Source organism: Stenotrophomonas sp. GZD-301, from assembly GCF_049310345.1.
In the GTDB taxonomy this organism is placed as follows: Bacteria; Pseudomonadota; Gammaproteobacteria; order Xanthomonadales; family Xanthomonadaceae; genus Stenotrophomonas.
The window spans coordinates 1-54,458 of sequence record NZ_JBMOWY010000014.1; the positions used below are offsets into that span (position 1 = coordinate 1).

The following is a 54,458-nucleotide window of genomic DNA, read 5'->3' on the forward strand; positions in this document are numbered from 1 at the left end:
CCGCCTCGGTTGATGTGGCCCGGGTCGTGGCCGCCACGCCAGCCGCGGTGGTCGCGGCGGCCAGCCGCCGGCAGGACGTGGCGGCCGCGCGCCGCAACAGCGCCACCCGTACCCAGCAGGCCGCGCGCGGCGCGGTCGAGCGCAGCGCCGAGCCGCAGCGCGCTGTCGCGGTCAGCCCCGCGCCGGCAGTGCCGGCCGCGGCCGCGCGCGCCTATCCGTTCGGTGACGTCGGCAGCCTGCAGGCCAAGCCCTGGCCGCGCTCAACCCTGGCTCCGGCCGGTGGCGGCGCGCTCAATGCCAGCTTCTCCACGCAGGAGCCGCGCGCCGCGTTCTATCCGTTCGAGCCGCGCCTGCAGGAGGCCGAACCGGCCGTGCCGGCCAGCCGCAGCCATCGCGACTGAGCCGCGTGGCATCCCGATGTTCGCGCTGCGGCCGTCCGGCCGCAGCGTCCCTCTCCCTTTCTTCCTGACCCGGAGGCTCGCGTCTGATGACCCCTCGCATGCGTAAGCAGGCCCTGTCCCTGCTGGCCCTGTCCCTGACTCTTCCCCTCGGGGCCTGTGCCCAGTCGCCGTCCCCGACCGCGCCGGTGGCGGCCGCCCCCGCCGCTGCGCCGCGCGCGCCGGCTCCGCAGCTGGTCAGCGGGCTGCCGGACTTCACCAACCTGGTCGAACAGGTCGGGCCCGGCGTGGTCAACGTCGAGACCACCATCGTGCGCACCGCCCGCAGCGCCCGTGCGATGGGGCCCGGCGATGACGACATGCCGGAATTCTTCCGCCGCTTCTTCGGCCCCGACTTCCAGATGCCCGGCCAGCCGGGCGGGCAGGGCGAGGCGCCCCGCGGGCGTGGCATGGGCTCGGGCTTCATCATCTCGGCTGACGGCTACGTGCTGACCAACTACCACGTGGTCGCCGATGCGAGCGAAGTGAAGGTCAAGCTGGGTGACCGCCGCGAGTTCACCGCCAAAGTGATCGGCAGCGACCAGCAGTACGACGTGGCCCTGCTCAAGATCGACGCGAAGAACCTGCCGACCGTGCGCGTCGGCGATTCCAACACGCTCAAGCCGGGCCAGTGGGTGGTCGCGATCGGCTCGCCGTTCGGCCTGGACCACTCGGTCACCGCCGGCGTGGTCAGCGCGGTCGGTCGCAGCACCGGCGGTCCGGACCAGCGCTACGTGCCGTTCATCCAGACCGACGTGGCGATCAACCAGGGCAACTCGGGCGGCCCGCTGCTCAACACCCGCGGTGAAGTGGTCGGCATCAACTCGCAGATCTTCTCCGCCTCGGGCGGCTACATGGGCATCAGCTTCGCGATCCCGATCGACCTGGCGATGGGCGCGGTCGAGCAGATCAAGACCTCCGGCCGGGTCAGCCGTGGCCAGCTGGGGGCCGTGGTCGAGCCGATCGACGGGTTGAAGGCGCAGGGCCTGGGCCTGCCCGACAGCCGTGGCGCGCTGGTCAACCAGATCGTGCCGGGCAGTGCGGCGGCCAAGGCCGGCGTGGAAATCGGCGATGTCATCCGGTCCGTCAACGGCAGCATGGTCAATGCCTGGTCGGATCTGCCGCCGGCGATCGGCGCGATGCCGCCGGGCAGCAAGGTACGCCTGGGGATCGTGCGCGATGGCAAGGAGCGCGAGCTCACCGCCACCCTGACCGAGCTGGCCGAGGACGCCGAGCGCGCCAGCAGCCGTCCGGCCACGGCCGACGCGGCCACGCCGCAGGCAGGCGCCAACGCCCTGCTGGGCCTGGAGGTCATCGACCTGACCGCTGCCCAGCGCAAGCAGCTGGGCCTGGAGTCCGGTGAAGGCGTGCGCATCACCCGGGTGACCGGCCAGGCCGCGCGGGATGCGCAGCTGTCGCAGGGCATGGTGATCCTGCAGGTCGGGCGCACCCCGGTTGGCAGTGTGGCGGCGCTGGATCGCCAGCTGTCGGGCTACAAGAAGGGTGACGTGGTGATGCTGCTGGTCCGCTCCGGTGCCGGCAACAGCGCGTTCGTGGCGATCAAGACGGGGCAGTAACCCCCGCCATTGCTGCGTTTCCGGGCCCGCTTCGGCGGGCCCGGTCGTTTCTGGAGGGCATTGGCGACAATCGGACGTCGGCCCACGCGGGAGCCGGCCGGCCATGCGATAATGTGTCGTTATCCTGACGACGCGACGCGCCGCCGCCACCTATGTCCTCTGATTCGATGCGGAACATCCGCAACTTCTCCATCATCGCCCACGTCGACCACGGCAAGTCCACGCTGGCCGATCGCATCATCCAGCTTTGCGGTGGCCTCCAGGCCCGCGAGATGGAGGCGCAGGTGCTCGACTCCAATCCGATCGAGCGCGAGCGTGGCATCACCATCAAGGCCCAGTCGGTCTCGTTGCCGTATGTCGCCAAAGACGGCCAGACCTACCACCTGAACTTCATCGACACCCCCGGGCATGTCGACTTCTCCTATGAAGTCAGCCGCTCGCTGGCCGCCTGCGAAGGCGCGCTGCTGGTGGTCGATGCGGCCCAGGGCGTGGAAGCGCAGTCGGTCGCCAACTGCTACACCGCCGTGGAGCAGGGGCTGGAAGTGGTGCCGGTGATCAACAAGATCGACCTGCCCACCGCCGACATCGAACGCGCCAAGGCCGAGATCGAGGCCGTGATCGGCATCGACGCCACCGATGCCGTGCCGGTCAGTGCCAAGACCGGCCTGAACGTGCAGGACGTGCTGGAGGCGATCGTGCACCGCATTCCGCCGCCGGTGCCGCGCGATACCGACAAGCTGCAGGCACTGATCATCGACTCGTGGTTCGACAACTACCTGGGCGTGGTCTCGCTGGTGCGTGTGATGCAGGGCCAGATCAAGGCCGGTGACAAGCTGCAGGTGATGTCCACCGGCCGCAACCACCAGGTCGACAACGTCGGCGTGTTCACCCCCAAGCGCAAGGTCCTGCCGGCCCTGCGCGCCGGTGAAGTGGGCTGGGTCACCGCCAGCATCAAGGACGTCCACGGCGCGCCCGTCGGCGACACCCTGACCCTGGCCGCCGATCCGGCGCCCAAGCCGCTGCCGGGCTTCCAGGAAATGCAGCCGCGCGTGTTCGCCGGCCTGTTCCCGGTCGATGCCGAAGACTACCCGGACCTGCGCGAAGCGCTGGACAAGCTGCGCCTGAACGACGCCGCGCTGCGCTTCGAACCGGAAAGCTCCGAGGCGATGGGCTTCGGCTTCCGCTGCGGCTTCCTGGGCATGCTGCACATGGAGATCGTGCAGGAGCGCCTGGAGCGCGAGTACAACCTGGACCTGATCAGCACCGCGCCGACCGTGGTCTATGAGGTGCTCAAGACCGACGGCTCGATCATCAACATGGACAATCCGGCCAAGCTGCCGCCGGTGAACCAGGTCGACGAGATCCGCGAACCGATCATCCGCGCCAACGTACTCACGCCCGAGGAGTACATCGGCAACATCATCAAGCTGTGCGAAGAAAAGCGCGGCAGCCAGATCGGCATCAACTACCTCGGCAGCCAGGTGCAGATCAGCTACGAGCTGCCGATGGCCGAAGTGGTGCTGGACTTCTTCGACAAGCTCAAGTCGGTCAGCCGCGGCTACGCCTCGCTGGACTACCACTTCGTGCGTTTCGACGCCGGTCCGTTCGTCCGCGTGGACGTGCTGATCAATGGCGACAAGGTCGATGCGCTGTCGCTGATCGTGCACCGCAGCCATGCCGACCGGCGCGGCCGCGAGCTGTGCGAGAAGATGAAGGAACTGATCCCCCGGCAGATGTTCGACGTGGCCATCCAGGCCGCGGTGGGCTCGCAGATCATCTCCCGCACGACCGTCAAAGCCATGCGCAAGAACGTTCTGGCCAAGTGCTATGGTGGCGACGTTTCGCGCAAGAAGAAGCTGTTGGAGAAGCAGAAGGAAGGCAAGAAGCGCATGAAGCAGGTGGGCCGCGTGGAGATCCCGCAGGAAGCCTTCCTGGCCGTGCTGCAGATGGACAAGTAAGGCACCCGATCCCAAGGACACCGCATGAAATTGTTTGAAATCCTCCTGGTCGTACTGACGCTGGCCTCCGGGCTGATCCTGCTGGCCGACAAGCTGTACTTCGCCAGGCGCCGTGCCGCGCGCGCCGGCCTGCTGGATTCCGAACCGGTGCTGGTCGACTACTCCCGGGCGTTCTTCCCGGTGCTGGCGATCGTGCTGGTGGTGCGCAGTTTCATTGCCGAGCCGTACAAGATTCCGTCCAGCTCGATGATGCCCAACCTGCTGATCGGCGATTTCATCCTGGTCAACAAGTTCTCCTACGGCCTGCGCCTGCCGCTGAACAACGCCAAGATCGTTCCGCTGGGCGAGCCCAAGCGCGGCGACGTGGTGGTGTTCCACTTCCCGGGCCATTCCGACGCCGATCCGGCCAAGGGCGAGAATTTCATCAAGCGCGTCATCGGCGTGCCCGGGGACGAGGTCGCCTTCCAGGGCGATGGCCTGATCCTCAACGGCGAGCCGGTCAAGTACGACAACAAGGGCATCTACGCCGGTCATCTCGGCCAGGGCGACGGCAGCACGCTGCTGGTCGAACACCTGCCGGGCCGCACCCACACCGTGCTGGAGACCGACTACCCGCGCGGCCAGGGCCAGTGGACCGTGCCGGCCGGCAAGTACCTGGTCATGGGCGACAACCGCGACAACAGCGATGATGGCCGCTTCTGGGGCCTGCTGCCGGAGGAGAATCTCCGTGGCAAGGCGTTCCTGATCTGGCTGAACTGCTCGGGCTGGTTCTGCAAGGACGGCTTCGAACCGTCGCGGATCGGCTCGACCATCAACTGATCCATCACACCGGCGTATCTGGGGAGAACGCAATGAAGACGATGAACACGCAGCGCGGCATGACTCTGACCTCGTTCCTGGTCGTCCTGATCGTGGTTGCCTTCGGCCTGTATATCGGCATGAAGCTGTTCCCGATGTACCAGGAGTACTACTCGGTGCGGTCGGCGATGAAGAGCCTGGCCAAGGAGCCGGGCGTGGGCAACATGGAGCCCGGACGTGTCCAGGACCTGTTCTTCAAGCGTCTGTACATCAACTACTCCGAGAACGTGAAGCCGGCCAACGTCACATTCGATCGCATCGATGGCGGCTGGAACATGAAGGTCAACTACGAAGTGCGCCGTGCAATGATCGGCAACCTCGACGTGGTGGGCCGGTTTGATACCAACCAGGAATTGACCCGTAGCGGTGCCGAATAAACCTTTCCAACGCGGTGACCTGATCGGTCACCCCTTCCACGATCCGGGTCTGCTGCAGCAGGCCCTGACGCATCGCAGTGCCGGCACGCCCAACAATGAGCGGCTGGAGTTCCTCGGCGACAGCATCGTCAACATGATGGTGGCCCAGGCGCTTTACGAGCGCTGGCCCAAGGCCGACGAGGGCGCGCTGACCCGCGCCCGGGCCGAGCTGGTGCGCGAAGGCGCGCTGGCGGTGATCGCGCGCACCCTGCAGCTGGGCGACCGGCTGACCCTGGGGCCCGGCGAGATGAAGTCCGGCGGCCAACGCCGGGACTCGATCCTGGCCGACGCGCTGGAGGCCGTGGTCGCGGCGATCTACCTGGACGCCGGCTTTGCCGCCTGCCAGGCGGTGGTGCTGCCCTGGTTCAGCCCCTCGATGGAGGCGCTGCCGGCCACCGGCAAGCCGGAGAAAGACCCCAAGACGCGCCTGCAGGAATGGTTGCAGGCCCGACAGAAGGCGCTCCCACAGTACGAACTGGTGTCAGAATCGGGTGACGATCACGCCAAGACCTTCCGGGTACGCTGCGGCGTAACCGATCCTGCCGTCAGCACCGAAGGCGAAGGTGCCTCGCGACGGCTGGCCGAACAACAGGCGGCCGCCGCCGCCCTCGAGCAACTGGATTCCAAGTGAGCGAAGCAACCCCCCATCGTAGCGGCAGCGTGGCCGTCATCGGCCGCCCCAATGTCGGCAAATCCACCCTGACCAACGCGCTGGTCGGCGCCAAGGTCAGCATCGTGTCCAACCGGCCGCAGACCACGCGCCACCGGCTGCTCGGCATCGCCAGCTATCCGGAAGGGCAGCTGGTGCTGGTCGACACGCCCGGGCTGCACAAGGTGCAGAAGCGCGCCATGAACCGGGTGATGAACCGCGCGGCGCGCGGCTCGCTGGAAGGGGTCGACGCCGGGCTGCTGGTGATCGAGGCCGGCCGCTGGGACGAGGAAGACACCCTGGCCTTCAACGTCCTCAGCGATGCGGGCGTGCCGGTGGTGCTGGTGGTCAACAAGATCGACCGCCTCAAGGACAAGGGCGCGCTGCTGCCGTTCCTGCAGGAAGTGACCGCTGGCCGCAACTTTGCCGCCGTGCATCCGATTTCCGCGCAGAAGCGCAACGGCCTGGACGCGCTGGTGCGCGACGTGCTGAAGCTGCTGCCCGAGGCCCCGCCGATGTTCGGCGAGGATGAGATCACCGACCGCAGCCAGCGTTTCCTGGCCGGTGAGCTGGTCCGCGAGCAGCTGATGCGCCAGCTCGGCGAAGAGCTGCCGTATGCCACCACGGTGGAGATCGAGCGCTTCGTCGAAGACGGCAATCTGCTGCGCATCGGTGCGGTGATCTGGGTCGAACGCGAAGGCCAGAAGGCGATCGTGATCGGCAAGGGCGGTACCCGCCTGAAGGATATCGGCGCCAAGGCCCGCATGCAGATGGAACGTCTGTTCGGTGCCAAGGTGTTCCTGGAAACCTGGGTGCGCGTGCGCGAGGGCTGGTCCGACGACGAAGCCGCGCTGAAGGCCTTCGGCTACGAATGAACCGCCACGGGCGCGCGCAGTGGCGCGGCGTCCGTCGTGTCCCGGCGAGCGCCGCGGTCGAACCCCACCGGCCGGCGCCGGTCGGGAGGTAGGCCGTGCGCATCGAGGATGAACCGGCCTTCGTTCTGCATGCCCGCCCCTGGCGGGAGACCAGCCTGCTGGTGGAAGTACTGACCGAACAGCATGGCCGCATCGGCCTGCTGGCGCGGGGCGTGTCCAGTGCCCGCAGCCAGCCGTTGCGGGCGGCACTGCAGCCCCTGCAATGGATCCGGCTGAGCGCGGTACAGCGCGGCGAACTGGCGCAGCTGCGCGGTGCCGAGGCACTCGATGCCGCGCCGCGGCTGGTCGGCGATGCGATGCTTGCCGGCTTCTACATCAACGAACTGCTGCTGCGGCTGGCGCCCCGGCAGGACCCGCTGCCCGATCTGTATGACGCCTACGCCGTGGTCCGCCAGCGGCTGCGCGACGGTGAGCCGTTGGCCTGGACGTTGCGCCGCTTCGAACGGGACCTGCTGGATGCGCTCGGGGTGGGGTTCGACCTGACCCATGACGGCGAGGGCGAGCCACTCGATCCGGCCGCCCGCTACGAGCTCGACCCGGGCGATGGCCCGCGCCGCCTGCTCAGCGACCGCGGGGCCGACCAGCGGCGCGGCGCGGCCACCGGCAGCGCGCTGCTCGCGCTGGGGGCGGACCGCCTGCCCGGCGCCGAGGACCTGGCCAGCCTGCGCCGCAGCATGCGCGCGGTGCTGCTGCACCACCTGGGCGGGCGGGGCCTGAACTCCTGGGAGATGCTCGACGACCTGTCGCGCCGGCGCTAGCGCCGGGGGCTGCCCGGCGCGGGGAGTCTCAATGCAACAGCGCTTCCACTGCCGCGCGGAACTGGGTCTGCGCGCCGCCGGACTCCGGTGCCTGGTGCAGCTGGCGCACGGCCCGGGCCAGGCGCGCGGCGCCGACGAAGCCGCAGCTGGCCTGCAACCGGTGCAGCTGCCCGCGCAGGGCACGCACATCCTGCTGCAGCAGGGCCTGGGCGACCGCGTCGCGCACCCCGGGCAGCTCGGCCAGGAACAGTTCTCGCAGGGCGATGAGATGGTTGCGCTGCCCATTCAGGGCGGCCAGCGCGGTGGTTTCGTCCCAGTCCTGGCGGTCGCCCTCGGCGCTGGCGCCGGCCCCGGCCGCCGTGCCGCCGGGGCTGTTGACCAGCGCGCGGCGCACCGCCTTGAGCAGCTGTTCGCGGGTGAGCGGCTTGATCAGCGTTTCGCTGAAGCCGGCCTCGCGCAGCCGGGCGTGGATGCTGCTGTCGCCATCGGCCGTATGCGCCAGCGCCGGGGTGTCCGGCCGCGAGCGGCGCAGGGCCTGCAGCAGCTCGGTACCGTTGCCGTCGGGCAGGTTGACGTCGATCAGCCACAGGTCATGACCACCGCCGTTGGCGCGGTCCATCGCGGTGGCCAGCGAATCGGCGGTGTCGACCTCGGCGGGCAGGGTCTCCAGCGCGGCCTTGAAGAAGCCGCGGCTGATGGTGTCGTCCTCGACGAGCAGGAATCGGGGCATGGGATCCCGCGGGGTCATCTGCATTGGGGCTGCCTCCATGTCAGCTGTGGCCCATATTAAACACGTCCGGGGCCGCTGCAAACGGTTTCTGAGCAGCGCAATGCCTCCATCTGCGACAATACGCACCCTTTTTGCCCGCAGCCTGTTGCCACGTGGCCCGAACCCGCTCCCGCCTCGACCGTACTCCCTTCCAGACCGACATCCTCGATCTCAGCCACGATGGCCGTGGCGTGGCCCGCCGTGACGGCGAGGGTGGCAAGGTCACCTTCGTCACCGGCGCGCTGCCGGGCGAAGTGGTGACTGCCGAACCGACCGCCCGCAACCGCCACTTCGACGAGGCGCGCACGCTGGAGGTGGTCACCGCCTCGCCGCAGCGCGTGACGCCGCGCTGCCCGCATTTCGGCGTCTGCGCCGGCTGCGTGCTGCAGCACCTGGAGGAGTCGCAGCAGATCGTGGCCAAGCAGCGGGTGCTGATGGACAACCTGACCCGCATCGGCCACGTCACCCCGGGCGCCGTGCTGCCGCCGCTGGTGGGCGACAGCTGGGGCTACCGCCGCAAGGGGCGGTTCTCGGTGCGCCGGGTCGAGAAGAAGGACAAGACCCTGGTCGGCTTCCGCGAGCAGGACCCGCGCTTCGTCGCGGACCTGTCGCAGTGCCTGACCGTGATCCCGGAGATCGGCAGCAAGGTCGGCGCGATGGCCGCCTTCATCGAAACCCTGGACGGCAAGCGCGATATTCCGCAGATCGAGTTCATCGCCGGCGACGAGGCGATCATGCTGACGATCCGCCACATGCAGCCGCTCAGCGAGGCCGATCGCGCCGCGTGGACCGCCTTCGGGCAGGAACATGGGTTTGCGATCTCGCTGCAGCCCGGCGGCGTGGAATCGGTGCAGCCGCTGTGGCCGGCCGAGGTGCCGCTGTCGTTCAAGCTGGCGCCGTGGGATGTCGAGCTGGCCTTCCGGCCGCTGGACTTCATCCAGGTCAATGCGTCGCTCAACGTGAAGATGATCGCGCTGGCGCTGGAACTGCTCGATGCCGGCCCGGATGAGCGGGTGCTCGATCTGTTCTGCGGCCTGGGCAACTTCACCCTGCCGCTGGCGCGCACCGTGCGCGAAGTGGTTGGCGTGGAAGGTGATCCCGGGCTGGTCGCGCGTGCGCGCGAAAACGCCGAGCGCAATGGCCTGTCCAACGCCCAGTTCCATGCCGCGGACCTGACCCAGGACCAGCGCCAGACGCCGTGGATGCGCCAGGGCTTCGACAAGCTGCTGCTGGATCCGCCGCGCTCGGGCGCCATCGAAGTGCTGCAGCAGCTGCCGCTGGATCAGTTCAAGCGCATCGTCTACGTCAGCTGCCATCCCGGTTCGCTGGCGCGCGATGCGGGCTATCTGGTCAACGAAAAGGGGTTTACCCTGGTATCGGCCGGCGCGATGGACATGTTCCCGCACACCGCGCATGTGGAAAGCATCGCGGTGTTCGAGAAGCGCTGACGCACCTCGCCGGCCGCGGCTGCTAGGGCAGCACGGCCGGCGCGTTCTGCCACTGTCCGTCCACCCACACGAACGCCATCGCCTGGCGGCCGCGCTCGTTGGCAACGGTGGCGTCGACCTGGCATTCGATCACCGGCGCCTCGTCACCGACGCTGCAGTCCTCCACGCCGACGACCTCGGCCGTACGTGCCGCCGCCAGCAGGTAGGCGCGCATGGTGTTGTCCGCGTCCTGCGCGGCGCGCGCAGCGAAGTCTCCGCGCAGCAGGACCTGCACGCGGTCCGTCGGCGGAACGGGCACCGGGAGGTGGCGCTGGTCGATCGGCATCGTCCAATGTCCCTGCGCGTGGGTAAAGCGCAGCAGGCGATGGACCGGCTCCGGACCGGCCTGCGCGGTCGTGATGCAGTCCACCGTGGGGACGGCGGCGCCGTTGCGCGGCATGCAGCTGGACACCGCCAGCAGGCGGGGACGAAACGCCTCGGCGACCATGCGGCTGCTGTCGGTGGCGGGCCGGTCGGCGATGGCGGCATCGAACAGTGCGTCCATTGCCGACTGGGCCTGCGCCAGCGTGGGGAGGGCCGGCGCGGCAGCGCTGGCGGCCAGCGGGAGCAGCACCAGGGCGGCGAGGGCGATGTGGCGCAGGGCGGGGCGACGGCGTGTCATCGGAGCGGGATCCTTGCAGGGGGCGCGCAGTGTAGGCGGCACGCGGCCATACTGTGCGCATGGGCATTGAAATCGAACGCAAATATCTCGTCACCGGCGACGGCTGGCGCACGGCCGCGCACGCGGTGATCCCGATGGCGCAGGGCTACATCAACGACGCCGCCGCGCTCGACAGCGGCGCGCAGAAGGCCTCGGTGCGGGTGCGCATCCAGGGTGAACAGGCCTTCCTCAACCTGAAGTCGCGCGAGATCGGGCACACCCGCCAGGAATTCGACTACCCGATTCCGGTGGACGACGCGCGCGCGCTGCTCGCGCTGAGCGTGGGCGGGCTGATCGACAAGCGCCGGCACCTGGTCGAACACGGCGGGCTGGTCTGGGAGGTCGACGAGTTCCTCGGCGACAACGCCGGGCTGGTGGTCGCCGAGGTCGAGCTGGAGCGGGCCGACCAGTCCATCGCGCTGCCTGCGTGGGTGGGGGCGGAAGTCACCGACGACGTGCGCTACTACAACCTGGCGCTGGCCGCCCATCCGTTCAGCCGCTGGGCCGCGTAGCAGCGGGCGCAGGGCGCGTCTCCGCTCGGCGTGCGGTTCGCGCACGAAAACCAGCCGGAATCCCCCATGTAGTGCCGGCCGCTGGCCGGCTTCGGCGAGGCGCCAGTGGTCCCGGTACGTGGGCCGCGATGCCCTTGTGGGCGAACTAAAGGAGGAGGGGGCGGCCGCAGGCCGACGCCGGGGGACATTCGCCGGCAAGGGCATCGTGGCCCAGCGCCCGACACCACTAACCGCAGGGCGTGGTTGAGAGCGCACACCGTGCGTGCCACGCGGATCGCAGACGCCCCCTTTTGTACGCAGACCGGCATCCCCATCTTGGCCGGATGAAAATCGATATCTGGTCTGACGTGGTGTGCCCCTGGTGCTGGATCGGCAAACACCGGTTCGAGCAGGGCCTGGCCCTTCTGGGCGACGATGCGCCCGAGATCGAGGTGCGCTGGCGGCCGTTCCTGCTGGATCCGGACGCCGGCACCACGCCGGTGCCATTGCGCGAGGCCTATCTGGCCAAGTTCGGCAGTGCCGAGCGTACCGAACAGATCCTCTCCCAGACCCAGACCACCGCGCGCGCTGAAGGCCTGCCAATGGACTTCGACCAGGGCCAGGTGCGGGTCACCACGCTGCCGGCGCACCGCCTGCTGTGGCTGGCCGGGCGTGAGGGCGTGCAGGCGGCGGTGGGCGAGGCCCTGTTCCGTGCGCATTTTGTCCACGGCCGCAATCTGGCCGATCCGCAGACGCTGATCGAGGCCGCCGCCGCCGGCGGGATCGCGGCCGATCGGGTGACCGCGCTGCTGGCCGGCGACGAAGGCCTGGAGGAGATCCAGGCGCAGCTCGCCCAGGCCCATGCGGTGGGCATTCAGTCGGTGCCCACCTTTGTGATCAATGACCGCTACGCGCTGCAGGGCGCCCAGCCGCCCGAGGCCTTCGCCGAGGCGCTGCGGCAGATCGCGGCCGAGGGCGCGGCGGACGCATCCTGACCGGCCTGGCCACGGCCGCGCGGGCGTGGGCCACAGAGCGCGGGCGCTCCAGCAAGACGAAAGCAAGCAAACGCGGCGCCCCGTATTGGAGATGACCCATGCTCGTGATCGGCGTCGCCGGGACCGAACTCACCGCCCAGGAGCGGCAATGGCTGCAGCATGATGCCGTGGCCGGTGTCATCCTGTTCAAGCGCAATTTCGCCTCGCGCGAGCAGGTTGCCGCACTGTCGGCCGCGATCCGCGCCGCCGCGCCGCGTCCGATCCTGATCTGCGTGGACCAGGAAGGCGGCCGCGTGCAGCGCTTCCGTGACGGCTACAGCGCGCTGCCGCCGCTGCAGGGCTTCGACGCGCAGTACGCCAAGGACCCCGAGGCCGCGCTGGCCCTGGCCGAGCAGCATGCCTGGCTGATGGCCAGTGAAGTGCGCGCCAGCGGTGTGGACCTGAGCTTTGCGCCCGTGGTCGACCTGGGCCGGGGCAACCTGGCCATCGGCGACCGTGCCTTCAGTGCCGATCCGGCCGTGGTGGCGGCATTCACCCGTGCCTACGTGCGCGGCATGCACAGCGTGGGCATGGCGGCCACGCTCAAGCATTTCCCCGGCCACGGCACGGTCAAGGAAGACACCCACGTCGACGATGCCAGCGATCCGCGCACGCTCGACGAACTGCGCGCGCTGGACCTGGTGCCGTTCGTGGCCGGCATCGATGCCGGTGCCGACGCGGTGATGATGGCCCATGTGGTCTACCCACAGGTGGCGCCGGAACCGGCAGGCTACTCGCCCCGCTGGATCGAGCAGATCCTGCGCGGGGAGATGGGCTTCCGCGGCGTGGTGTTCTCCGACGACATCGGCATGGCCGCCTCGTTCTCCGCCGGTGGCGTGAAGGCGCGCGTGGATGCGCACCTGGATGCCGGTTGCGACGTGGTGCTGGTCTGCCACCCGGAACTGGTGGAAGAATCGCTGCACGCGGTCGAAGGCCGCTCCCTCAATACCGCCGCGCTGCTGGGCCTGATCGGCCGCGGCGCGCTGGGCTGGGACGGCCTGCTGGCCGATACCCGCCACGGCAACACCCAATCCCGTTTGCTTGACACCCTTGGAAGAACCGTCTGATGCCCAACCTCACCATTTCCCAGGCCCTGGCCCAGGCCGACCTGCTGGTCGACCGTCCCACCATCGACAAGGCCATCGGCGGCATCGCTGACGCCATCGCGCGTGACTACAAGGGCGAAGTGCCGTTGTTCCTGTCGATCATGCACGGCGCACTGCCGTTCGCCGGCCAGCTCGCGCTGGAACTGGGTGCCCGCGGCCAGGACGTGCAGTTCGATTACCTGCATGCCACCCGCTACCGCGGTGAAACCACCGGCGGCGACCTGGTCTGGAAGCACAAGCCGGCCACCGCGCTGTTCGGCCGTCGCGTGCTGCTGGTCGACGACATCCTCGATGAAGGCTACACGCTGCAGGGCGTGCGCACCTGGTGCCTGGAACAGGGCGCGACCGACGTGCGCATCGCTGCGCTGACGGTCAAGCAGCACGACCGTGCGCTGCCGGACATCAAGGCCGATTACGCCGGTATCGATCTGCCCGACCGTTACGTGTTCGGCTTCGGCATGGACGTCAACGAGACGCTGCGCTGCGTGCCGGCCATCTACGCGATGAAGGAATGATGGAACACATCGCACTGGCCGTCATCGGCGGCACCGGCGTCTACAAACTGGCCCAGCTCGACGATGTCAGCAGCCACCAGGTCGAGACCCGCTACGGCACGCCGTCCGGCCCGATCCGGGTGGGCACGCTGCTCGGCCAGCGCGTGGCGTTCCTGGCCCGCCACGGCGAAGGCCATTCGCTGCCGCCGCACAAGATCAACTACCGGGCCAATCTCGCTGCACTGCAGCAGATCGGCGCGACGCGCGTGCTCGCGCTCAATACCGTTGGTGGCATCACCGATGCATTCGGTCCGCGCGTTCTGGCCTGCCCGGACCAGCTGATCGACTACACCTGGGGACGCATCTCCACGCTGTGCGAAGAGCCGGGCAGCGAGGTGCTGCACGTGGACTTCGGGCATCCGTATACGCCGATGCTGCGCAGCAAGGTGCTGGCCGCCGCCAAGGTCACCGGCGTGCGCCTGCAGGATGGCGGGTGCTACGGCGCCACGCAGGGGCCGCGCCTGGAAACCAATGCGGAGATCGCGCGGATGCGTCGCGACGGCTGCGATCTGGTCGGCATGACCGGCATGCCCGAAGCGAGCCTCGCGCGCGAACTCGGGCTGGATTACGCGTGCCTGGCCATCGTGGCGAACTGGGCGGCCGGGTGTGGCGATGGCGACGAAATCACGATGGCCGAAGTACTGGCCAACGTCGATGCCGCGTCGGCGGGTTTGCCGGAACTGATCGGGGAATTGGCGCGGGGGTGATTGTCATTGCGGAACAAGCTTTGCATACTCCGGCAGTGCGCTGGTTGAGCGTACACCACCCATTCATTGAAGAAGGTCTCGCATTACCATGCCGAACGGTACCGTCAAGTGGTTCAACGACGCCAAGGGATTTGGCTTTATCTCGCCGGAGGACGGCAGCGCCGACGTCTTCGCGCACTTCTCCGCGATCAACGCCAAGGGTTTCCGCAGCCTGCAGGAAGGCCAGCGTGTCACGTACGACGTGACCCAGGGCCCGAAGGGCGCCCAGGCTTCGAACATTGTGCCGGCTGAGTGATTTTCTCGGTTGAGCATTGAAAACCCCGCTTCGGCGGGGTTTTTTTTGCGCACGGTGTGAACTTGATCACGCTCATAGGGACATGACATGACGCAGCCGCGCACGGTGGCGATCATCGGTTACGGCACGGCCGGCCAGGCATTGTCGATTCTTCTTTCACGCGATCATCACGTCGTGCACGTATTCGAGCGCGCGAAAGCACCCGGTCCGGTGGGCGCCGGTTTCCTGCTGCAACCCAGCGGCCTGGACGTGTTGTGGCAGATGGACCTGTTGCCACAGGTCCTGCGACATGGCGCGCCGGTGCAGCGCCTGTACGGGGAAACGCCCTGCGGGCGCGCCGTGATGGACATGCGTTATGCCGCACTGGATGCGCACCTGCACGGCGTGGGCATGCAGCGCGGTGCGTTGTTCACGCTGTTGGCACAGGCCTGGGAGCAACCGGGCAACCTGCAGGCCGATACCGCGATCGTCGAGGTGGACAGCGACACGGGGCGCGTACGCGATGCGCGCGGGCAGTGGCACGGGCCCTACGATGTGGTGATCGCCGCCGATGGCGCCGCCTCCACGCTGCGTGCGCAGGTGGAGGGCGCGCGGCACGATCGTGAGTATCCGTGGGGGGCGTTGTGGTGCCTGCTGCCGCGCGGCGACTGGCCGCATGTCGACGAACTGCGCCAGCGTTACCTGATGGCGCGCAGGATGATCGGGCTGCTGCCGGTCGGAACGCGGCCGGGTGATGACACGCCGCGGCTGAGCTTCTTCTGGAGTCTGCCGCGCGATCGCTTCGCGCACTGGGAACGCGACGGCATGGCGCGCTGGCTGGACGACGTCGCGGCGCTCTGGCCGGAAGCGCACGGGTTGCTGCAGGACGTAGCCCCGGAGGCGCTGGCACGCGCGAGCTATCGCGACACGCGCATGCGGCAGTGGCATCGCGGCCGGCTGGTGCTGGCCGGCGACGCGGCGCACGCGATGAGCCCGCAGCTGGGGCAGGGCGTGAACATGGCCTTGCTGGATGCGATCGCGCTGCGCGATGCGCTGCGTGCGCACCCCGATCTGACCGCCGCACTGCAGGCGTATCAGCAACGGCGACGCGCGCATGTGGCGATCTATCACTACTGGAGCCACTGGCTGACGCCGTTGTTCCAATCCGAACGCGACACACTGGCGCGTGCCCGCGACGTGCTGTTCGGTCCGATGGGGCGCGTGCCAGGCGGGCGCGGACACATGCTGCGCGTGCTCAGCGGCACGCAGCATGGCTGGATGGGTCGCTTGCCGTTGTCGCCCGGGTTCGTCACGGCAATGGATGAACACGGTGCTGCCGGACGCATGCGCTGATAACGCCGCGTCATGAGGTGAATGCGCGCGCGTGAAGACGGATCGGCAGTGTGTTGACGGTGAACTCACCGACAACGTGAGACAACACCAAGGCAAACGCAGTGTGCGTGTGCGCCTTGCGCCACCCGACCCGGATGTGCCTGTCACCACGGATCATTCCGTGCCGGTGCGCCTGCGCCCCAGGTCCTGCAGGGACCGTTATCCGAAGGAGATTGACATGTTGTTCTCGGCCGACACTCTCGAACGTGAACTCAGCACGCTGCGCGGTCTGTTGCAGATGCTGCACGAGGATCAGCCGGATGTGATGGAAGACGTATTCGAATTCCATGTCACCAGCCTCATCACGCATACCGCGCCGGAACACCACCCGCGCATCCGCACGGCAGCCCACGACATGCTGGTGGCGATCCGGCAGCAACCCACGCGCGCCGTGTCGCGCTCATCGGACATCCAGTTGATGCCGGAGACGCTCGTTCCTGCGATGTAGTCCACGCGGCGCGCGGTGACGGGCCGGCCGCTAACGCGGCGGCAATGCGATGGCCTCGTCTTCGACGCAGGCCACCAGCCGCTCACCGTTGACCAGCACCGGCGCGATGCCGGCGGTGAACCGCGAGAATGCCGGCAGCACGGTGAGGCCCTCGCGCAGCCAGAACGCCGGCCAGCGCCGCTGCATGCCGGGCAGCCGCGCCAGGGGATGCAGGTGGCCGCACAGCACATGCAGGCGCGCATGCGGGCGCGGGTCGTGGCGCAGCAGGAACGGCCCTTCCTGCACGGTTTCGCCCAGCAGTTCGATGCCGAGGTCTGCCTTGGGCAGCGCACGATCGTGGTTGCCGGCCAGCGCGCCGATCTGCAGCGCGGGATGCTGTTCGCGCCAGCCCTGCCACTGCCGGTACCACGCGGCGCGATGCGCCACACCGTGCAGGACATCGCCCAGGATCCACAGTGTGTCCACGGGCTGCTGCTGCAGCAGGTGCGTGAGGCGTGCCAGATCATCGCCGGTGCCGCCGCTGGGCAGGCCGATGCCGGCGCGCCGGAACAGGTCGGCCTTGCCCAGGTGCAGGTCGGCGATCAACACCGCACGGCGTGCCGGCCAGTACAGCGCACGCGCACCGAGCAGCTGCAGCGTCTCGCCGGCCAGCGTCAGCGACAGGTCATTGCCCATGTCGTTTCTCCAGTTGCCGCGCTGCACGCAGCACGCGGGTCTTCCAGTCTTCGTTGCTGAGCTGGCCGCGCATGCGCTCGGCCCAGAGCGGAAACGAGAACGGGCCGAGGCTGCCCAGCGTCTGCACATGCAACGTGCGCGCCTGGCAGCGCTGCAGTGCCGCCGCCAGACCGCCAAGGTCGAGCTGACTGTGCAGCACTTCGTGTTCGGCGAGCGTCAGCAGGATGTGATCCGGATCGTGCTGGCGCAGCACGTCGTACAGCAGACCGCTGGACGCCTGCAGCTGGCGCAGGCTGCGCGGTGTGCGCCCCGGCAAGGCCGGCACCAGCATGCCGGACACACGGGCGATATCGCGGAACTGCCGGCGTGCCAGCTCACCGAGATTGAGGCTGTCGCGCAGGTCGTCGAACAGGCCCTCCGGCTGCAGCAGCCGCTGTATCAGCGCCGGCTCCACCGCGACCGCATGCGCAGGCGCCAGCACGAAGCCATAGTCATTGGCGGCGTAGGCGAAGGTGTTGGTCTGCAGGCGCGTCCAGCGCATCGCCATCAACGCGGCGATGCCTTCGTTGACCTGCCGCCCCGCGAACGGATACACGAACAGGTACTGGCCCTCACGGCGGAGCGCGGTTTCCACCAGCAGCCGCGACGGGCCCGGCAGCACCGACAGGCGCGCCTGCAGTTGCAGCAGCGGCGCCAGCCAGCGCAGTTCGGCGCTGTCGCCGGGCGTCTCCAGCACCGCCTCCATTTCGCGGCCCAGTGCGTCGGACAGCGGCAACCGGCCGCCCTGCCAGCGCGGCACCACGCCGTCGCCGCCACGGGCCAGGCGCACATACGCGGTCATCTGCTCCAGCCGGACCAGTTCCAGCAGGCGCCCGGCAAACTGGAAACGGTCGCCGGGACGCAGCCGTCCCACGAACTGTTCTTCCACCGCGCCCAGCCGGCCGCCGCGCAGGAACTGCACCGTTACGCTGCCGTCGCTGGTGATGGTGCCGATCGACAGGCGGTGACGCAGCGCCACGCGACGGTCGTGGACGCGGTAGACGCCATCGTCGTCGCGAACGACGCGATGGAAGTCCGGGTACTGCGCCAGCGCGCGGCCGCCCTGCACGATGAAGGCCAGCACGCCGGCCCACTGCGTCGCCTCCAGGCTGGCGAAGGCGTTGGTGCGGCGCACCTGCGCGAACAACGCATCGGCATCGAAGCCACCGCCGAGCGCGCAGCTCACGCAATGCTGGGCGAGCACGTCCAGCGACAGCTGCAGCGGACGTCGTGCTTCGATCACGCCCTCGGCCAGTGCGCGTCGCGCCGCCGCGTACTCCACCAGTTCCAGCGCATGCGAGGGAACGCAGATGATGTGCCCGGATTCACCGGGACGATGGCGTGCCCGGCCGGCACGCTGCAGCAGGCGCGCGATGCCCTTGGGGCTGCCGATCTGCAGCACCTGGTCCACGGCGGGGAAGTCCACGCCGAGATCCAGGCTGGACGTCGCCACCACGCAGCGCAGGCGACCTTCGCGCAGACCTTCCTCGGCCGCGCGGCGCAGCGCAGGGTCCAGCGAACCGTGGTGCAGTGCCAGGGTCGCCGGGTCCTCCGGCCACACCGCCGTCAACGCCTGGTGCCACAGTTCCGCCTGCGCACGGGTGTTGGTGAACAGCAGGCTGCTGCGTGCCGACAGCAGGCGCTCCAGTACGCGCTGCAGCTGCGACAGGCCCAGATGGCCGGCCCACGGAAAGCGTTCGCCGTGCGCCGGCAGCAGCGTCTCCAGCGTCATCGGGCGGGGGCGGGCGCCTGACACCAGCGGCGCGTCGGGCTGGTCGGGCAGCAGCACCTGGCGCGCTTCGTCGAGGTTGCCGAGCGTGGCCGACAGCCCCCATACCTGCAGCGCCGGCAGCGCATCGCGCAGTCGACGCAGGTTCAACTGCAGCAGCACGCCGCGTTTGTTGCCGAGCAGTTCATGCCACTCGTCGACCACCACGCAGCGCAGCTGCTGCAGGCGCGCCATCGTATCGGGATAGCTCAGCAGCAACGCCAGCGATTCGGGCGTGGTGACCAGTACATCCACGCGCCCCTCGCGCGCCAGGCGCTTGTCGCGCGCGCTGGCATCGCCGGTGCGCAGGCCGACCTGCCAGTCCAGGCCCAGGGCGGACAACGGCTCGCGCAGCGCACGCGCGGTGTCGGCGGCGAGCGCGCGCAGCGGTGTGATCCACAGGACCTGCAGGGCCGGCACGCGTTTGCCGCCGCGGCCCGCGATGCGCGGCGGCGGATCGGACAGTGCCTGCAGCAGGGGGCCGCCGAACATCGCCAGGGTCTTGCCGCTGCCGGTGGGCGTGTGCAGCAGCCCCGACGCGCCGGCCAGGTAGTGACGCCACATGGTTTTCTGGAACGGCAGCGGTGCCCAGCCGCGGCTGGCGAACCACGCCACCAGGCGCGCCATCGCCTCGCGCCGCGTCACCGCGCCAGCGCCTGCAGCTGGGCCAGGGTGTCCGCCTCGCTGGCCGGCTTGTCCTGCCGCCAGCGCAGGATGCGCGGAAAGCGCACCGCGATGCCGGACTTGTGCCGGCTGCTGCGGTTGACGCCTTCGAAGCCGAGTTCGAACACCTGTTCGCCGCGCACGCTGCGCACGGGCCCGAAGCGTTCGAGCGTGTTGGCGCGGATCCAGCGGTCCAGCGCGAGGATTTCCGTGTCGTCCAGCCCCGAGTACGCCTTGGCCACCGGCACCAACCGGTCGCCGTCCCACACGCCGAAGGTGTAATCGGTGTACAGCGTGCTGCGCCGGCCGTGGCCGGACTGCGCGTAGATCATCACCGCATCGATGGTCAGCGGGTCGATCTTCCATTTCCACCAGTCGCCGCGACGTCGCCCGCTCTGGTACGGCGAAGTGCCGCGCTTGAGCATGAGTCCTTCGACGCCACGTTCGCGGGCACCCGCCCGCAGCGCGGCGGCGGCGTGCCAGTCGTCGGGATGCAACTGCGGGGAGAGCTGCAGCCGCGGGTCGCCCAGGGTCTCGAGCACAGTCGCCAGCGCGGCGCGCCGCTGCGTCAGCGGCTGCAGCCGCAGGTCCTGCCCGTGCAGTTCCAGCAGGTCATAGGCGAGCACGCGCACGGGCGTGTCGCGCAGTGTCTTGGGGCCGGGCGCGCGGCGCTGGATGCGGGTCTGCAGCGCAGTGAACGGCAACGGCTGCGGATCGCCCTCGCGCCAGGCGAGCAGTTCGCCATCGATCACGCAGCCGTCCGGCAACGCCATCGCGGCCGCCTCGATTTCCGGGAAGCGGCCATCCAGACGTTCCTCGCCGCGCGACCACAGCGCCACCTCGCCCTGGCGCCGCAGCAGCTGCAGGCGGATGCCATCCCACTTCCATTCGACGCTCCAATCGCCGATGTCGCCCAGACGGTCGGCGTCGCTCTCCAGCGGAGAGGCGAGGAAGAACGGGTAGGGCTGCTGGCGGTCCTCCGGGCGTTCGGCCGGCGTCAGCAGGTCGGCCAGCAGGCCGGGCGAGGGCACCCACGCGCCGAGCATGCGCTGGGCGATGCGGGCAATGTCGATGCCGGACAGTTCCGCCAGCGCCTGCTGCACCAGCCGCTGCGACACGCCCACGCGCAACGCGCCGGTCAACAGTTTGTTGAACACCAGCCGCTCGTCGAACGCCAGCTCCCGCCACGCCCCCACCACGGTGGCGCGGCGGACCGGCTCGGCCTGGTTGGCAACCGGCAGCAGACGCTGCTCGATCCAGTCGGCGAGCGCGATGTCGGGCGCGCCGCCGGCCGGATCGTCCAGCAGCAGCGTGAGCGTTTCGGCGAGGTCGCCGACCTGGTCGTAGCTGTCATCGACCAGCCACGCGGGGGTGTCGGAGGCCTCGGCGATCCACGCGCGCAGCTCGGCGCTGCCGGCGATCTTCTGCCGCGCGCTGGTGACCTTGCCACCGGACAGCAGGAACAGCGCCCACGCCGCGTCGTGCGGTGGCGCGTGGCGGAAATAGTCGACCAGCGCGGCGCGTTTGTCGCCGGTGGCGGTGCTGCGATCCAGCGTGCGGTACAGCGCGGCGAAGCGTTTCATTCCTCGTCCCCGTAGCCGGTGGCGAAGGCTTCGGCGGCCACGCCGCGCTCGCGCAGGAAACGGATCAGCGCGTCGGTGTTGCCGTGCGTGGCGATCACCCGGCGCGCCCCGGTCTCCGCGATCGTGCGCAGCAGGTCCGGCCAGTCGGCATGATCGGAGACCACGAAGCCGCGGTCGTAGTTGCGGCGTCGGCGGTTGCCGCGCAGTCGCATCCAGCCCGATGCAAAGCCCAGCTGCACGCCCTTGAAGCGCCGCATCCAGGCGCTGCCGGCGGCCGAGGGGGGCGCCAGCACCAGCTTGCCGGCGAAGTCGCTGCCGCGCGCCTGCTCGCCCACGGTTTCAGTGGCGAGCATGGCAATGCCGGCCTCGCGGTACACCGCCACGCCGGCAGCGATCGCGCCGTGCAGCAGCGCCGGCTGCGTGTCGAGCGGCAGCAGCTCGGCCAGCACACGCTGCGCCTTGCCCAGCGCGTAGCAGAGCAGCACGGCGGCTTCGCCGCGCGCTTCGCATTCCCTGCGCCAGGCGACGATATCGGCCGCCACCTGTGGCGTGGGCGGCCAGCGGTACACCGGCAATCCAAAGGTCGCCTCGGTGATGAACGTATCGCAGGGCACCACCTCGAAGGGGGCGCAGGTGGGATCGGGTTGCCGCTTGTAGTCGCCGGAGGCCACCCAGACCTGGGCGCCGTCGTCGATGCGCACCTGCGCCGACCCCAGCACGTGCCCGGCCGGATGCAGCGACACATCCACATCGCCCAGACGGAAGCGTTCGCCGTACGCATGCGCGTCCAGCGGTACCTCGCCGAGCCGCCAGCGCAGGATCGGCACGCTGTCGGTACTGCAGTAATAGTGGCCCATGCCGCCACGGGCATGATCGCCGTGCCCGTGGGTGATCACCGCGCGCGGGACCGGGCGCCACGGGTCGATGTGGAAGTCGCCGGCCGGGCAGTACAGACCTTCCGGGCGCAGCACCACCAGGTCCGGTTTCGCAGAGGGAGAGGTCATGCCTGCACTGTGCCGCCGCGCTCGTGCAGGAGGCGAGAATCCGGCTGAACGGACGCCTGCGCGTGGATGCGGCAGAATCGGGCGATCCACTGCCACGAGGCCCGCCATGACGCCCGAGCTGTCCGCCTTCGAAACCCATGCGGTGACCAACCAGCCGCCACCGTTCGGGGGCCGGCATCTGTGGGCCGACGATCTGGCCCTGGCCGAGGCGGTGCAGCGCGAGGGCGGCGCGGCGTTCGTGCCACGTCTGGCCACGTACGGCGGCCTGGCCGGCGACGCGCTGTACCGGCTGGGATTCGATGCCAATCGCGACCGCCCGCGGCTGCGCACGCACGACGCACAGGGCCATCGGATCGACACCGTCGAGTTCCATCCGGCGTACCACGCGCTGATGGAGGCAGCCAAGTCGCACGGCGTGGCGGGCCTGTCCTGGCACGAGCCGGTACCGGGCGCGCACGTCGCGCGCGCGGCGCTGAGCTATCTGCATCATCAGGCCGAAGCCGGCACCAGTTGCCCGCTGACCATGACCCACGCGGCAGTCGCGGTGCTGCGCCAGGACCCGCTGCTGGCCGAATGGGCCGACAAGGCCGCCGCGCCGCACTACGACCCACGCGACGTGCCGATCGCCGACAAGGCCGGCATCACCCTGGGTATGGGCATGACCGAGAAGCAGGGCGGCTCGGACGTGCGCGCCAACGCGACCCGCGCCGACCCGCAGGCCGACGGCAGCTATGCCCTGGTCGGGCACAAATGGTTCTTTTCCGCACCGATGTCCGATGGCTTCCTGGTGCTGGCGCAGGCGCCGGGCGGGCTGACCTGTTTCCTGATGCCGCGGCGCCTGGCCGACGGCAACCGCAACGCGTTCCACCTGATGCGCCTGAAGGACAAGCTCGGTGACTGGGCCAATGCCTCCAGCGAGATAGAGCTGTGCGGCGCCTGGGCGCGGCGGGTGGGCGAGGAGGGGCGCGGCGTGGCCACCATCATCGGCATGGTGATGATGACGCGGCTGGACTGCATGCTGGGTGCCGCGGCGGAAATGCGCATGGCGCTGGCGCAGGCGCTGCACCACACGCGTCATCGCAGCAGTTTCGGCCGCCGTCTGTGCGACCACCCGTTGATGGCCAATGTGCTGGCCGACCTGGCGATCGAATCGGAGGCGGCCACCGTGTTCGCCCTGCGTGTGGCGCGCGCGGTCGATCTGGCGCCGCAGGATGCACAGGAGGCCGCCTTCGCGCGCATCGCCACGGCGGTGGGCAAGTACTGGGTGTGCAAGCGCGCGGCAGTGTTCGTCAATGAAGCGCAGGAATGCCTGGGCGGTGCGGGGTACGTGGAGGAATCCATGTTGCCGCGGTTGTACCGGCAGGCACCGTTGAATTCGATCTGGGAAGGCAGTGGCAACATCCAGTGCCTGGACGTGCTGCGCGCGCTGTCACGCGAGGCGCAGGTGCTGCCGGTGCTGGAGCAGGAACTGGGCAGCGTGGCCGGACGCGACGCGATCTACGATGCGGCATGGCAGACGCTGCGCGGGCAGTTGGCGGCGACCCCGGGTGAGGCGCAGGCGCGCCGCATCACCGAGCGGCTGGCGCTGCTGCTGCAGGCGGCGGTGCTGCTGCGCGCCGACAGCCCGCTGGCGGCCGCCTTCATCCGCTCACGGCTGGGTGCAGAGCACGGCATGGCCTTTGGAACCCTGCCGTCGGATCTGGATTACGCCGCCGTGCTGGCGCGCGCGCTGCCCTGATCCCCCTGCGCAACGCAGCACGCCCCTCCGGAGAGGGGCGTGCGGATGACGGCGCGATGCAGTGATGCGGCGGTGTGGCTCAGTGCTTGGCCTCATTGGCGTTCTTCTGCGCCTCGTTGGCGACGTCGCGCGCCTTGTCGGCGACCTTCTGCGCGGCATCGGCGGTGGAATCGCTGGCATGCGCGGCGGCGTCCTTGGCAGCGCTCTTGGCCTCGCCGGCGGCTTCGGAGGTCGCGGCGGCGGCGCGGTCCAGCGCCTGCTGGGTATCGGCGGCGGCATGGTCCGACGCGGCAGCGGCATCATCGGCGGCGCTGCGGGTGGCGGCGGCAGCCTTGTCGACGGCCTCGCGAGCGGCAGCGTTGGCGCTGTCGGCGGCCTGGGCCGCGTCCTGGCGTGCCTGTTCGGCTTCCGGGCCCTTGCACGCGGCCAGGGCCAGCAGCAGGGAGGCAGCCAGCAGGGAAGTGGTGATCGGACGGATGTTCATGGCGGTCTCCAGGACGGAATCGTCGGGGAGGTCAGCCTATTCATGCCGGTGTGAAGACCGGGTTGTGGCAGGCAAAGAAAAAGCCGCTGGCGAACCAGCGGCTTCTTCAGACTTGCTTGAAGAAAGAAGTTATTACTTCTTGGCTTCTTCAGCAGCGTCCTTGGCCTGCTCGGCGGTGCCTTCGGCAGCCTTGGCAGCGTCAGCAGCCTGGGCGGCAGCAGCGTCGGTGGCAGCGCCAGCAGCGGCAGCAGCGGCATCGGCCGAAGCGTCAGCAGCGGTGGTGGCGGTGTCGGCAGCAGCCTGGGCAGCGTCGGCAGCCGGGGCGCCAGCAGCAGCGGCCTGGTCGGCAGCGACCTGGGCGTCAGCGGCGGCTTCGTTGGCCGAAGCAGCAGCGTCAGCAGCCTGTTCCTGCTTGGAGCAGGCGGTCAGAGCCAGGCCCAGGGCCATCGCGATCAGCAGCTTGTTGATGCTCATTAGTGTGAATCCTCGTCGTTAGATTAGGCAACGCGCTATTGCGCGCCCGGCAACATGATGACAAGCCACGATTGGCTGTCAAGCGATCGCGCATTCATTTTTGAGAAATGCGCGTTAAACCAAATCAAATCAATTCGATAGCGATGGCAGTTGCTTCGCCGCCGCCAATGCAGAGAGTCGCAATGCCGCGCTTGGCCTCACGCTTGCGCAAGGCGTTCACCAGGGTCACCACCAGCCGCGCGCCCGAAGCACCGATCGGATGGCCCAGCGCGCACGCGCCACCATTCACGTTGACCTTGTCGTGCGGAATGCCCAGTTCGAGCATGGGCGCCATCGCCACCACGGCAAAGGCTTCGTTGATCTCGAACAGGTCGACCTGGTCCAGCGTCCAGCCGGTCTTCTCCAGCAGCTTGTGAAGCGCACCGATCGGCGCGGTGGTGAACCATTCCGGTTCCTGGGAGTGGGTGGCGTGGCCGACGATGCGGGCCAGCGGCTGCACGCCGCGTGCGCGGGCGTCATCCTCGGACAGCAGCACCACGGCGGCGGCGCCGTCGGAGATGCTGGACGAGCTGGCGGCCGTCACCGTGCCATCCTTCTTGAAGGCCGGGCGCAGGGTTGGAATCTTGGCGACGTCCGAACGGCTGGGCTGTTCGTCCTGGGCCACGCGCACCTCGCCCTTGCGGGTGGTCACGGTGACCGCGACGATTTCGTCGTCGAACGCGCCATTGGCCTGCGCGGCCTGTGCGCGGCGCACCGACTCGATCGCATAGGCATCCTGGGCTTCGCGGCTGACCTGGTACTTGTCGACCGCGCACTCGGCGAACTCGCCCATCGCCTTGCCGTCGTAGGCGTTGACCAGGCCGTCGTGGGCCATGTGGTCCACCGCCTGGAAGTTGCCGAAGCGGTTGCCGGTACGGGAATTGGGCAGCATGTGCGGGGCGTTGGACATCGACTCCATGCCGCCGGCGACCACGATGCTGGCCGACCCGGCCTTGATCAGGTCATGGCCCAGCATGATGGCCTTCATGCCCGACCCGCACACCTTGTTCAGGGTGGTGGCGCCGGTGGACAGCGGCAGCCCGGCGGCGATGGCGGCCTGGCGGGCCGGCGCCTGGCCGAGGTTGGCCGGCAGCACGCAGCCCATGATCACTTCGGAAACATCCGCCGCCGGAACACCGGACTGTTCCAGGGCCGCGGCGATCGCGGTGGCGCCCAGGGTGGGCGTGGGAACGCCGTTGAACTGGCCGAGGAAGGAACCGATGGCAGTGCGCTTGGCGGCGGCGATGACGATGTTGGACATGGCAATCTCGTTGGTGCGTGAGCGATATTCGGAATGGGTCGGCAGGCATTGGAAGCCGGCGCGAATCCCGTCAGACTGCGTGGGGGTCGGCCCAGTATAGAGGGTCGGCATTGACCGCCGGTGTCTGCCCGGATGGCAGCAGGCCGGCCATTGCGTATCGAACGTGGGGAGCAGGGATGAAACAGGTCATGGCAGTGAGGACCGTACTGGCCGGGGCATTGGCCGTGGCGCTGAGTGCGTGTGGCGGTGGTGGCGGGGGCGGCAACGTGCGGGTGGATCCGCCGCCGACCACGCCCCCGGTGACCCCGCCGGTCACCCCACCGGTGACGCCACCGGTGACGCCGCCGACCAATCCGCCGGTGCAGCCGGCGATCGATGCGCACCTGACCATCGTCAACGGCCGCAACGTGCAGGGCCTGACCGGCAAGGGCGTGCGTATCGGCGTGGTCGATTCGGGCGTCAACCGCGCCCATCCCGCGTTGTCGGGGCGGGTGGTGTCCAGCCGCGCGTACATCGACCCGCGCATCAACAATCTCAACGTGGACGACGTGGTCGGCCACGGCACAACGGTGGCCTCGCTGGCCGCCGGCCGCGCCGTGGGGGCGTGGCCGGGCGGCATCGCACCGGACGCGCTGGTGATCTCGGCACGGATCATTTCCGACCGGCGCCCGACCGATGACGGCAGCGGCAGCGGCAACGAAGTCAGCGGTGCGCTCGGGTTTGCGCCGATGCACCAGGATCTGATCGCCGATGGCGTGAAGATCATGAACAACTCCTGGGGTGGGCTGTACTGGACCAACCCGGCGGCGACCGCGCCGATCGCCAACGAGTACCGTCCCTTCGTCATCACCAACAACGGGCTGGTGGTGTTCGCCAGCGGCAACGAGAGCCGTCCCAACCCGTCCAGCATGGCGGCCCTGCCCAGCCAGGCCGGTCTCAACGGAACCCGCCCGGCCGCGGACCTGGAACGCGGCTGGCTGACCGTGACGGCAGTGGATTCGGCCGATCCGTCCAAGCTGGCGTCCTATGCCAACGCCTGCGGCGTGGCGGCGGCGTACTGCCTGGCCGCGCCCGGTACCGTGGTGTACGTGGACCCGCAGAACACCGGCGGCACGCCCAGCTATCTGTGGGGCTCGGGCACGTCCTATGCGGCACCGCTGGTGTCCGGCGCCGCCGCGCTGGTGTGGGAGAAATATCCGTACTTCACCAACGACCTGGTGCGCCAGACGCTGCTGGGCACCGCCACCGATCTGGGTGCGCCCGGCGTGGACAGCACCTTCGGCTACGGCCTGCTCAACGTCGCCAAGGCGGTCAACGGTCCGGCGCGTTTCGACTGGGGCAACAGCGTGGTCGATGTCAACGTCATGGGCCTGAATTCGGTCTGGAGCAACGACATCAGCGGCAGCGGCGGGCTGGTCAAGCGCGGCACCGGGTCACTCGGCCTGTCCGGCACCAGCACCTACACCGGCGACACGCGCATCGAACGCGGCACGCTGGCATTGCGCGATGGTGCATCGATCACCTCCAACGTGGGCATCGTCGCGCAGGCCGATGGCGCCGAGCGCGCGGTGCTGCAGTTCATGGGCAGCAGCGCCAGGGTCAAGGGCAACGTGGACAACGCCGGCAGCGTGCTGCTGCGCGAGGCGGGCACCAGCGCCACCATCGAGGGCAACTACGTGCAGCGTGCCGGCGGGCAGTACATGACCCAGCTGGGCGCCGCGCCGCTGAACGTGACCGGCACGGTCGAGCTGCAGGGAGGCGCGCTGTACCTGGTGGGTGCGGTGAGCGGTTACGTCCCGCAGGACGGACGCCGCCAGGAGCTGATCAAGGCGGGCCAGTCGCTGACCGGTGCGTTCGACAGCCTTCGCAAGGACGCCAGCATCACTCTGCTGGAAAGCCGCTTCGGTTATGACGCGCGCACCGCATGGCTGGACATCGACCGGGTCAACGTGAGTGCGGTGGCTGCAACGGCGGGCCTGGGCGCCGTCGCGCAGGGCGCCGCCGCACGGGTGGAATCGGCGTTCGAAGTGCTCGACGGCGGCGGGCCGGCTGCAAGCGGCTTCGCCGCTGCGGCGGGCCAGCTGCAGCAGGTGCAGGGCGCCGACGCGCTGTCGGCGAGCCTGGACAGCCTGTCCGGCAAAGCGCACGGACTGGCGGCGGCGATGACCTTCGACACCCTCGACATGCAGCGTCGCGCGCTGTCCTCGCGCTTCGATGCGGTGACGGCCGCGCCACGTCTGCGTGGCGCCTGGCACAGCACGCTGGGCGAGGCCGGCCAGGGGAGTTTCGCGGCCAGCGGTGTCCAGACCCAGGGCTGGATGATGGGCCAGGACACGGCGCTGGGCGGCCACGGCGTGCTGGGCTTCGCCTTCGGTGAGACCCGCAGCGCCAGCACCCGCGACTGGGGCAATGACAGCGGTCGTGACCGCCAGTCGCAGGCGCAGCTGTATGCGGGCTGGCACCAGGGGCGCGCCTATGCGCTGGGTCAGGTGGGCGCCGGCCAGTTCACCCGCGAGATCGATCGCCAGCTGCTGCTGGGCGCCGGTCAGTACGGGGTCAACGCGCGCTACGGTGGCAGCTTCAGCACCGCCAGCATGGAATCGGGCTACCGCTTCGGCGGCGACGCATTGTCGTTCACGCCCTACCTGGGCGCCGAGTACGCACGGGTGGACAGCGACCGCTTCAGCGAGAACGGCGGCGCCGGTTTCGGGTTGCGCACACAGGGCGGCACTGCCAGCCGCAGCCAGGCGCTGGCCGGCCTGCGTGCGCAGACGCGCTGGGGCGACTGGTCGCTGCGCGGCTACGCCGAATGGCAGCAGCACCTGGCCAGCCACGGGCTCGACATGCAGGCCAGCTTCGTCGGTGTGGATGCCTGGGCGCCGCTGGCCGGCCTGCAGCCGGTCCGGTCCGGAGGCCTGTTCGGGGTCTCGGTGGAGTCGTGGCTCAGCCGCAACACGCGCGTGTCATTCGGTTACGACCAGCGCTTTGGTCCGCGCGGCGACCTGCACCAGGTGGCCCTGCGCTACGCCACCGCGTTCTGACCACGCCGGGCAGCAATGCAGAAGGGCGCGATCGTCGATCGCGCCCTTCTGTTTTTCCGGCAGGACCGCGCCGTCAGTTGCGGCGCAGGGTGCCCAGTCGCGGCGTGCTGCGGCCGAGCGGCATCTTCAGCTTGCCGATCGACTGGATGCGCGATTCGGCGATCTGGTCGGCGGCGCGCTGCGGGGCGATGCCCTCGCGCTCGGACAACGCGAAGATGCGGCCGAGGTTGTGGTAGATGCTGCGGATCAGGCGCATGGCGCGTTCGCGGTTGTAGCCGTCGATCTCCAGCGACACGTTCATCACGCCGCCGGCGTTGACCGCATAGTCGGGCGCATACAGGATGCCGCGCGCATGCAGCTCATCGCCGATCTCCAGGCTGGAGAGCTGGTTGTTGGCGGTGCCGCACACGATCTTCGTGCGCAGGCGGGGCAGCGTCTGCGGATTGATCGCGCCTTCCAGCGCGCAGGGCGCGAACACGTCGGCGTTGACGTCGTAGATGTCGTCGGGCTTGACCGCCTCGGCACCGTATTCGGTGACCGCGCGCTCCACCCGGCTGCTGTCCAGGTCGGTCACGAACAGCTTGGCACCGCGGTCGCGCAGCAGCTTGACCAGTTCCATGCCGATATGGCCCAGGCCCTGCACGGCGATGCTGGCCTTGCCGACTTCCTCATGGCCCAGCTTGTGCTGCATGGCGGCCATCAGCGCCTGCAGCGCGCCGTAGGCAGTGAACGGTGCCGGATCGCCGGAACCACCGTGGACCTGGTGCACGCCGGTGACGTACTCGCTCTCCAGGTAGATGTTCTCCATGTCATTGACATCGGTGCCCACGTCCTCGGCGGTGATGTAGCGCCCGCCCAGCGAATCGACGTAGCGGCCGAACGCGCGGAACAGCACTTCGCTCTTGTCCACCTTCGGGTCGCCGATGATCACCGCCTTGCCGCCGCCCACGTTCAACCCGGCCAGTGCGTTCTTGTAGGTCATCGTGCGGCTCAGCCGCAGCGCATCGGCCAACGCCTCGTCGGTGCTGGCATACGGCCGCATGCGCACCCCGCCCAGGGCCGGGCCCAGGGTGGTGTTGTGGATGGCGATGATCGCCCTCAGACCCGCGTCGCGGTTGTGGCAGAACACCACTTGTTCGTGATCGGTGGTTTCGAGGGTTTCAAATAACATGGTGGCTCCGATGGTGCGAACGGTGGCGAACAGCGGCGAACGGACCAGCAAATGTTGGGTTGTAAAACAAAAAAAGCGACGTCGTCGGTTCGAGTGGACGGGTCGCGCGGCGCCATTCTAGTGCATTCCGCCGGAGGGCGGTGTCAGCCGCCGCCGGGGCGGGCGCCGTTAAAGTTGGTGAAGGTGCGGCCGATGCCGTGGCTACGGTGTGCAGTATCGGCAATGTCAGGATGGATGACGTGGGCGCAGTGGCGACAAGGCAGGTGCGGGACCGCGTTTCCGGGAGACCCCGGTGCTGACCTCGGCGCCGATGCTGGGTGCGTGGGGCGTGGGCGGCATGGCCGCCGTGCTGGCGCTGGTGGCCTGGCGCAGGCGCCAGAGACCCCTGCCGCGGGGGCGGGCCGAGACACGGCCGCCGCGGGCAGACGTGCGCGTGGCGCCCTCGCTGGCGGCTCCCCCGGGCGACCCTGCGGCGGTGCTGCAGGCCGGCCTGTATGCCTTGGCGCTGGTGCCGCGCGGAGGCGACCCGGCAGGTGACACCACGCCCACGCCGGCCCTGCGCGCGGCAGTGGACGCGGCGTTGTCGGCCCGCGACTGGTCCGCCCGCCACCTGCCACGGCGGCCGCAGCTGCTGCCGCAGCTGATCCAGACCGTCAACGACCAGGAGACATCGGCGCGGGCAATGGCGGCGATCATCGGCCAGGACCCGGTGCTCACCGGGAACCTGCTGCGTATCGCCAACAGCCCGGTCTACCGGTTGCAGACCCGGCCGGTGGACAGCCTGCAGCGGGCGGTGACCCTGGTGGGTACCGAGGGTATCCGCCAGATCATCAGTGCGGTGCTGGTCCAGCCGGTGATGAACCTGCAGTGCGCCGCCTTCCCGCAGTTCGATGCGGTGATCTGGGAGCACGCGCTGCTGGCGTCGCGCGCGGCCGCCGACCACGCGCGCACGGTCAGCCATGAAGATGCCTTCGCGGCACAGTGGCTGGGGCTCACCCAGGGGCTGGGCGCGGCGCTGGTGATGCGCCATCTGCTCGATGCCTGCGCCGAACACGGTGTCGCGGTGCCGCCACGGGCGCTTGCCGCCGACCTGCTGGATGACTGGACCCTGCCGGTGGCCAGCCGCATCGCCGCCGCCTGGGAGTTGCCGCCCCCGGTGCATGCCGCGCTGGAGCGGGCCGGTGCCGGCGCGCCGGACGGCCTGCTGACCAGCCTGGGATTCGCCCGCGCCGCTGCGGCGGCCAGCCTGCTGTGCCGGCATGGGCGCATGGGCCAGGCGCAGGCGCTGGCATTGCTGGAGCACCTGCAGAGCACGCCGGCGCACGCGCTGCAGTGGATCTGGCGGCGTGTGCACGGGCGCGCCGTGGAAACCCTGGACGCCGACGAGCTGCCCGCCGGTGACGGCGATGCAGGCATGGAGGCCGACGCAGACGCGACGCCGCGCTGAGCGCGGCTACAACTGCGATTCCAGCGGCAGCCAGCTGATCGCGCGCGCACTGGCGCGCAGCCACACGCTGGTGTCCGGTTCGCGGTAGAGCCAGTGCGGTGGCTGTGCGGCGCGGTCGAGCCAGCGCACCTGGCCGTGCGCGTCCAGCGCCACCCAGTAGCTCTGCGCGGGACTGGCCAGGCGCAGGTACTCGGCGCGCAGTTGCGCCGCCAGCACGGGGTCATCGAACAGCACGCCCATTTCGGTGTTGAGGTAGGCCGAGCGCGGGTCGAGGTTGAACGAGCCAACGAAGCCGCGCCGGTCGTCGATCATGAAGGCCTTGGTGTGCAGGCTGGCACCGCTGCTGCCGAACAGGCCGCCGCTGTCGGCATGCCCGCGCGATTTCAGCTCGTACAGGTGCACGCCGCTGCGCAGCAACGGGGCGCGGTAGTGCATGTAGCCGCTGTGCACGGCGGCGACGTCGTTGGCGGCCAGCGAGTTGGTCACCACCCCGACGGTCGCGCCACGTGCCACCAGCGCGCCCAGCCCCTGCGTGCCGTCTTCACCCGGCACGAAGTACGGGGAGATCAGCAGGGCCTTGTGGCGGGTGCCCGCCAGTTCGGCCGAGAGCCGCGCGACCAGCCAGTCGCTGCGGTCGTCGCGGCGGTGTTTCATCGGCGGGTCGGAGACGATCTCCACCTGGCGGGTCCAGTGCAGGTCGACGGCATCACGGTAGTACGACTGCGCCTGCTGCGAACGCGCCACGCGCGCCAGGTAGGGTTTGGCGCCGTCCAGCCCCGCTTCGTGCTCGGACTGGCGCACCAGCAGGCGCAGCTGGGCCGGGGTGTAGAACGCCAGGGCCGCGATGGGGACGGCGGTTTCGCTGTTCCAGTAGTCGTCGAAGATGCTGTTGGCCTGGTCCACCGCGTGGCCGGCGACGAGCAGGTCCAGGTCGCGGAAATTGACGTCGGTGCGTGCGCTGAAATATTCCTCGCCGATGTTGCGGCCGCCGACGATGGCCACGCGGCCATCGGCGATCCAGGATTTGTTGTGCATGCGATGGTTGACGCTGAACACGCGTTGCACCATTTCCACCAGCCGCCACAGGCCGTTGCGGTTGCGGAACGGGTTGTACAGGCGGATCTCGATGTTGGGATGCTGGTCCAGCGCCATCATCAGCGCGTCCTTGTCCTGCGCGTTCATGTCGTCGAGCAGGATGCGCACGCGCACGCCGCGCTCGGCGGCCTGGTACAGCTCACGTGCCATCAGGTGGCCGATGAGATCGTTCTGCCAGATGTAGTACTGCAGGTCCAGACTGCGCCCGGCATGCTGGGTGATCACCGCGCGCGCGGCGTAGGCATCCAGTCCGTCGGCGAGGAAGGCCACGCCGGATTCGCCGGGGTGCTCGGCCTGCAGACGCGACAGTTCGCGGTCGATGGCGGTCTGGCTGGGCAGGACCGGCAGCACCTGCGACGGGGTGCCAAGCGCCTTGGGCGTGAGGTGGTCGGCCAGCAGCAGGCCACTGAGCACCAGCAGGACCAGGATCGCCACGAAGATGCCCAGCCAGCGCAGGAGCCGGCGCCAGAACGGCGGTTTGTCGGTCATGCCACGATCCTAAGCGGCCCTGCCGTGCAGCGCGAGTGCAGGGCGGGCCGGGACCGGTCGATCAGAAGCGCTCGTCGGGGGCGAGGTAGCGCCACTGGCCGGGAACGAGCTTGCCCATCGCCACGCGCCCGATGCGCAGGCGGCGGACGCTCACGACCTCCAGGCCGACCTGGCGGCACATGTCGCGCAGCTGGCCGGGGTGCACCGGCTTGATGGCGAAGCGCAGGCGGGTTTCGTTCTGCCAGCTGACCTTGCACGGCGGCAGCGGCCAGTTGCGGAAGCTGAGGCCGTGCGCCAGGCGCTTCATGCCGTAGGGCACCAGTTCGCCCGTGACTTCCACCAGGTATTCCTGCTCAAGCGTGGCGCCGCGGTCCTTGAGGTGGGAGACGACCCGGCCGTCCTGGCTGACCACGACCAGGCCGCTGTCCTCGTCCGCCAGCGGCATGACCAGCTGCAGGGCGTGGAAATGGCGCTGCAGGAGGGTGACGCCGGTGGCGTCGAGTTCACTGCGGGTGTCCGGGGTAACCAGGGCGCACAACGCGTCGGCCGGCATGCCGGCGGGCTTGTGCAGCAGCATGCTCACCGTTTCGGCGCGGGTGGCTTCGGCGTTGTCACGCAGGACGATGACCTCGTCGGTGACCATCGCCTGCGGCTGTTCGACGACGGTGCCGTTCACGGTGACCCAGCCCCCCTCGATGTAGCGCTGGGCGTCGCCGCGTGAGCAGCCGATCAGCTGGGTCAGGCGTTTGTCGAGTCGGATCGGGTCGGTCATCGGGCAGGCAACGAAAAGCGGGAAGCGGGCGGGGAGTGTACTGGGTGGGGGCGGGTGGGCGTCAGCCGGTGGCGCCGTCCAGGTGGGTAAGGTACAGCCGCAGGTCGAATTCCAGCTGGTGGTAATCCGCTTCCATGTGCGTGCATAGCTGGTAGAAGGCCTTGTTGTGGTCCGATTCCTTCAGGTGCGCCAATTCGTGCACCACGATCATCTTCAGGAAGGGCGCCGGGGCGTCGCGGAACACCGTGGCGATGCGGATCTCGCGGCTGGCCTTGAGCCGGCTGCCCTGGACGCGCGAGACGGTGGTATGGGTGCCCAGGGCGTGTTTGAGCACCTGCAGACGGCTGTCGTAGATGACTTTGGACAGCGGGGCGGACTGGCGCAGGTAGCGGTCTTTCAGGTCCTGGGTGTAGTCGTACAGCTGGCGGTCGTTGCGCACGGTATGCAGGTCGGCATAGCGGCGCTGCAGCCAGGGCCCCAGGCGGTCGCCCGCGATCAGCTCGCGCACCTGCTGCTGCAGGGCGTCGGGGTAGCCGGCAAGGTACTTCAGGGCGGTCACGGGGAGCGGTTGGGGTGGGGCGGGCAGACCAGTATGATGGCCCCCGGAATCCCGTAAAAACAGATGCAAGGCGTATGGCGAAGGCGAATCCCCTGCAGGAGCAGCTGCTCAAGGCCGGGCTGGTCAAGAAGTCCCAGGTCTCACAGGCCGCGCGTGAACAGGTCAAGGCCCGTCACGGCAAGGCCCCGGTTGCGCCCAGCGAAAGCCAGCGCGAGGCCGAACGGGCGCGCGCGGAGAAGGCTGAACGCGACCGCAAGCTGGAGGCCGAGCGCAAGGAAAAGGCGCGCGGCCAGGAGCTGCAGGCGCAGGTGCGGCAGATCATCGAGACCAACAAGGTCAAGCGCGACGGTGAAAGCGAGTACCGCTTCAACGACGGCACTGTGATCCGCACGCTGCTGGTGAATGCCGTGCTGCGCCGGCAGCTGGCGTCGGGCGCGCTGGTCATCGCCCGCTTCGGCGAGGGCTTCGAGCTGCTGCCGCGCGCGGCGGCCGACAAGGTGCGCGAGCGCGATCCCAGCGCCATCGTGCTCGACAACGCCCAGCCGGGTGGCAGCGAGCCGAGTACCGGCAATGCCGACGACGACGCGTATTACGCGCAGTTCCAGGTCCCCGACGACCTGGTCTGGTAAGCGCGTCGGCATCCTGGTAGCGCAGACCGCGGGTCGGCCGACCAACGTGCCAGCCGACCAACGGTCGGCTCTACCGGGCGATGCCCCCATTCCCGAGGCGCGGCGCAAGGCCGTGCCCGGGGTGCGTCTGTGCGTGCGTTGCCAGGAAGAAGAGGATGCGGCGCAGCACGAGGCCGGCGGCTACAACCGCCGCGGCAGCAAGGACAGCCAGTTGCGTTGACCGACGGCGATCAGCCGTCGCCCTGGATGCCGCCAGGCGCCTGTGACGGGTCGCGCCAGCGGCGCACGGTGCGCTGGAAGAACATGTTGTTGGGCACCTGCAGCACGGTGCCTTCGTGGCCACCGTCGGTTTCCTGCAGCGTGGTGTAGATCAGGTTGACGTCGATCACCCGGCCCTTCAGGCCCGGCTTTTCGCCGTTTTCCAGCACTTCGATGTAGTCGTGCAGGCGGAACGGCCGGGTGGTGAAGATCAGCAGCGTGCAGAAGATGTTGGACAGCACGCTCCACGCGGCGAAGAACGCCACCGCGCCGACCGCAGCGAAGCCGGTGAAGGCCGTCCACAACACGGTGGCCGAGACGCCAAGAATGTTCAGTACGGTGAGCAGTGCGGCGAAATAGACCACGAACCCGGTGACGCGACGCGCGCCCATCACCATTTCCGGTGGCAGCGTGTAGTGGTCGCCCAGGCGACGGATCAGCCGGCGGCCGATCAGGCGGAGCAGCCAGGCGACGGCCACGGTGAGCAGAATCAGGCCGGCGGGCTCCACATACTGCAGCCAATCGTGGGTCCAGGCGGGCAGGCGAAGTTTCATGGGGGACGGGTTTCCTTGCGCGGTGCGGCAGACAAGGGCCCATCTTAATGCGCGGTGGCGCGCACGGCTGCAGGTCGGGTCATCCCCAGCGCGGAAGCGCGATCACCACCTGCCGCAGCAGGGCCGAAGCGCAGTACGGCGCCTGCCCGGTTGCCTGCACGCAGATATCGGGACGCTCGCCCTGCAGGTGCAGCTGTACCGACCAGGGGCCGCTGGTCAGCGACCACGCCGCCGCCAGCGATATCCACAACGCGCACACACTGGACGACATGTCAGTTCCTTGGTGAAAACCGGGGGTGGGACACAGGCTTGGATGCAGCAACGGTGGAAAAGGTTTGAATGCCCCGCAGGATCGACCGCAGCGGGCCGCTTAAACCTTTTCGGTGCCGGCGGCATCCAACGGATATGCTCGACGCCACCATGCCCGCTCCCCGCCTCGCCGACCCGGCCGACAGTGCCGACGACCACGCCCTGGTGCGTGCGGCCGTCGCCGGTGACATGGGGGCGTATGAACGCATCTACCGGCGCCATGCGCCGCGTCTGAACGCCGTGCTGTGGCGGTTGTGCGGCGGCCATGCGGCCCGCGCCGAGGACGCGCTGCAGGAGACCTTCCTGCAGGCTTGGCGCGCGCTGCCCACGTTCCGCTTCGAGAGCAGCCTGGGCACCTGGCTGCACCGGATGGGCGTCAACGCGGCGTTGATGGAACTGCGCGGGCGCGCTGGCGCCGATGCGCTGGAAACGGGCGAGGACAGCGCCGATGCGATGGCGATGCTGGTGGCCCCCGACCGCTGCGCAGGCACCGTGATGGACCTGGAGCGCGCACTGGAAACCCTGCCGCCGCGAGCGCGTGCGGTGCTGGTGCTGCATGACATCGAGGGCTGGAAACACCATGAGATCGCCGACCAGCTGCAGATGGCGGTCGGCAGTTCCAAAGCCCAGTTGCACCGTGCGCGCGGTCTGTTGCGCGCACGCCTTGGAGAATCCGCATGAACGAACACGACCCCACCCATCACGACGACGACCTGAGCGCGCGCCTGCGGGCGCTGCCGGATCGCCGGGTGCCACCGGCGCGGGTGTGGCAGGGCATCGCCGCGCAGCTGCACGACGATGCGCAGCAGCGTCGCGCGGAGGCAGCGGGCGCGGCCCAGCCGGCGCACGTGGCTGCAGCGGCGAGAGCACGGCCTCGGCCACGGCGCTGGGCGCTGGGGCTGGGCATCGGCCTGGCGGCGGCACTGGCGGTGCTGGTCGTGGTGCCGATGCCGACGCCGCATACCCCGCCGCCGTCGATGCTGCAGCGTCAGGCCGACGTGCTGGCAGGGGAATACCAGCAGGCGATGGCCGCGCTGCCGGCGGCCACGGTTCCTGGCGACTACCAGCCGGCGCTGCACGAACTCGATGCCAGCGCGCGCAGCATCCGCGCGGCCATCGCCGAAAATCCGCGCTCGGGCTATCTGCTCGGGCAGCTGCAGCGTACCTATGCGCTGCGGTTGGAACTGACCCAGCAGGCGGTGATGGCCGCCACTGGCATGCCCACATGAAGGAGAATCCGATGCGTACCCTGTTGCCCTTGAGTGCTGCCCTGGTGCTGTTGCTGCCGCTCGCGGCGCTGGCCGACACCCACGTCGACGAGCGTCATCCGCTGGCCGCGGGCGGGCGGGTGGAAGTGAGCAACATCGCCGGCAAGGTCACCGTGCGCGGCTGGGACCGCAACGAGGTGGCGTTGAGTGGTTCGATGGCCGACGGACTGACCCTGAAGCAGGACAAGAGCACCAACCGCGTGCGCTGGGAGGTGGTCTACCCGCGCAACAGCAACACCCGCGGCGGCGCCACGCTGACACTGCGCGTGCCGCGTGCGGTAGAGGTGCAGCTGGGCACGGTCAGCGCCGACATCGACGTGGCCGAGGTCGATGTGCGTCGCCTGCAGGCCAATGCGGTCAGTGGCGACATCGCGGCGGCGGGGCGCAGTGGCGAGACCACGCTGGGCACGGTCAGCGGTGAAATCCGCTCGCGCGTGCAGACGCCGCGGCTGGAGATGCGCGCGGTCAGCGGCCAGGTGCAGGCCAGCGGTGGCATCACCGGGGAAGTCGCGGCGGAAACGGTGTCGGGCAGCATCCGGGTGGACGCAGGGCGCGTGCAGCGCTTGAGCGCTGAAGCAGTCTCGGGAAGTGTGGATGTGGCCGCGAGCGGTCTGGCACCGGGCGGCAAGGTCACGCTGCAGACGGTCAGCGGGTCGATCGGGCTGGCACTGCCGGCGACGGTGTCGGCGCAGTTGAACGTGAAAACCTTCAGTGGCGACATCCAGTCCGATGCGGGCAAGGTGGAGCGGCCGCGCTATGGTCCGGGTCGCAGTCTGGATACGCGCCTGGGCGGCGGTGACGGCGACGTCTCGATCAATGCCCACTCGGGCAGCGTGCGGGTCACGCTGCGCCGTTGAGCGGTGCGGCCACCGCACCGGCCAGGGCCGGTGCGGTCGGCTGCGAGGTCAACCGGCTTTCTTCAGTGCCAGGGTATTGCCCAGCACTTCGATCTTGCCGCCGCCCTTGCGGAAGGCGGCCAGGTCGGCAGCGATGCTGGCGCTGCTGACGGCAGTGTTGGACCCTTGCTTGCGGTCGACGCGAACGGTGTTGCTTGCCTTGGGGGAGGTCTTTGGCGTACGGGCCATGGATGCTCCTGCTATGGGTGAATCGTTGAAAAAAGCGCCGACAGATCGTGCTGTTGTCGACGGTAGTCCTGCCGCACGGTGCGGCAATCATCGCCGCCCATCGAAAACTGGCGGCAGATCGCGGGGCGCTGCGAGTAGATCGTGCAGCGCAGATGGTAGGGGTCGATCGCGGCGCACCAGCCTTCGTCGTTGCGCGCCATCACGGTGCGGCCCAGCTCATCGGTATCCAGCAGGTGGCCGGGAACCGCGTCGTCGGGCATCACCGTGACCGAGAGCCGGCAGCACACCGCGTCGCAGCGGCGACAGTCGATGGGGTCCGGCTCGGCAACGATGGAAGGGGCTGGTGAAGCCAGGCGTTCGCCCAATGGAATCTCTCTTGGCGGCTCGGGGCGGTGCATGCTGGGAACGAGCCGGATCGCAGCGTAAAAACGATCCCGGCGCCACAGGACAGGTCCACGGGGCGGCAGCATCGACAGAGACGGTGGCCTGGATCAGGCCCGGAGGGTCATGCGCATTGCGCACTGAAGCCGAAAGATGATAGCGCTTTCGGCGTAACGTTTTGTTAATACGCGCCATTCACCGGCCGGAGGCCTTGTGCGGCGGGCGTTTCGGGGCTGCCGGGCGGTGCCCGGCCACGCCCCGACGGCCGGAATCAGCCGGCCAGCGACGGGTCTGCGGCCGCCCATGCCAGCCCGTGCACCACGCCGAAGGACGGATTCCCATGCACCAGCGTTGCGCCGGGGAAGGCGGCTGCGACAGCCTGCTGCAGATAGCCGGCACGCGACATCCCACCGGTCAGGAAGACCGCGGCCGGGTCGTGGCCGATGTCGGCGCGGACCTGCTCCAGCAGGGTGGTCAGTTCGCCCATGTAGCCACTGGCGGCTGCTTCCAGGCGCGGGGCGTCGACGTCCACGGCCAGGTCGCGTTCGATGAAGTCCAGTGCGCTGCGGTGGCCCGGTTCGCTGCTGAGGGCAATCTTGCAGCGCTCCACTTCACGGTACAGGCGCGCGGTGTTGCCGGTGTCCTGCAGGGCCTGCAGGCGCTTGCCGAACGGGGCGTCGACGTCGCGGTAGTCGTGCTGGCGGAAATCGCGCTGGCGGGTCATGTCCTGCACCATCGCCGCTTCGACGTAGTGGTGGGTCGGTACGCGCGTGATGTTGCGGCCGAACAGCGGCATGTAGCCGCCCAGGCTCAGGGCCAGGTCGATGTCGGTGCCGCCGCGCGCGATACCCCAGGCGCGGTGGATGCGCGGCGCCTGGGTGCCGCCGACGCGGGCGTGTGCGACGTCGGTGGTACCGCCGCCGATGTCCACCACCACCGCGTCGTGTTCCTGCGTGCTTTCGGCGTGGTAGTGCATCGCCGCCGCTGCGGGTTCCTCAAGGAAATCGACGCTGTCGAAGCCGGCCGCGATCGCCGCGCTGTGCAGGATATCCAGTGCCTGGGCGTTGCCTGCCTCGCCGATGGAGCTGCGGAACTGCACCGGGCGGCCGAGCGTGGCGGTACGCACCGGGGTGTCGAACTGGCGCGAGGCGGTCAGGCGGATGTGTTCCAGGATGTGGGTGGCGATACCGGTGATGGTCTGCCGCGCGCGCGGATGCAGGTTGTAGCCCAGCATCGATTTCGGGCTCTGCACGAGGTTGCCTTCGTTCTCTTCGAAGTAGGCTTCCAGCGCATCGTCGCCGTACACGGCGTTCTGCAGCAGGGTGGTCGAGCTGAGCGGCGCGCGCATCTGTTCTTCCATCCACTGCCGGCGCACCACCCGCAGCGCTTCGCGGCGCAGGGCGTCGTGCGGGCGTTCCTGGCCGGCGGCGCGGGCGTCGCGCGCGGCCGCGTCGACCAGGCGGGCCAGCTCGTGTTCCAGCGCCGGCGTCAGCTCGAAATCGTTGGGGTCGCGCATCACCTCGGGGAAGTACACCGTGGTGCGGAACTGCTGGGCCTGCCCGAACTGGATCGGGATGACCTTGCCGTCGACCACTGCCGCGGCGGCGGAATTGCTGGTGCCAAAGTCGATGCCGATTTTCATGCGGGAGGGCCGGGCCGATGGTCAGGGGGCGCGCACTGTGCGGCAAGGCGCCCGCCGGCGCAAGGGCGGCGGGGCAGGGGGCGGCACCGGGAGGCTACAATGGTGGCCGTTGAATGCCCGAGGTTGTCCCGATGTCCGCTGTTCCCGCCTGCCCCCAATGCACCCTGGAAAACACCTACGCCGATGGCGCGCTGTGGATCTGCGCCGACTGCGGCCATGAGTGGACCGCCGGCGAAAGCGCCGGGCAGGCGCTGGTCGTCCGCGACAGCAACGGCAACGCGCTGGCCGCCGGGGACACGGTCACGGTGATCAAGGACCTGAAGGTCAAGGGATCCTCGATCCCGCTCAAGCAGGGCACCGTGATCCGCAACATCCGCCTGGTCGAAGACGACGCCGAGCACATCGAAGGCAACTCGGAAAAGATCAAGGGCCTGGTGCTCAAGACCTGCTTCCTCAAGAAGGCCTGATCGCGGCGGTCAGCGCGCCTGCACGTTCTGCAGGCGCCAGCGGTTCAGGCTGTCCAGCTTGGCCTGGTAGCGCTGCTGCAGCGCATCCCCGCTCAGTGCCCGCGCCCGCTGCATCTGCTCGCCGGCATGCTGCGTATCGCCGACCATGAAATAGGCGCGCGCCAGCCCGAAGTGGAACTGGTGCGCTTCGTCGTACAGGTGCACGGCGCGCTTGTAGTAACGGATGGCCTGCGCGTAATCCTGTTTCTTCTCTGCGTCGGCGCCGAGCATGTACTGCACGAACGGGTCGCGACGGTGCACCAGCGCCAGCCGGCGCGACAGCCGTTCGGCGTCGCGGGTGTTGCCCATGCGGGTGTACAGCGTACTGGCGTTGGACAGCGACGCGGCATGCTGCGGCGCGTAGCGCAGCGCGGTCTTGAAGTCGATCACGGCGGCCTGCAGGCGACCCTCGCGCGTGTCCAGCACGCCCAGGTTGTTCCACCCCGATGCGAACTCGGGAGACATCTGCAGCGATTGGCGGTAGTACGCCCGCGCCAGCACCAGGTCGCCGGCGGCCATGCGGGCGGCGCCGCGGTTGTTGTAGAAATGCGCCAGCGCCCGTTCGCGGGTGATCTGCTTCGGTCCTTCGCGGTCGTAGAGCACGTTGCGGTCCAGATCGACCACTGCGCTGCGGCCGCCCAGGTTGACCCCCGCATTGACGTGACCAACGCTGTAGATCACGCCCTGGTCCTGGTACCAGGTGACCACCTGGTTGACCTCCTGCACATGCGCATCGATGCCGGCCTCGCGGGCCAGGCTGACGAACAGCAGGGTGAAGGCCAGGCAGTTGGCCCGCCGGGTCTCCCAGGTCTCGGCCACGGTGAGGGTGGCATCGGCGTCATACCCCAGGTTCATGCCCTGCGCATCGAAGATCAGGGCGATCAGCCGTTGCAGACGCTGCTCGCGCGACAGCGACGGGGCGATCACACGCGTGTGCAGCAGGGCCAGCAGCTCAGGCGGGATCGCCATGACCTGTTCCGGGCTGGGGATCGGCCCGGTGGCGACCACCGACACCGACGGCAGCGTGGTGGGCGCCGGCGCCGGCGGGGCCGCGTTGTCGGCGGCCGCTAGGGCCGGCCCGGGCAGGATCAACGCCAGGCTCAACAGCAGGGCAGTGCTACCGGTCATGGCGGTTTCCTCGCAGCAGGGCTGGGGCCAGTCGCCGCCAGTCTATGCCTGCCGGAGGCGGTGCGCACGCCACTCATCGGCGTATCCGGCCATCCACAGCCGGTGTGGATGGGCACCGGGTAAACATGTGGATAACCGGCGGCAGCGCCTGCGCCGCAAGGGTTGCGGGGCGGTGGTGAAAAAACTGCCGATGGCGCGGTCCCGTGCGGGGTTGCCAGCGCCTGCGCGCCGGCCAATCATGGGGCATGCGCTTTGAACCGATTCCGCTGCCGCCTGCCCAGCTCGCCGAGCTGGACGCCCGCTACACCGACCCGCCGCGGGCGTACCACAACTTCGCGCACGTACAGGCGGTGCTGCGGCACTGCCTGACCGTGGCCGAGGACGGCCCCGGCTGGCAGGCGCCGGCCGAGGTGCAGTTGGCCGCGCTGTACCACGACGCGATCTACGACGCCGGGCGCAGCGACAACGAGGCGCGGTCGGCGCAGCTGGCCCGCGAGGCCATCGCGCGCTGGCTGCCGGATCGAGACATCGACGTGGAGAGGGTGGTCCAGCTGATCGAGCTGACCGCGCGCCACGGCACGCTGGCCGCGTCGGACGTGGATGCCGAGGCCGCGCTGTTCCTCGACTGCGACATGGCCATTCTTGGCGCACCGGCGCCGGTCTTCGACGCCTATGACCGTGGCATCGCCGAGGAGTACGCCGGTCACGTGCCCGGCTTCCTGTTCCGCATGCAGCGCAAGCGGTTCCTGCGCAAGGTGCTGATGCAGCCGCGGATCTTCCTGAGCGACTTCTTCCACCAGCGTCTGGACGCAGCGGCGCGGGCCAACCTGCGGCGGCTGCTTGAGCGCTGAAGGTCGCGGGCTACACTGAGCGGCACTCCGGTTGCCGTGTCCGCATGATGTCTGCGCCTGCTTTCGATCCCACCGACCCCGACCCCACCGATCCGCGTCCACAACCGCCGGACGAGCCGGGCCCCAACGAATGCTGCGGTAGCGGCTGCCCGCTGTGCGTGCTGGATCTGTACAGCGATGAGCTGCAGCGCTACCGGACCGCACTGGCCGCCTGGAAGCTGCGCCATCCGGAGGTGCCGTGAGCCTGCAGGTGCGGCCGTCTCCGCGCTGGCAGGGGGTGTTCGCACAGTTGGCCATCCTGGCGCTGCTGCTGTTCGTGGCGACTGCGGTCTGGACGCAGTTCGCCCGTGACGACCTGGATTGGGTCCGCGCCACGTTGAGCCTGTACCTGCACGGGCCCTGGGGCCTGGCCCTGCGCAGCGCCTACTGCATGCTCGCGGTCGCGATCATGCTGCTGGCCGTGTCGCTGTACGCCGGCAGTGGCTCGCCGCGGCGCAGTGCGGCGGCGCCGATGCTGTTCTGTGTGGCCGGGCTGGGCCTGATGGGCGTGGCGATCGGCGACAGCTGGCTGCCCGCGTATGCGCCGCTGCTGGCACCGCTGGTACACGGCATCGCTGCCAATACCGCGTTCCTGTGCGCCAGCGTGGCGATGCTGCTGCAGAGCTGGTACCTGCGTGCCGATCCGCGCTGGTCGCGCTGGGCGGGCGTGGCGTGGGGGTGGGCCTGGCTGAGCTTCGTTCTGCTGTGGCTGCATGTGCTGTGGCGCGGGCCGCCGCGCGGGGCCGGGCAGAAGCTGGTGATCGCGGTGGTGGTGGCCTGGCTGCTGGCGGTTGCCTGGCAGCAGTGGCGACAGACCCGTGCGCAGACCGTGCCGACGCAGCGCTGAGGGCTGCGGCCAGTCTGTGTACATGCCCTTGGCGCAAGACGGGCGTATCGTGTGGCGCATCTATCCGAGGATGCGAGACGATGCGGCGAGCCGCGTGGGGGAAGGTGTTGGCGCTGGTGATGCTGGGTACGGCGGCAACCGCCGCGGCCACGCCGCCACGGACGGTCAGTCACGGTCGATTCCAGGACACGCCGGTGTACCTGCCCGACGGCCACCCGCAGCGGGTGGTGGTGTGGTTCGACGGCGGCCGCGATCCTGGGCGCAGCGCCGAGCGCGTGGCCGCACTGCGTGCGCAGGGAGCGCTGGTGGCCGTGGTCGATGTGGCCCGGCTGCGACAACGCGTGGCCCGCGACGGCGGCGGCAGTTGCGGCTTCGGGGCAGGCGATGTCGAGAATTTCTCGCGCTGGTTCCAGGCGTACCTGCAGTTGCCCGGTTACCACCTGCCGCTGATCGGCGGAGACGGTGATGGCGCCGAGTTGGCCTATGCGGTTGCCGCGCAGGCCGATACGCAGGTGTTCGCCGGCCTGTTGACCACCGATTTCTGCCCGGACAGCGCACGCGAACGGATGGTCTGCGGGGCGGGCGTCAGCCACACCCGGCTGCAGCCCACCGAACTGAATTTCCCGTGGTTGAACGCCGCCGGCGAGGCCCATTGCCGCGCCGGCGACGCAGGGGTATTCGTCCGCCGTGTTGCGATGGCGCGGCCGTTCCAGCGCACCGCGCGCGGCGATGCATTGCCTGGCCTGCTGGCGGCCGCGCAGGTGCTGGGCGCGCAGAAGGGCGTCAGCCTGGCGCCGCCGCCGGATGACCTGAAGGGGTTGCCGGTGGTGGAGGTGCCGTCGTCCAAGCCCGGTGACACGCTGGCGATCTTCGTGTCCGGTGATGGCGGCTGGGCGGGGCTCGACAAGGAAGTGGCCGCGGCCTTGAGCGACGGCGGGGTATCGGTGGTGGGCGTGGATTCACTGCGCTACTTCTGGAGCGAACGCACGCCGCAGGGCTTTGCCCGCGACCTGGAGCGCATCGTGGCCCACTACCGTCAGCAATGGCAGCGCCAGCGCGTGGTGCTGATCGGGTTCTCGCAGGGCGCGGATGTGCTGCCGGCCGCGATCAACCAGCTGTCGCCGGCCACGCGCGACAGTGTGGCGATGATTGCGTTGATGTCGGTGGGGCAGAAGGCGGACTACGAATTCCACGTCAGCAACTGGCTGGGCGGCGGCGGCGGCGGCCTGCCGATCGCCCCCGAAGTGGCGCGCCTGCCGCCGGGAAAAACGCTGTGCCTGTACGGCGAAGACGATGACGACGCCTTGTGCCCGGCGCTGCCTGCCGGCAGCGCGCAGGTCATCAAGCTGCCCGGCGACCATCACTTCAAGGGGGATTACGACCGCCTGGCGCAGACGCTGCTGGACCACCTTCCCGCGCGGTAGCGGGTAGAGCCGACCGTTGGTCGGCTGACGCATTTCGGCTCACGCATTACCGGCGCGGATCCAACGAGATCAGGCGCGTGGCGTCCAGCAGCGCGGCCGGCAAATGCATGCCGCCCGGGGCGGCCAGGTAGCGCGAACGCCAGACCGGGGCGAACTTGGACTTGAAGCGGCGCAACCCGCTGAAGCCGTAGAAGCGCTCGCCATGCCGGGCCACCACGTTGGCGAACCGGTTCCAGCGCCCCGCCAGGCGATGCTGGGCCAGGCCGGACAGCGGTGCCATGCCCAGCGAGAAACGGTGGAAGTCGTGGTCGCGGCCCCACAGGAACAGTTCGATGAACAGGAAATCCATCGTGCCCTTCGGGGCGTCGTTGACGTGGCGCATCAGGTCCACCGACAACTCATGGCCGGCCGGTGCCTGCCACAGGTTGGCGAAGGCCACGATGCGGCCTTCGGCTTCCACCAGCGCCACCGGGAAGCGCGCCAGGTACGCCGGATCGAAGCTGCCCAGCGAGAAGCCCTTTTCGTCGCCGGCCTTGTCGTCCAGCCATGCCTGGGAAATGGCCGCCAGCGCCGGCAGCAGCGCTGGAATCTCCTCGGCCGGTGCCACGCGGAAGCTCAGCCCACCGCGCTTGCCGCGGTTCCACGCCTGACGCAGGTCGGCGCGGTCGCGGCCTTCCAGGGTGAACCCCTGCAACGGCACCATCGCTTCTTCGCCGAGCTTGACCAGGGTCAGGCCAAGGTCGAGGTAGGTCTGCCAGTTCGCTTCGCCGACCTGGTAGAACACCGGGCGCAGACCGAGCCGGTCGGCTTCCTCGCGGAAGCGCCAGATCAGTTCGCGTGCGGTCTCCGGCGGCCCGACCGGATCGCCCATCGCGATCAGCGAACCTCCGTAGCGCTGCATCATCACAAAGCCGGTCTGTGCCGGGTCGCGCAGCACCGCCTTGTCGGCCGTGAGCACCAGGCAGGCCTGGGTGTCTTCGGCACGCTGCAGGATCGGTGCGAGTGCATCCAGCGTGGACGCATCGGCCGGGGGCAGCGGGGTACGGGTGCTGTGCAGCAGCCGTGCCAGGCCGAGAATGGTCAACGCGATGGCCACTACCAGCAGCGCACGCAGCGCGCGCGGCGCATTGCCGGACAGCGCGAACTGCCACCACAGTTCGTTCTGGTATTCGACGTGGCTGTACACGAAGAACAGCAGCCAGATCACCGCCACCAGTACCAGCCCGAGATTGCGGATCCACGGCCATGACCAGGCTTCGTCGAGCAGTGCGCCCTGGCGGTAGAACTCGCGGCGCGAGGCCCACAACGCGGTGGCCACCAGCAGCGCGGAGAGCGCGATCAGCACCTGGCCGCCGCGCAGCCAGATCGGCAACGGGGCGATCACGCAGATCGCCAGCGCCAGCATCCAGGCGGCATGGCTGCGCCGCTGCAGCCCCTGGCCGATCAGCAGCAGCGCCACGCCGGCCAGGCTGCCGAGCAGGTGCGAGGTTTCCAGGATCGGCAGCGAGGCGGTGAGCAGATGCCGGCGCGGGGTCGGCAGCGTGCCGTCGATGACCAGGGCGGCGCCCACGCTGAACACCGCCAGCGCGATGATCTGCGGCAGCCACGGACGCAGCGCGGTCCAGCCGGCGCGGGTGGCACCGGCACTGGCGCGCAGCGGCCGGCGCAGCGCCGGTGCGAGCGCGAGCAGGGTGGCCAGCAGCAGCGGCACCACGTAGTAGGTCACGCGGTAGATCAGCGCGGCCGCCAGCACCGAGGCGGGCGCCACCTGCGGCAGCAGCTTGAGCAGGCTCCATTCGAACACGCCCAGGCCGGCCGGTACGCTGGAGATCAGCCCGGCCAGCACGGCCACCAGATACAGGCCGACGAAGCCGGGCAGCCCGGTGGGCGTATCCATCGGCAGCAGCACGTAGAACGCCGCCGCGGCCAGGACCAGCTCGACCACGCTCAGCGCGGTGACGCCGAGCATGGTGCGGCGGTCGGGCAGCCACAACGCGTGGCCGCGGATGCGGAAGGTGCGGCCGTCGCGGCCGACCAGCAGCACGGTGACCGCATAGGCCAGCAGCCCGGCCAGGCCGAACGCGCGTACGACCGGTTCCGTTACCGGCAGGGCCAGCGCCGCTGCGCCGGGTTCGAGCAGGAACGCCAGCGACACCAGCAGCCAGGCACCGAACACGAACCCGAGGGTGCTCATCAGCACCACCTGGCCGATCTCGCCGAGTGACAGCCCAGCGCCGCCATACCCGCGCAGGCGCACCGCACCGCCGGTCAGCGCGGCAAAGCCCAGGGTCTGGCCCAGCGTATGCGCCAGGAACGCGGTGATGCCGACCCGCGCCGGATGCAGCCGCTTGCCGCTGCGGCGCAGGCCGATTGCGTCGAAGCCGATCAGGCAGGCATAGCTGGCCAGGCCGAGCAGGACGGTCAGCGCGATCTGCCCGCCGCCCAGGTGGCGGAACGCCTCACGGATGGCGCGATAGCCATGTTCGTCGAATTCGTTGGCCAGGCCGTGCAGGGCCAGCGCGAGGATGCCGAGGCTGACGATGACGGTTGCCGCGCGGCGCCAGGCGGCGCGGGAGGGCGTGGGAGCCGGGGAGGGTTCGGTCATCGGTACAGCGTGCTCCGGGACAAGCGATGAGAGAGTCAAGGCGGGATGGCGCCTCGTGCGGGCGCATCGTGCGCCTGATGCCGACGCTTGCCAAGGGTGGTGGCTGTGCTCACGCCGCATCGGCGACAATGTGTTCATCACCCACAGGAGTAATCGCCATGTTGGAACGCTTCGACGTCGGCCCGCGCATGTCCGAGATGACGGTGCACAACAAGGTTGCCTATCTGTCCGGGCAGATCCCCGAAGACACCAGCCAGGACATCACCGGCCAGACCCGGCAGGTGCTGCAGGAGATCGACAAGCTGCTGGCGCTGGTGGCCAGCGACAAGCAGCACATCCTGCGTGCCGAGGTGTTTCTGGCCGACATCAACGATTTCGCCGGCATGAATGCCGCGTGGGACGAATGGGTGGTGGCCGGCATGACGCCGGCGCGCGCGACGGTGGAGGCCAAGCTGGCCGATCCGTCGTGGAAGGTGGAAATCGTGGTGACGGCCGCGTTGCCGTAAGCCAACGCCGCAGTGCCCCGCGCTACGGCGTGGGGCCGTTGCCGCGCGGCAGCAGCACGATGCAGTCCACCGGGCACGGTGGCAGGCACAGTCCGCAGCCGGTGCACAGGTCGGCGATGACGGTGTGCATGTACCTTGCGCCGCCGACGATGGCATCCACCGGGCAGGCCTGGATGCACTTGGTGCAGCCGATGCAGTCCGCCTCCACGATCAGCGCGAGCTGGTCCGGCGCATGTTCGCCACGGCCGCGGTCGAACGGAACCGCCGGCACGCCCAGCACCCGCGCCAGTGCCCGCGCACCGGCATCGCCACCGGGCGGGCAGCGCTCCACACCGGCTTCGCCGCGTGCCATTGCCGCGGCATAGGGGCGGCAGCCGTCGTAGCCGCACTGGCCGCACTGGGTCTGCGGCAACAGGCGGTCGAGGCGTTCGACCAGGGGGATGCGTGCGGTGGTCATGCGTGGCGTCGGCTGCGCGGAAGGGTCATTTCTGGGGTTTGCCGCGATACCAGCGTTCGTGGGCCAGGGCCAGCATCGGGCGGTCTTCGCGGCTGTCGCCGTAGGCATGGATGCGCAGGTAGCGCGAGAGGTCGTAGCGGCGGCGGATATGCTCGACCTTGCGCGGGCCGCAGTCGCCGTCGGCATAGCGGCCGGTCAGGCGTCCATCGCGGGTTTCCAGCCGGTTGCAGATCACGTCGATGCCGAGCGCCTCGCACCACGGGCGCAGGTACAGGTCCAGTGAACCGGACACGACCACCACGGTGTGGCGCTGCTGCAGGTGCCAGCGGATCTGTTCGAGCATCTGCGGGCGCACCACCTCGGGCAGCACGTCGCGCGCATAGCCGGCGGCCTGGGTGGCGATGTCGTCGGCATGGCGGTCGCTGAAGGTCAACCGCGTGACGCGGGCACGGATGCGCGCGGCGGAGATCAGCTTCAGCCGGTACGCCAGCAGCCACGGGCCGATCTTCCACCACGCCTGCGCCAACTGCTCGGGCGTGGCGACGCGGCGCAGGAAGCGGCCGTAGGTGTCGCAGGTGGTGACGGTGTGGTCGAAGTCGAACAGTGCCAGTTCCATCCGATCCTCTCCGGGGATGCGCGGGGCAGGGGCGGCCGCGAGGACCGCCCCGGGGGCTCAGCGGACCGGCATGCCCGGCAGCGCGCCGCTGTCCGCATCCAGCAGCGCCAGCGCGCCGCCGTCGAAACCGGCCGACAGGATCATGCCCTCGCTCAGGCCGAAGCGCATCTTGCGCGGGGCCAGGTTGGCGATGAACACCACACTGCGGCCGACCAGTGCGTCGGGCTCGCCGTAGCTGGCGCGGATGCCGGAGAAGATCTGGCGGGTGCCCAGCTCGCCGGCGTCCAGTTCAAAACGCAGCAGCTTGTCCGAGCCCTCGACGAACGCGCAGGCCAGCACCTTGCCGATGCGCAGGTCGAGCTTGGCGAAGTCGTCGATGCCGATGTAGCTCGGCGCAGCGTCGCCATCGGCGGCCGGTGCCGGTGCCGGTGCCGGTGCCGGTGCGGCAGGCTTGGCGGGCTTGGCCGGGGCGGTGGGGGCCGGGGTGGCGGCCTGCAGGGTGTCCTTGGAAGCGTCGGTCATGGCGTCGATCAGTTTCGGGTCGATACGGGTGAAGAGGGGGGCGTACACGGCGATGGTGTGGGCAACCAGCGGCGAGGCGACATCGGTCCAGGCCTGCACGGGGGCGGCCAGGAACGCCTCGGCCTGGGCGGCGGTGGCCGGCAGCACCGGCTTGAGCGCGGTGACCAGCACGCGGAACAGGTTCAGGCCCTGGGTGCACACCGCCTGCAGCTGCGCGTCCGCGCCGTCCTGCTTGGCGATCACCCACGGCTTTTCGTCGTCGATGTAACGGTTGGCTTCGTCGGCCAGCGCCATCGTCTGGCGCAGCGCGGCGGCCGGGTCGTTGCGTTCGTACGCTTCGCGGATCGGCGCCAGGGCGGCGACGAAACGGTCGTACTGGGCCGGGTCCGGCAGCGCGGCGGCCAGGCGGCCGTCGAAGCGCTTGCTGATGAAGCCGGCGCAGCGGCTGGCAAGGTTGACGAACTTGCCGACCAGGTCGGCGTTGACGCGGGCGATGAAGTCGCCCAGGTTCAGGTCGAGATCGTCGACGCCGCCGGAGGATTTGGCGGCGAAGTAGTAGCGCAGCGCTTCGGGTTCGAGACCGGCGTCGAGGTAGGTACGGGCCATCACGAAGGTGCCGCGCGACTTGGACATCTTGGCGCCATCCACGGTGAGGTAGCCGTTGACGTGCAGGCGGGTGGGCGCGCGGTGGCCGGTGCCGTGCAGCACGGCCGGCCAGAACAGGCCGTGGAAGTTGACGATGTCCTTGCCGATGAAATGGTGCAGCTCGGTGGCGGTGCCGGCGCGCAGGTGCGCGTCGAAGTCCTCGCCGGTTTTGGCGCACAGGGCCTGGAAGCTGGACAGGTAGCCGATCGGGGCATCCAGCCAGACGTAGAAGTACTTGCCCGGATGGCCGGGGATCTGGAAGCCGAAGTAGGGCGCGTCGCGGGAGATGTCCCAGGCGCGCAGGCCGCCGTCGGCATTGAGCCATTCGCCGAGCTTGGCCTTGACGCCCGGCAGGGCGACGTCGCCCGCCAGCCACTCGCGCAGGAAGCCTTCGAAGCGGCCCACCTCGAAGAAGAAGTGTTCGGAGTCGCGGATTTCCGGCGTGGCGCCGGAGATGACCGACTTCGGTTCCTTCAGATCGGTGGGGCTGTAGGTGGCGCCGCAGACTTCGCAGTTGTCGCCGTACTGGTCGGCGCTGCCGCAGTTGGGGCAGATGCCCTTGATGTAGCGGTCGGGCAGGAACATGCCCTTGGCCGGGTCGTAGAACTGGGCCACGGAGCGACGCGCGATGTGACCTTCCGCCTCGAGCTTGAGGTAGAAGGCTTCGGTCAGGGCCTTGTTGGTGGCCGAGTTGGTCGAATCGTAGTGATCGAAGGCGACGCCGAAGGCGGCGAAGTCGCGCTCGTGGCTGGCCTGGATGTTGGCGATGAAGGCTTCCGGGGTCACGCCGGCCTTTTCGGCCGCAAGCATGATCGGGGTGCCGTGGGTATCGTCGGCGCACACGAACCAGGTCTTGCCGCCGCTCATTCGCCGCGCGCGCACCCAGATGTCAGCCTGGATGTAGCCGACCAGATGACCCAGATGCAGCGGGCCGTTGGCGTAGGGCAGGGCGGTGGTGACGAGAGCGGTGCGGGTCATGGGAAGCGCTGTTGCCTTGGGGACCGGGGATTATCGCACGGAGGGGCGCGTAGGCCCCCAGCCCTTCCCGCGATGCCTGGCGCGCGGGGAACGACGGAAATGACGTTGGTCAGGGACGGGGCCCCGGAAACGCAGAAGGCCGACGCGGGGACACCGCGTCGGCCTTCTTCACACGCGCCGCAATTCCGGGCGTTTTACTCGCGTACCCAGGTCTGGGCGCGGCAGATGAAGGCGACGCAGCCGGACACGTCGAGCTTGGCGCCGCCGGTCTGCAGCTTCATTTTGGACTTGTAGGTCTTGCCGTTGGCCGGGTCCAGGATGGTGCCGCCGGACCAGGCGCTGGCGCCGTCGGCCTTGAGGTTCCACAGGATGGTCATGCCCTTGACCGGCTTGTTCTTGTTGGCGCCTTCGCAGCCGTCGCAGACCGGATTGGGGCCCTTGTCCGAATGCAGGATCTCGACCACTTTGCCGGTCAGGGTGCCGTTGGTGGCCTGGGTGATCTCGACGATCGACTTCACCTTGCCGGTCTTGTCATCGATGGTCTTCCAGCGGCCGACGGCGCTGTCGGCGGCGTTGGCCGACAGGGCGGCCATGACCAGCGGCAGTGCCAGCAGCAGCGTCTTGAAGGTCTTGCGCATGTTCCCCTCCCAGGGATGTCCGTGAATGCCGGCGCGGGGCCGGTACAGGGCCGACTGTATACCCATTCGCTCCGGTACGGAACGTATCGGCGGCGGGCGTCAGCCGGCGTCGGCCGGGATCTCGTACAGCTCCAGCGGCAGGTCGTCGGGATCGGCGAAGAAGGTGAAGCGGCGGCCGGTGTATTCGTCGGTGCGGATCGGCTCGCAGACGACGCCGGCGGCGGCCAGGCGGGCGATCATCGGTTCCAGTGCCGCGACCCGGAACGCGAGGTGGCGCAGCCCCTGCGCTTCGGGGCGGCTCGGCCGGGGCGGCGCGCCGGGGAACGAGAACAGCTCCAGCTGGCTGCCGTCCGGCAGGGCGAGGTCGAGTTTCCAGGAGTCGCGCGCGGCCCGATGGTGCTCGGCCAGCACGCGCAGGCCGAGCACCCCGGTGTAAAAGGCGCGCGACCGGGCGTAGTCCGACGCGATCAGTGCCACGTGGTGGACGCCAAGCAGGCCGGTGTCGTCGGGCGGGGGCAGTGCTGGGGGCATGGCCGGCGTCGTTCCGATCAGGGCGTGGGCGCGGGGCTGGCGCTGCCGCCGGCCTGCTCGCTGGCGATCCAGCGGGCGATCTTGGCATCGAGGATGTCCAGCGGCATGGAGCCGTCGCGCAGGATTTCCTCGTGGAAGCGGCGCAGGTCGAAGCGCGCGCCCAGCGCGGCCTTGGCCTTGTCGCGCAGCTCCATCATCTTCAGCTCGCCCAGGCCATTGGCCAGGGTCTGGCCGGGCAGGGCCATGAACCGTTCGACTTCCGCAGTGGCGTCGTCGGCCGGCAGGTCGGCGGTCTTGACCAGATAGTCCACGGCCTGGCGCTTGCTCCAGCCCTGCGCATGCACGCCGGTGTCGGCGGCCATGCGTGCGGCACGGGTCAGCGCGCCCTGCAGGTAGCCGATGCGCTCGTACGGGTCCTGGTAGACGCCGAGTTCCTCGCCCAGCGATTCGGCATACAGGCCCCAGCCTTCGACGAAGGCGATGTCGCCACCGAGGCGGCGGAAGCGCGGCAGCTTGTCCAGCTCCTGCTGCAGGCCCAGCTGCACGTGGTGGCCGGGAATGCCTTCGTGCAGGTACTGCATCGGGGCGGCCCAGCGGCGGCGGCTGGGCAGGTCGCCGGTGTTGACGTAGAGGATGCCCGGACGCATGCCGTCGGGCAGCGGCGGCTGGTAGCTGACCGCGGCGGCGGTGGCGGCGCGCTCGGCTTCCACCGCGCGGATCTCCATCGGCGCCTTCGGCAGCGTGCCGAGCAGGCCGGGCAGGCGCGCGTTGACCTGGCCCTGCAGCTGCTTGTAGCGGGTGAGCAGCGCATCGGCGTTGGCGTACTGGAAATCGCGGTCGCTGCGCATGTTGCGCAGCATCTTCTGCTGCGAACCGCGGATGCGGTTGTCCTTCATGATCGTGGCGATCTGCGCCTGCAGCGCGGTGACGCGCTGCTCGGCCAGGGCGTGGATCTGCACCGGCGTCAGCGTGGAGGCGGTGCTCTGGACGATGTTCTGCGCATACCAGGCCTGGCCGTTGGGCAGCGCCGACAGACCGTCGCTGGCACGGCTGGCCGGCAGGTATTCGGTGGCGATGAAGCCGCGCAGCGCGCGGTAGGCCGGCATGATGCGGTACTCGATCATGCGCTTGTATTCGGCGGTGATGCGCGCCTTGTCCGCCTCGGGGAGGTCATCGGGCAGGTTGCGCACCGGTGCCCAGAAAATGCTTTCTTCGGCGGTGGGTTT

Annotated in this window: 55 protein-coding genes and 2 pseudogenes (1 of these 57 running past the window's edge); 31 read left to right on the plus strand and 26 right to left on the minus strand. The window is 69.3% G+C overall.

What is annotated here, in order from left to right:
• The 8 genes and pseudogenes from ACO6VK_RS03925 to recO all read left to right on the plus strand — a co-directional run.
• Positions 1-401, plus strand: a pseudogene (locus ACO6VK_RS03925) (anti-sigma factor); the annotation flags it as partial.
• 86 nt (positions 402-487) lie between these two features.
• The gene (locus ACO6VK_RS03930; protein ID WP_422505662.1) at positions 488-2,014 is read left to right on the plus strand and encodes a DegQ family serine endoprotease; all 1,527 of its coding nucleotides are present in this window, start codon (positions 488-490) and stop codon (positions 2,012-2,014) included.
• Between the two features lie 167 nt (positions 2,015-2,181).
• Positions 2,182-3,972, plus strand: a complete 1,791-nt coding sequence (gene lepA / locus ACO6VK_RS03935; RefSeq protein ID WP_422505716.1) for a translation elongation factor 4 — start codon at positions 2,182-2,184, stop codon at positions 3,970-3,972.
• A gap of 24 nt (positions 3,973-3,996) precedes the next feature.
• Entirely contained in the window at positions 3,997-4,791 is a 795-nt protein-coding gene (gene lepB, locus ACO6VK_RS03940) for a signal peptidase I (RefSeq protein WP_017356784.1), read from the plus strand.
• Positions 4,792-4,823: 32 nt separating this feature from the next.
• Positions 4,824-5,207, plus strand: coding sequence for a DUF4845 domain-containing protein (locus ACO6VK_RS03945; protein ID WP_017356785.1), 384 nt, complete (start codon positions 4,824-4,826; stop codon positions 5,205-5,207).
• A complete protein-coding gene (rnc, locus tag ACO6VK_RS03950) occupies positions 5,197-5,877 on the plus strand; it encodes a ribonuclease III (RefSeq protein WP_422505663.1) in 681 nt (226 codons plus the stop codon). The genes ACO6VK_RS03945 and rnc overlap by 11 nt, the downstream gene beginning before the upstream one ends.
• Positions 5,874-6,770, plus strand: coding sequence for a GTPase Era (era, locus tag ACO6VK_RS03955; protein ID WP_411851753.1), 897 nt, complete (start codon positions 5,874-5,876; stop codon positions 6,768-6,770). Before rnc ends, era begins: the two co-directional genes overlap by 4 nt.
• A 95-nt stretch (positions 6,771-6,865) precedes the next feature.
• Positions 6,866-7,588 (plus strand): DNA repair protein RecO, encoded by a 723-nt coding sequence (gene recO / locus ACO6VK_RS03960; RefSeq protein WP_422505664.1) that lies wholly within the window; start codon positions 6,866-6,868, stop codon positions 7,586-7,588.
• Positions 7,589-7,616: 28 nt separating this feature from the next.
• Here the strand turns inward: recO and ACO6VK_RS03965 are convergent, their stop codons facing one another.
• Positions 7,617-8,342 (minus strand): Hpt domain-containing response regulator, encoded by a 726-nt coding sequence (locus ACO6VK_RS03965; RefSeq protein ID WP_422505665.1) that lies wholly within the window; start codon positions 8,340-8,342, stop codon positions 7,617-7,619.
• 128 nt (positions 8,343-8,470) lie between these two features.
• Between ACO6VK_RS03965 and rlmD the strand changes: the two genes are divergently transcribed.
• Entirely contained in the window at positions 8,471-9,805 is a 1,335-nt protein-coding gene (gene rlmD, locus ACO6VK_RS03970) for a 23S rRNA (uracil(1939)-C(5))-methyltransferase RlmD (RefSeq protein ID WP_422505666.1), read from the plus strand.
• A 22-nt stretch (positions 9,806-9,827) separates the two neighbouring features.
• Here rlmD and ACO6VK_RS03975 read toward each other — a convergent pair whose 3' ends face one another.
• Positions 9,828-10,466 (minus strand): hypothetical protein, encoded by a 639-nt coding sequence (locus tag ACO6VK_RS03975; RefSeq protein WP_422505667.1) that lies wholly within the window; start codon positions 10,464-10,466, stop codon positions 9,828-9,830.
• Positions 10,467-10,525: 59 nt separating this feature from the next.
• Between ACO6VK_RS03975 and ACO6VK_RS03980 the strand changes: the two genes are divergently transcribed.
• The 8 genes from ACO6VK_RS03980 (at position 10,526) to ACO6VK_RS04015 (ending at position 16,511) form a co-directional block, all read left to right on the plus strand.
• The gene (locus ACO6VK_RS03980; protein WP_422505668.1) at positions 10,526-11,017 is read left to right on the plus strand and encodes a CYTH domain-containing protein; all 492 of its coding nucleotides are present in this window, start codon (positions 10,526-10,528) and stop codon (positions 11,015-11,017) included.
• 323 nt (positions 11,018-11,340) lie between these two features.
• Positions 11,341-11,991 (plus strand): DsbA family oxidoreductase, encoded by a 651-nt coding sequence (locus ACO6VK_RS03985; protein WP_422505669.1) that lies wholly within the window; start codon positions 11,341-11,343, stop codon positions 11,989-11,991.
• A gap of 98 nt (positions 11,992-12,089) precedes the next feature.
• Positions 12,090-13,097 carry a beta-N-acetylhexosaminidase gene (gene nagZ, locus ACO6VK_RS03990; protein ID WP_422505670.1) on the plus strand — a complete coding sequence of 336 codons (1,008 nt, stop codon included), beginning with the start codon at positions 12,090-12,092 and terminating at the stop codon, positions 13,095-13,097.
• Positions 13,097-13,651, plus strand: coding sequence for a hypoxanthine-guanine phosphoribosyltransferase (locus ACO6VK_RS03995; RefSeq protein ID WP_411851745.1), 555 nt, complete (start codon positions 13,097-13,099; stop codon positions 13,649-13,651). Before nagZ ends, ACO6VK_RS03995 begins: the two co-directional genes overlap by 1 nt.
• Entirely contained in the window at positions 13,651-14,397 is a 747-nt protein-coding gene (locus tag ACO6VK_RS04000; RefSeq protein ID WP_026070968.1) for an S-methyl-5'-thioinosine phosphorylase, read from the plus strand. The genes ACO6VK_RS03995 and ACO6VK_RS04000 overlap by 1 nt, the downstream gene beginning before the upstream one ends.
• Before the next feature lie 88 nt (positions 14,398-14,485).
• Positions 14,486-14,692, plus strand: coding sequence for a cold-shock protein (locus ACO6VK_RS04005; RefSeq protein WP_017357288.1), 207 nt, complete (start codon positions 14,486-14,488; stop codon positions 14,690-14,692).
• 87 nt (positions 14,693-14,779) lie between these two features.
• Positions 14,780-16,024, plus strand: a complete 1,245-nt coding sequence (locus ACO6VK_RS04010; RefSeq protein ID WP_422505671.1) for an FAD-dependent oxidoreductase — start codon at positions 14,780-14,782, stop codon at positions 16,022-16,024.
• A gap of 217 nt (positions 16,025-16,241) precedes the next feature.
• A complete protein-coding gene (locus ACO6VK_RS04015; protein WP_422505672.1) occupies positions 16,242-16,511 on the plus strand; it encodes a hypothetical protein in 270 nt (89 codons plus the stop codon).
• A gap of 30 nt (positions 16,512-16,541) precedes the next feature.
• Here ACO6VK_RS04015 and pdeM read toward each other — a convergent pair whose 3' ends face one another.
• From pdeM to ACO6VK_RS04035, 4 genes are read right to left on the minus strand one after another with little or no spacing between them, the layout of a single operon-like run.
• Positions 16,542-17,186, minus strand: a complete 645-nt coding sequence (gene pdeM, locus ACO6VK_RS04020; protein ID WP_422505673.1) for a ligase-associated DNA damage response endonuclease PdeM — start codon at positions 17,184-17,186, stop codon at positions 16,542-16,544.
• On the minus strand, positions 17,176-19,620 hold the full coding sequence (locus ACO6VK_RS04025) for a ligase-associated DNA damage response DEXH box helicase (protein WP_422505717.1): 2,445 nt from the start codon (positions 19,618-19,620) through the stop codon (positions 17,176-17,178). The genes pdeM and ACO6VK_RS04025 overlap by 11 nt, the downstream gene beginning before the upstream one ends.
• A 14-nt stretch (positions 19,621-19,634) precedes the next feature.
• Entirely contained in the window at positions 19,635-21,239 is a 1,605-nt protein-coding gene (locus tag ACO6VK_RS04030; protein WP_422505674.1) for an ATP-dependent DNA ligase, read from the minus strand.
• On the minus strand, positions 21,236-22,243 hold the full coding sequence (locus ACO6VK_RS04035; protein WP_422505675.1) for a ligase-associated DNA damage response exonuclease: 1,008 nt from the start codon (positions 22,241-22,243) through the stop codon (positions 21,236-21,238). The genes ACO6VK_RS04030 and ACO6VK_RS04035 overlap by 4 nt, the downstream gene beginning before the upstream one ends.
• A gap of 106 nt (positions 22,244-22,349) precedes the next feature.
• Here ACO6VK_RS04035 and ACO6VK_RS04040 point away from each other — a divergent pair, with 106 nt between their 5' ends.
• Positions 22,350-23,981 carry an acyl-CoA dehydrogenase family protein gene (locus ACO6VK_RS04040; RefSeq protein WP_422505676.1) on the plus strand — a complete coding sequence of 544 codons (1,632 nt, stop codon included), beginning with the start codon at positions 22,350-22,352 and terminating at the stop codon, positions 23,979-23,981.
• Between the two features lie 79 nt (positions 23,982-24,060).
• Here the strand turns inward: ACO6VK_RS04040 and ACO6VK_RS04045 are convergent, their stop codons facing one another.
• The 3 genes from ACO6VK_RS04045 to ACO6VK_RS04055 all read right to left on the minus strand — a co-directional run bounded on the left by ACO6VK_RS04045 (position 24,061) and on the right by ACO6VK_RS04055 (position 26,239).
• Positions 24,061-24,465 (minus strand): hypothetical protein, encoded by a 405-nt coding sequence (locus tag ACO6VK_RS04045; RefSeq protein ID WP_422505677.1) that lies wholly within the window; start codon positions 24,463-24,465, stop codon positions 24,061-24,063.
• A 132-nt stretch (positions 24,466-24,597) separates the two neighbouring features.
• Positions 24,598-24,939 (minus strand): hypothetical protein, encoded by a 342-nt coding sequence (locus ACO6VK_RS04050; protein ID WP_136003134.1) that lies wholly within the window; start codon positions 24,937-24,939, stop codon positions 24,598-24,600.
• 124 nt (positions 24,940-25,063) lie between these two features.
• Positions 25,064-26,239: a thiolase family protein gene (locus ACO6VK_RS04055; RefSeq protein ID WP_422505678.1), complete on the minus strand. Its 1,176-nt coding sequence runs from the start codon at positions 26,237-26,239 to the stop codon at positions 25,064-25,066.
• A 176-nt stretch (positions 26,240-26,415) separates the two neighbouring features.
• Between ACO6VK_RS04055 and ACO6VK_RS04060 the strand changes: the two genes are divergently transcribed.
• Positions 26,416-29,280 carry a S8 family serine peptidase gene (locus ACO6VK_RS04060; protein WP_422505679.1) on the plus strand — a complete coding sequence of 955 codons (2,865 nt, stop codon included), beginning with the start codon at positions 26,416-26,418 and terminating at the stop codon, positions 29,278-29,280.
• 73 nt (positions 29,281-29,353) lie between these two features.
• Here ACO6VK_RS04060 and ACO6VK_RS04065 read toward each other — a convergent pair whose 3' ends face one another.
• Positions 29,354-30,451 (minus strand): Glu/Leu/Phe/Val dehydrogenase dimerization domain-containing protein, encoded by a 1,098-nt coding sequence (locus ACO6VK_RS04065; protein WP_422505680.1) that lies wholly within the window; start codon positions 30,449-30,451, stop codon positions 29,354-29,356.
• 337 nt (positions 30,452-30,788) lie between these two features.
• Between ACO6VK_RS04065 and ACO6VK_RS04070 the strand changes: the two genes are divergently transcribed.
• Positions 30,789-31,898: an HDOD domain-containing protein gene (locus ACO6VK_RS04070; RefSeq protein WP_422505718.1), complete on the plus strand. Its 1,110-nt coding sequence runs from the start codon at positions 30,789-30,791 to the stop codon at positions 31,896-31,898.
• Between the two features lie 6 nt (positions 31,899-31,904).
• On the opposite strand, the gene ACO6VK_RS04075 is transcribed toward ACO6VK_RS04070, so the two are convergent.
• The 3 genes from ACO6VK_RS04075 to ACO6VK_RS04085 all read right to left on the minus strand — a co-directional run bounded on the left by ACO6VK_RS04075 (position 31,905) and on the right by ACO6VK_RS04085 (position 34,813).
• Positions 31,905-33,482: a phospholipase D family protein gene (locus ACO6VK_RS04075; protein WP_422505681.1), complete on the minus strand. Its 1,578-nt coding sequence runs from the start codon at positions 33,480-33,482 to the stop codon at positions 31,905-31,907.
• A 61-nt stretch (positions 33,483-33,543) separates the two neighbouring features.
• Positions 33,544-34,254, minus strand: a complete 711-nt coding sequence (locus ACO6VK_RS04080) for an rRNA pseudouridine synthase (RefSeq protein ID WP_422505682.1) — start codon at positions 34,252-34,254, stop codon at positions 33,544-33,546.
• Between the two features lie 61 nt (positions 34,255-34,315).
• Positions 34,316-34,813, minus strand: a complete 498-nt coding sequence (locus ACO6VK_RS04085; RefSeq protein WP_422505683.1) for a YgjP-like metallopeptidase domain-containing protein — start codon at positions 34,811-34,813, stop codon at positions 34,316-34,318.
• Between the two features lie 74 nt (positions 34,814-34,887).
• Here ACO6VK_RS04085 and ACO6VK_RS04090 point away from each other — a divergent pair, with 74 nt between their 5' ends.
• Complete coding sequence (locus tag ACO6VK_RS04090; protein WP_422505684.1) at positions 34,888-35,442, plus strand: DUF2058 domain-containing protein; 555 nt, start codon at positions 34,888-34,890, stop codon at positions 35,440-35,442.
• 79 nt (positions 35,443-35,521) lie between these two features.
• Positions 35,522-35,662, plus strand: a pseudogene (locus ACO6VK_RS04095) (TraR/DksA C4-type zinc finger protein); the annotation flags it as partial.
• A gap of 10 nt (positions 35,663-35,672) precedes the next feature.
• Here the strand turns inward: ACO6VK_RS04095 and ACO6VK_RS04100 are convergent.
• A complete protein-coding gene (locus tag ACO6VK_RS04100) occupies positions 35,673-36,254 on the minus strand; it encodes a mechanosensitive ion channel domain-containing protein (RefSeq protein ID WP_422505685.1) in 582 nt (193 codons plus the stop codon).
• A gap of 79 nt (positions 36,255-36,333) precedes the next feature.
• Positions 36,334-36,525, minus strand: a complete 192-nt coding sequence (locus ACO6VK_RS04105; RefSeq protein ID WP_422505686.1) for a hypothetical protein — start codon at positions 36,523-36,525, stop codon at positions 36,334-36,336.
• Between the two features lie 134 nt (positions 36,526-36,659).
• Here ACO6VK_RS04105 and ACO6VK_RS04110 point away from each other — a divergent pair, with 134 nt between their 5' ends.
• The 3 genes from ACO6VK_RS04110 to ACO6VK_RS04120 are packed head-to-tail and all read left to right on the plus strand — an operon-like array spanning position 36,660 to position 38,688.
• Positions 36,660-37,244, plus strand: coding sequence for an RNA polymerase sigma factor (locus ACO6VK_RS04110; RefSeq protein ID WP_422505687.1), 585 nt, complete (start codon positions 36,660-36,662; stop codon positions 37,242-37,244).
• Positions 37,241-37,792: a hypothetical protein gene (locus tag ACO6VK_RS04115; protein ID WP_422505688.1), complete on the plus strand. Its 552-nt coding sequence runs from the start codon at positions 37,241-37,243 to the stop codon at positions 37,790-37,792. Before ACO6VK_RS04110 ends, ACO6VK_RS04115 begins: the two co-directional genes overlap by 4 nt.
• An 11-nt stretch (positions 37,793-37,803) precedes the next feature.
• Complete coding sequence (locus ACO6VK_RS04120) at positions 37,804-38,688, plus strand: DUF4097 family beta strand repeat-containing protein (RefSeq protein ID WP_422505689.1); 885 nt, start codon at positions 37,804-37,806, stop codon at positions 38,686-38,688.
• A 48-nt stretch (positions 38,689-38,736) separates the two neighbouring features.
• On the opposite strand, the gene ACO6VK_RS04125 is transcribed toward ACO6VK_RS04120, so the two are convergent.
• The 3 genes from ACO6VK_RS04125 to ACO6VK_RS04135 form a co-directional block, all read right to left on the minus strand.
• Entirely contained in the window at positions 38,737-38,916 is a 180-nt protein-coding gene (locus ACO6VK_RS04125; protein WP_411851724.1) for a hypothetical protein, read from the minus strand.
• Positions 38,917-38,927: 11 nt separating this feature from the next.
• Complete coding sequence (locus ACO6VK_RS04130; protein ID WP_422505719.1) at positions 38,928-39,227, minus strand: YkgJ family cysteine cluster protein; 300 nt, start codon at positions 39,225-39,227, stop codon at positions 38,928-38,930.
• A 341-nt stretch (positions 39,228-39,568) separates the two neighbouring features.
• Entirely contained in the window at positions 39,569-40,939 is a 1,371-nt protein-coding gene (locus tag ACO6VK_RS04135; RefSeq protein WP_422505690.1) for an Hsp70 family protein, read from the minus strand.
• A gap of 131 nt (positions 40,940-41,070) precedes the next feature.
• Here ACO6VK_RS04135 and ACO6VK_RS04140 point away from each other — a divergent pair, with 131 nt between their 5' ends.
• Positions 41,071-41,406, plus strand: coding sequence for a zinc ribbon domain-containing protein YjdM (locus tag ACO6VK_RS04140; RefSeq protein WP_422505691.1), 336 nt, complete (start codon positions 41,071-41,073; stop codon positions 41,404-41,406).
• Positions 41,407-41,415: 9 nt separating this feature from the next.
• Here the strand turns inward: ACO6VK_RS04140 and ACO6VK_RS04145 are convergent, their stop codons facing one another.
• Entirely contained in the window at positions 41,416-42,573 is a 1,158-nt protein-coding gene (locus ACO6VK_RS04145; RefSeq protein ID WP_422505692.1) for a tetratricopeptide repeat protein, read from the minus strand.
• A 245-nt stretch (positions 42,574-42,818) separates the two neighbouring features.
• On the opposite strand from ACO6VK_RS04145, the gene ACO6VK_RS04150 reads away from it, so the two are divergent.
• The 4 genes from ACO6VK_RS04150 (at position 42,819) to ACO6VK_RS04165 (ending at position 45,734) form a co-directional block, all read left to right on the plus strand.
• Positions 42,819-43,424 carry a hypothetical protein gene (locus ACO6VK_RS04150; protein ID WP_422505693.1) on the plus strand — a complete coding sequence of 202 codons (606 nt, stop codon included), beginning with the start codon at positions 42,819-42,821 and terminating at the stop codon, positions 43,422-43,424.
• A 47-nt stretch (positions 43,425-43,471) separates the two neighbouring features.
• The gene (locus ACO6VK_RS04155) at positions 43,472-43,666 is read left to right on the plus strand and encodes an oxidoreductase-like domain-containing protein (RefSeq protein WP_422505694.1); all 195 of its coding nucleotides are present in this window, start codon (positions 43,472-43,474) and stop codon (positions 43,664-43,666) included.
• A gap of 2 nt (positions 43,667-43,668) precedes the next feature.
• Positions 43,669-44,310 (plus strand): DUF998 domain-containing protein, encoded by a 642-nt coding sequence (locus ACO6VK_RS04160; protein WP_422505720.1) that lies wholly within the window; start codon positions 43,669-43,671, stop codon positions 44,308-44,310.
• 80 nt (positions 44,311-44,390) lie between these two features.
• Positions 44,391-45,734, plus strand: coding sequence for a virulence factor family protein (locus ACO6VK_RS04165; protein ID WP_422505695.1), 1,344 nt, complete (start codon positions 44,391-44,393; stop codon positions 45,732-45,734).
• 46 nt (positions 45,735-45,780) lie between these two features.
• Here the strand turns inward: ACO6VK_RS04165 and mprF are convergent, their stop codons facing one another.
• Positions 45,781-48,339 (minus strand): bifunctional lysylphosphatidylglycerol flippase/synthetase MprF, encoded by a 2,559-nt coding sequence (mprF, locus tag ACO6VK_RS04170; RefSeq protein WP_422505696.1) that lies wholly within the window; start codon positions 48,337-48,339, stop codon positions 45,781-45,783.
• Positions 48,340-48,497: 158 nt separating this feature from the next.
• Between mprF and ACO6VK_RS04175 the strand changes: the two genes are divergently transcribed.
• Positions 48,498-48,845: a RidA family protein gene (locus tag ACO6VK_RS04175; RefSeq protein WP_422505697.1), complete on the plus strand. Its 348-nt coding sequence runs from the start codon at positions 48,498-48,500 to the stop codon at positions 48,843-48,845.
• 22 nt (positions 48,846-48,867) lie between these two features.
• On the opposite strand, the gene rnfB is transcribed toward ACO6VK_RS04175, so the two are convergent.
• The 6 genes from rnfB to ACO6VK_RS04205 all read right to left on the minus strand — a co-directional run.
• Positions 48,868-49,302, minus strand: a complete 435-nt coding sequence (gene rnfB / locus ACO6VK_RS04180) for an Rnf electron transport complex subunit RnfB (protein ID WP_422505698.1) — start codon at positions 49,300-49,302, stop codon at positions 48,868-48,870.
• 25 nt (positions 49,303-49,327) lie between these two features.
• Positions 49,328-49,918: an HAD family hydrolase gene (locus tag ACO6VK_RS04185; protein WP_422505699.1), complete on the minus strand. Its 591-nt coding sequence runs from the start codon at positions 49,916-49,918 to the stop codon at positions 49,328-49,330.
• Positions 49,919-49,975: 57 nt separating this feature from the next.
• The gene (gene metG / locus ACO6VK_RS04190; protein ID WP_422505700.1) at positions 49,976-52,063 is read right to left on the minus strand and encodes a methionine--tRNA ligase; all 2,088 of its coding nucleotides are present in this window, start codon (positions 52,061-52,063) and stop codon (positions 49,976-49,978) included.
• A gap of 194 nt (positions 52,064-52,257) precedes the next feature.
• Positions 52,258-52,701 (minus strand): DUF2147 domain-containing protein, encoded by a 444-nt coding sequence (locus ACO6VK_RS04195; protein ID WP_017357410.1) that lies wholly within the window; start codon positions 52,699-52,701, stop codon positions 52,258-52,260.
• Positions 52,702-52,800: 99 nt separating this feature from the next.
• Positions 52,801-53,232, minus strand: a complete 432-nt coding sequence (locus tag ACO6VK_RS04200) for a VOC family protein (protein ID WP_422505701.1) — start codon at positions 53,230-53,232, stop codon at positions 52,801-52,803.
• 17 nt (positions 53,233-53,249) lie between these two features.
• Positions 53,250-54,458 carry the 3' portion of a DUF885 domain-containing protein gene (locus ACO6VK_RS04205; protein WP_422505702.1) on the minus strand. The gene runs 720 nt beyond the window's last position, so only the last 1,209 of its 1,929 coding nucleotides appear in the window; the start codon falls outside the window, past its right edge; its stop codon occupies positions 53,250-53,252.

Bases quoted from the DNA above. Each gene is read 5' to 3' on its own strand.
- pdeM (WP_422505673.1), bottom strand. From the start codon at position 17,186: ATGGGCAATGACCTGTCGCTGACGCTGGCCGGCGAGACGCTGCAGCTG.
- ACO6VK_RS04110 (WP_422505687.1), top strand. From the start codon at position 36,660: ATGCTCGACGCCACCATGCCCGCTCCCCGCCTCGCCGACCCGGCCGAC.
- nagZ (WP_422505670.1), top strand. From the start codon at position 12,090: ATGCTCGTGATCGGCGTCGCCGGGACCGAACTCACCGCCCAGGAGCGG.
- ACO6VK_RS04145 (WP_422505692.1), bottom strand. From the start codon at position 42,573: ATGACCGGTAGCACTGCCCTGCTGTTGAGCCTGGCGTTGATCCTGCCC.
- ACO6VK_RS04030 (WP_422505674.1), bottom strand. From the start codon at position 21,239: ATGAAACGCTTCGCCGCGCTGTACCGCACGCTGGATCGCAGCACCGCC.
- metG (WP_422505700.1), bottom strand. From the start codon at position 52,063: ATGACCCGCACCGCTCTCGTCACCACCGCCCTGCCCTACGCCAACGGC.
- ACO6VK_RS04025 (WP_422505717.1), bottom strand. From the start codon at position 19,620: ATGGCGCGCCTGGTGGCGTGGTTCGCCAGCCGCGGCTGGGCACCGCTG.
- ACO6VK_RS04090 (WP_422505684.1), top strand. From the start codon at position 34,888: ATGGCGAAGGCGAATCCCCTGCAGGAGCAGCTGCTCAAGGCCGGGCTG.
- ACO6VK_RS04100 (WP_422505685.1), bottom strand. From the start codon at position 36,254: ATGAAACTTCGCCTGCCCGCCTGGACCCACGATTGGCTGCAGTATGTG.
- ACO6VK_RS04080 (WP_422505682.1), bottom strand. From the start codon at position 34,254: ATGACCGACCCGATCCGACTCGACAAACGCCTGACCCAGCTGATCGGC.
- ACO6VK_RS04075 (WP_422505681.1), bottom strand. From the start codon at position 33,482: ATGACCGACAAACCGCCGTTCTGGCGCCGGCTCCTGCGCTGGCTGGGC.
- lepA (WP_422505716.1), top strand. From the start codon at position 2,182: ATGCGGAACATCCGCAACTTCTCCATCATCGCCCACGTCGACCACGGC.
- ACO6VK_RS04195 (WP_017357410.1), bottom strand. From the start codon at position 52,701: ATGCGCAAGACCTTCAAGACGCTGCTGCTGGCACTGCCGCTGGTCATG.
- ACO6VK_RS04010 (WP_422505671.1), top strand. From the start codon at position 14,780: ATGACGCAGCCGCGCACGGTGGCGATCATCGGTTACGGCACGGCCGGC.
- ACO6VK_RS04005 (WP_017357288.1), top strand. From the start codon at position 14,486: ATGCCGAACGGTACCGTCAAGTGGTTCAACGACGCCAAGGGATTTGGC.
- rnfB (WP_422505698.1), bottom strand. From the start codon at position 49,302: ATGACCACCGCACGCATCCCCCTGGTCGAACGCCTCGACCGCCTGTTG.
- ACO6VK_RS04185 (WP_422505699.1), bottom strand. From the start codon at position 49,918: ATGGAACTGGCACTGTTCGACTTCGACCACACCGTCACCACCTGCGAC.
- ACO6VK_RS04035 (WP_422505675.1), bottom strand. From the start codon at position 22,243: ATGACCTCTCCCTCTGCGAAACCGGACCTGGTGGTGCTGCGCCCGGAA.
- ACO6VK_RS04155 (WP_422505694.1), top strand. From the start codon at position 43,472: ATGTCTGCGCCTGCTTTCGATCCCACCGACCCCGACCCCACCGATCCG.
- ACO6VK_RS04060 (WP_422505679.1), top strand. From the start codon at position 26,416: ATGAAACAGGTCATGGCAGTGAGGACCGTACTGGCCGGGGCATTGGCC.
- ACO6VK_RS04050 (WP_136003134.1), bottom strand. From the start codon at position 24,939: ATGAGCATCAACAAGCTGCTGATCGCGATGGCCCTGGGCCTGGCTCTG.
- ACO6VK_RS04065 (WP_422505680.1), bottom strand. From the start codon at position 30,451: ATGTTATTTGAAACCCTCGAAACCACCGATCACGAACAAGTGGTGTTC.
- ACO6VK_RS04105 (WP_422505686.1), bottom strand. From the start codon at position 36,525: ATGTCGTCCAGTGTGTGCGCGTTGTGGATATCGCTGGCGGCGGCGTGG.
- ACO6VK_RS03980 (WP_422505668.1), top strand. From the start codon at position 10,526: ATGGGCATTGAAATCGAACGCAAATATCTCGTCACCGGCGACGGCTGG.
- ACO6VK_RS04115 (WP_422505688.1), top strand. From the start codon at position 37,241: ATGAACGAACACGACCCCACCCATCACGACGACGACCTGAGCGCGCGC.
- ACO6VK_RS04000 (WP_026070968.1), top strand. From the start codon at position 13,651: ATGGAACACATCGCACTGGCCGTCATCGGCGGCACCGGCGTCTACAAA.
- ACO6VK_RS03985 (WP_422505669.1), top strand. From the start codon at position 11,341: ATGAAAATCGATATCTGGTCTGACGTGGTGTGCCCCTGGTGCTGGATC.
- ACO6VK_RS04125 (WP_411851724.1), bottom strand. From the start codon at position 38,916: ATGGCCCGTACGCCAAAGACCTCCCCCAAGGCAAGCAACACCGTTCGC.
- ACO6VK_RS04015 (WP_422505672.1), top strand. From the start codon at position 16,242: ATGTTGTTCTCGGCCGACACTCTCGAACGTGAACTCAGCACGCTGCGC.
- ACO6VK_RS04055 (WP_422505678.1), bottom strand. From the start codon at position 26,239: ATGTCCAACATCGTCATCGCCGCCGCCAAGCGCACTGCCATCGGTTCC.
- ACO6VK_RS04200 (WP_422505701.1), bottom strand. From the start codon at position 53,232: ATGCCCCCAGCACTGCCCCCGCCCGACGACACCGGCCTGCTTGGCGTC.
- ACO6VK_RS04135 (WP_422505690.1), bottom strand. From the start codon at position 40,939: ATGAAAATCGGCATCGACTTTGGCACCAGCAATTCCGCCGCCGCGGCA.
- ACO6VK_RS04040 (WP_422505676.1), top strand. From the start codon at position 22,350: ATGACGCCCGAGCTGTCCGCCTTCGAAACCCATGCGGTGACCAACCAG.
- ACO6VK_RS03965 (WP_422505665.1), bottom strand. From the start codon at position 8,342: ATGCAGATGACCCCGCGGGATCCCATGCCCCGATTCCTGCTCGTCGAG.
- ACO6VK_RS04045 (WP_422505677.1), bottom strand. From the start codon at position 24,465: ATGAACATCCGTCCGATCACCACTTCCCTGCTGGCTGCCTCCCTGCTG.
- ACO6VK_RS03975 (WP_422505667.1), bottom strand. From the start codon at position 10,466: ATGACACGCCGTCGCCCCGCCCTGCGCCACATCGCCCTCGCCGCCCTG.
- ACO6VK_RS04165 (WP_422505695.1), top strand. From the start codon at position 44,391: ATGCGGCGAGCCGCGTGGGGGAAGGTGTTGGCGCTGGTGATGCTGGGT.
- lepB (WP_017356784.1), top strand. From the start codon at position 3,997: ATGAAATTGTTTGAAATCCTCCTGGTCGTACTGACGCTGGCCTCCGGG.
- ACO6VK_RS04175 (WP_422505697.1), top strand. From the start codon at position 48,498: ATGTTGGAACGCTTCGACGTCGGCCCGCGCATGTCCGAGATGACGGTG.
- ACO6VK_RS04150 (WP_422505693.1), top strand. From the start codon at position 42,819: ATGCGCTTTGAACCGATTCCGCTGCCGCCTGCCCAGCTCGCCGAGCTG.
- ACO6VK_RS03930 (WP_422505662.1), top strand. From the start codon at position 488: ATGACCCCTCGCATGCGTAAGCAGGCCCTGTCCCTGCTGGCCCTGTCC.
- ACO6VK_RS03945 (WP_017356785.1), top strand. From the start codon at position 4,824: ATGAAGACGATGAACACGCAGCGCGGCATGACTCTGACCTCGTTCCTG.
- mprF (WP_422505696.1), bottom strand. From the start codon at position 48,339: ATGACCGAACCCTCCCCGGCTCCCACGCCCTCCCGCGCCGCCTGGCGC.
- ACO6VK_RS04140 (WP_422505691.1), top strand. From the start codon at position 41,071: ATGTCCGCTGTTCCCGCCTGCCCCCAATGCACCCTGGAAAACACCTAC.
- ACO6VK_RS04120 (WP_422505689.1), top strand. From the start codon at position 37,804: ATGCGTACCCTGTTGCCCTTGAGTGCTGCCCTGGTGCTGTTGCTGCCG.
- ACO6VK_RS04070 (WP_422505718.1), top strand. From the start codon at position 30,789: ATGGCCGCCGTGCTGGCGCTGGTGGCCTGGCGCAGGCGCCAGAGACCC.
- ACO6VK_RS03995 (WP_411851745.1), top strand. From the start codon at position 13,097: ATGCCCAACCTCACCATTTCCCAGGCCCTGGCCCAGGCCGACCTGCTG.